The 55,170-nt window shown below is 58.0% G+C and carries 58 protein-coding genes and 1 pseudogene (2 of these 59 only partly in view); 25 read left to right on the top strand and 34 right to left on the bottom strand.

The features are described 5' to 3' along the window. The 3 genes from MchiMG62_RS10430 to MchiMG62_RS10420 all read right to left on the bottom strand — a co-directional run. On the bottom strand, positions 1 to 918 hold the 5' portion of the coding sequence (locus MchiMG62_RS10430) for a DNA polymerase/3'-5' exonuclease PolX (RefSeq protein WP_221056901.1). 702 nt of this gene lie to the left of the window's left edge; only the first 918 of its 1,620 coding nucleotides appear in the window; its start codon is at positions 916 to 918; the stop codon falls past the left edge of the window. A gap of 87 nt (positions 919 to 1,005) precedes the next feature. Beyond that, positions 1,006 to 1,152, bottom strand: coding sequence for a hypothetical protein (locus tag MchiMG62_RS10425; protein WP_178377653.1), 147 nt, complete (start codon positions 1,150 to 1,152; stop codon positions 1,006 to 1,008). A gap of 162 nt (positions 1,153 to 1,314) precedes the next feature. After that, the gene (locus MchiMG62_RS10420; protein ID WP_221056900.1) at positions 1,315 to 2,589 is read right to left on the bottom strand and encodes an RNA-guided endonuclease InsQ/TnpB family protein; all 1,275 of its coding nucleotides are present in this window, start codon (positions 2,587 to 2,589) and stop codon (positions 1,315 to 1,317) included. 190 nt (positions 2,590 to 2,779) lie between these two features. On the opposite strand from MchiMG62_RS10420, the gene MchiMG62_RS10415 reads away from it, so the two are divergent. From MchiMG62_RS10415 to MchiMG62_RS10385, 7 genes are all read left to right on the top strand, one after another. Next, a complete protein-coding gene (locus tag MchiMG62_RS10415; protein WP_221056899.1) occupies positions 2,780 to 3,409 on the top strand; it encodes a metal-dependent transcriptional regulator in 630 nt (209 codons plus the stop codon). Then, complete coding sequence (feoB, locus tag MchiMG62_RS10410) at positions 3,406 to 5,256, top strand: ferrous iron transport protein B (protein WP_221056898.1); 1,851 nt, start codon at positions 3,406 to 3,408, stop codon at positions 5,254 to 5,256. Before MchiMG62_RS10415 ends, feoB begins: the two co-directional genes overlap by 4 nt. Positions 5,257 to 5,269: 13 nt before the next feature. Further along, on the top strand, positions 5,270 to 5,989 hold the full coding sequence (locus MchiMG62_RS10405) for an RAD55 family ATPase (RefSeq protein WP_221056897.1): 720 nt from the start codon (positions 5,270 to 5,272) through the stop codon (positions 5,987 to 5,989). A gap of 63 nt (positions 5,990 to 6,052) precedes the next feature. Continuing rightward, entirely contained in the window at positions 6,053 to 6,805 is a 753-nt protein-coding gene (gene dph5 / locus MchiMG62_RS10400) for a diphthine synthase (protein ID WP_221056896.1), read from the top strand. Further along, a complete protein-coding gene (locus MchiMG62_RS10395; protein ID WP_221056895.1) occupies positions 6,802 to 7,371 on the top strand; it encodes a DUF357 domain-containing protein in 570 nt (189 codons plus the stop codon). The genes dph5 and MchiMG62_RS10395 overlap by 4 nt, the downstream gene beginning before the upstream one ends. A gap of 197 nt (positions 7,372 to 7,568) precedes the next feature. Next, a complete protein-coding gene (locus tag MchiMG62_RS10390; RefSeq protein WP_221056894.1) occupies positions 7,569 to 8,609 on the top strand; it encodes a lysylphosphatidylglycerol synthase transmembrane domain-containing protein in 1,041 nt (346 codons plus the stop codon). An 82-nt stretch (positions 8,610 to 8,691) separates the two neighbouring features. Beyond that, the gene (locus MchiMG62_RS10385; RefSeq protein WP_244987687.1) at positions 8,692 to 9,102 is read left to right on the top strand and encodes a bifunctional nuclease family protein; all 411 of its coding nucleotides are present in this window, start codon (positions 8,692 to 8,694) and stop codon (positions 9,100 to 9,102) included. Here the strand turns inward: MchiMG62_RS10385 and hisE are convergent, their stop codons facing one another. The 3 genes from hisE to MchiMG62_RS10370 all read right to left on the bottom strand — a co-directional run bounded on the left by hisE (position 9,103) and on the right by MchiMG62_RS10370 (position 11,785). Continuing rightward, on the bottom strand, positions 9,103 to 9,396 hold the full coding sequence (gene hisE / locus MchiMG62_RS10380) for a phosphoribosyl-ATP diphosphatase (protein ID WP_054848580.1): 294 nt from the start codon (positions 9,394 to 9,396) through the stop codon (positions 9,103 to 9,105). Then, the gene (locus tag MchiMG62_RS10375) at positions 9,389 to 9,829 is read right to left on the bottom strand and encodes a NusA-like transcription termination signal-binding factor (protein ID WP_221056892.1); all 441 of its coding nucleotides are present in this window, start codon (positions 9,827 to 9,829) and stop codon (positions 9,389 to 9,391) included. Before MchiMG62_RS10375 ends, hisE begins: the two co-directional genes overlap by 8 nt. A 489-nt stretch (positions 9,830 to 10,318) precedes the next feature. Further along, on the bottom strand, positions 10,319 to 11,785 hold the full coding sequence (locus MchiMG62_RS10370; RefSeq protein ID WP_244987686.1) for a sensor histidine kinase: 1,467 nt from the start codon (positions 11,783 to 11,785) through the stop codon (positions 10,319 to 10,321). Between the two features lie 441 nt (positions 11,786 to 12,226). On the opposite strand from MchiMG62_RS10370, the gene MchiMG62_RS10365 reads away from it, so the two are divergent. Beyond that, complete coding sequence (locus tag MchiMG62_RS10365; RefSeq protein ID WP_244987685.1) at positions 12,227 to 12,877, top strand: DUF432 domain-containing protein; 651 nt, start codon at positions 12,227 to 12,229, stop codon at positions 12,875 to 12,877. Beyond that, complete coding sequence (locus tag MchiMG62_RS10360) at positions 12,877 to 13,728, top strand: mechanosensitive ion channel family protein (RefSeq protein WP_221056891.1); 852 nt, start codon at positions 12,877 to 12,879, stop codon at positions 13,726 to 13,728. Before MchiMG62_RS10365 ends, MchiMG62_RS10360 begins: the two co-directional genes overlap by 1 nt. A 7-nt stretch (positions 13,729 to 13,735) precedes the next feature. On the opposite strand, the gene MchiMG62_RS10355 is transcribed toward MchiMG62_RS10360, so the two are convergent. The 5 genes from MchiMG62_RS10355 to MchiMG62_RS10335 form a co-directional block, all read right to left on the bottom strand. Next, positions 13,736 to 14,398 (bottom strand): MBL fold metallo-hydrolase, encoded by a 663-nt coding sequence (locus MchiMG62_RS10355; RefSeq protein WP_221056890.1) that lies wholly within the window; start codon positions 14,396 to 14,398, stop codon positions 13,736 to 13,738. A 123-nt stretch (positions 14,399 to 14,521) separates the two neighbouring features. Then, a complete protein-coding gene (locus MchiMG62_RS10350; protein WP_221056889.1) occupies positions 14,522 to 15,259 on the bottom strand; it encodes an SIMPL domain-containing protein in 738 nt (245 codons plus the stop codon). Between the two features lie 121 nt (positions 15,260 to 15,380). Beyond that, a complete protein-coding gene (locus MchiMG62_RS10345; protein WP_244987684.1) occupies positions 15,381 to 16,061 on the bottom strand; it encodes a potassium channel family protein in 681 nt (226 codons plus the stop codon). Next, entirely contained in the window at positions 16,058 to 17,311 is a 1,254-nt protein-coding gene (locus MchiMG62_RS10340; RefSeq protein ID WP_221056888.1) for a serine/threonine-protein kinase, read from the bottom strand. Before MchiMG62_RS10340 ends, MchiMG62_RS10345 begins: the two co-directional genes overlap by 4 nt. Further along, positions 17,301 to 18,098 carry an FHA domain-containing protein gene (locus tag MchiMG62_RS10335; protein ID WP_221056887.1) on the bottom strand — a complete coding sequence of 266 codons (798 nt, stop codon included), beginning with the start codon at positions 18,096 to 18,098 and terminating at the stop codon, positions 17,301 to 17,303. The genes MchiMG62_RS10340 and MchiMG62_RS10335 overlap by 11 nt, the downstream gene beginning before the upstream one ends. Before the next feature lie 67 nt (positions 18,099 to 18,165). Here MchiMG62_RS10335 and MchiMG62_RS10330 point away from each other — a divergent pair, with 67 nt between their 5' ends. Both MchiMG62_RS10330 and MchiMG62_RS10325 read left to right on the top strand, forming a co-directional pair. Continuing rightward, positions 18,166 to 18,549: a hypothetical protein gene (locus MchiMG62_RS10330; RefSeq protein ID WP_244987683.1), complete on the top strand. Its 384-nt coding sequence runs from the start codon at positions 18,166 to 18,168 to the stop codon at positions 18,547 to 18,549. A gap of 91 nt (positions 18,550 to 18,640) precedes the next feature. Next, complete coding sequence (locus MchiMG62_RS10325) at positions 18,641 to 18,907, top strand: hypothetical protein (protein ID WP_221056886.1); 267 nt, start codon at positions 18,641 to 18,643, stop codon at positions 18,905 to 18,907. Positions 18,908 to 18,914: 7 nt separating this feature from the next. On the opposite strand, the gene MchiMG62_RS10320 is transcribed toward MchiMG62_RS10325, so the two are convergent. After that, positions 18,915 to 19,349 carry a hypothetical protein gene (locus tag MchiMG62_RS10320; RefSeq protein WP_221056885.1) on the bottom strand — a complete coding sequence of 145 codons (435 nt, stop codon included), beginning with the start codon at positions 19,347 to 19,349 and terminating at the stop codon, positions 18,915 to 18,917. 155 nt (positions 19,350 to 19,504) lie between these two features. Between MchiMG62_RS10320 and polX the strand changes: the two genes are divergently transcribed. Then, positions 19,505 to 21,238, top strand: a complete 1,734-nt coding sequence (polX, locus tag MchiMG62_RS10315) for a DNA polymerase/3'-5' exonuclease PolX (protein ID WP_221056884.1) — start codon at positions 19,505 to 19,507, stop codon at positions 21,236 to 21,238. A gap of 2 nt (positions 21,239 to 21,240) precedes the next feature. On the opposite strand, the gene MchiMG62_RS10310 is transcribed toward polX, so the two are convergent. Both MchiMG62_RS10310 and MchiMG62_RS10305 read right to left on the bottom strand, forming a co-directional pair. Further along, a complete protein-coding gene (locus MchiMG62_RS10310; protein WP_221056883.1) occupies positions 21,241 to 21,696 on the bottom strand; it encodes an FKBP-type peptidyl-prolyl cis-trans isomerase in 456 nt (151 codons plus the stop codon). A gap of 147 nt (positions 21,697 to 21,843) precedes the next feature. Next, entirely contained in the window at positions 21,844 to 22,398 is a 555-nt protein-coding gene (locus tag MchiMG62_RS10305) for an FkbM family methyltransferase (protein ID WP_244987682.1), read from the bottom strand. A 394-nt stretch (positions 22,399 to 22,792) separates the two neighbouring features. Between MchiMG62_RS10305 and MchiMG62_RS10300 the strand changes: the two genes are divergently transcribed. After that, positions 22,793 to 24,052 (top strand): glycosyltransferase, encoded by a 1,260-nt coding sequence (locus MchiMG62_RS10300; protein WP_221056881.1) that lies wholly within the window; start codon positions 22,793 to 22,795, stop codon positions 24,050 to 24,052. 608 nt (positions 24,053 to 24,660) lie between these two features. Here MchiMG62_RS10300 and MchiMG62_RS10295 read toward each other — a convergent pair. Continuing rightward, complete coding sequence (locus MchiMG62_RS10295) at positions 24,661 to 26,247, bottom strand: DEAD/DEAH box helicase (protein ID WP_221056880.1); 1,587 nt, start codon at positions 26,245 to 26,247, stop codon at positions 24,661 to 24,663. Positions 26,248 to 26,343: 96 nt separating this feature from the next. On the opposite strand from MchiMG62_RS10295, the gene MchiMG62_RS10290 reads away from it, so the two are divergent. Then, positions 26,344 to 27,066 carry a uracil-DNA glycosylase family protein gene (locus MchiMG62_RS10290; RefSeq protein WP_221056879.1) on the top strand — a complete coding sequence of 241 codons (723 nt, stop codon included), beginning with the start codon at positions 26,344 to 26,346 and terminating at the stop codon, positions 27,064 to 27,066. Between the two features lie 5 nt (positions 27,067 to 27,071). Here MchiMG62_RS10290 and MchiMG62_RS10285 read toward each other — a convergent pair whose 3' ends face one another. Then, positions 27,072 to 27,749, bottom strand: coding sequence for an Hsp20/alpha crystallin family protein (locus tag MchiMG62_RS10285; RefSeq protein ID WP_221056878.1), 678 nt, complete (start codon positions 27,747 to 27,749; stop codon positions 27,072 to 27,074). Positions 27,750 to 27,884: 135 nt separating this feature from the next. Beyond that, positions 27,885 to 28,451, bottom strand: a complete 567-nt coding sequence (locus tag MchiMG62_RS10280) for a GNAT family N-acetyltransferase (protein WP_221056877.1) — start codon at positions 28,449 to 28,451, stop codon at positions 27,885 to 27,887. A 449-nt stretch (positions 28,452 to 28,900) separates the two neighbouring features. Here MchiMG62_RS10280 and MchiMG62_RS10275 point away from each other — a divergent pair, with 449 nt between their 5' ends. The 4 genes from MchiMG62_RS10275 to MchiMG62_RS10260 all read left to right on the top strand — a co-directional run bounded on the left by MchiMG62_RS10275 (position 28,901) and on the right by MchiMG62_RS10260 (position 30,687). Beyond that, positions 28,901 to 29,287, top strand: coding sequence for a hypothetical protein (locus tag MchiMG62_RS10275; protein WP_221056876.1), 387 nt, complete (start codon positions 28,901 to 28,903; stop codon positions 29,285 to 29,287). A 100-nt stretch (positions 29,288 to 29,387) separates the two neighbouring features. After that, positions 29,388 to 29,987 (top strand): NAD(P)H-dependent oxidoreductase, encoded by a 600-nt coding sequence (locus tag MchiMG62_RS10270; RefSeq protein ID WP_221056875.1) that lies wholly within the window; start codon positions 29,388 to 29,390, stop codon positions 29,985 to 29,987. 150 nt (positions 29,988 to 30,137) lie between these two features. Then, entirely contained in the window at positions 30,138 to 30,449 is a 312-nt protein-coding gene (locus MchiMG62_RS10265; protein WP_054848071.1) for a nucleotidyltransferase family protein, read from the top strand. A gap of 94 nt (positions 30,450 to 30,543) precedes the next feature. Further along, positions 30,544 to 30,687, top strand: coding sequence for a ribonuclease HepT family protein (locus tag MchiMG62_RS10260; RefSeq protein WP_221056874.1), 144 nt, complete (start codon positions 30,544 to 30,546; stop codon positions 30,685 to 30,687). Between the two features lie 48 nt (positions 30,688 to 30,735). On the opposite strand, the gene MchiMG62_RS10255 is transcribed toward MchiMG62_RS10260, so the two are convergent. Continuing rightward, the gene (locus tag MchiMG62_RS10255) at positions 30,736 to 31,077 is read right to left on the bottom strand and encodes a hypothetical protein (protein WP_221056873.1); all 342 of its coding nucleotides are present in this window, start codon (positions 31,075 to 31,077) and stop codon (positions 30,736 to 30,738) included. Between the two features lie 327 nt (positions 31,078 to 31,404). Here MchiMG62_RS10255 and MchiMG62_RS10250 point away from each other — a divergent pair, with 327 nt between their 5' ends. Next, complete coding sequence (locus MchiMG62_RS10250) at positions 31,405 to 31,824, top strand: MarR family transcriptional regulator (RefSeq protein WP_221056872.1); 420 nt, start codon at positions 31,405 to 31,407, stop codon at positions 31,822 to 31,824. A 4-nt stretch (positions 31,825 to 31,828) separates the two neighbouring features. After that, complete coding sequence (locus MchiMG62_RS10245; RefSeq protein WP_221056871.1) at positions 31,829 to 32,122, top strand: hypothetical protein; 294 nt, start codon at positions 31,829 to 31,831, stop codon at positions 32,120 to 32,122. Between the two features lie 401 nt (positions 32,123 to 32,523). Here the strand turns inward: MchiMG62_RS10245 and MchiMG62_RS13255 are convergent. Both MchiMG62_RS13255 and MchiMG62_RS10235 read right to left on the bottom strand, forming a co-directional pair. Then, a pseudogene (locus MchiMG62_RS13255) lies at positions 32,524 to 32,673 on the bottom strand (HIT family protein); the annotation flags it as partial. Positions 32,674 to 32,919: 246 nt separating this feature from the next. Further along, complete coding sequence (locus tag MchiMG62_RS10235; RefSeq protein WP_221056870.1) at positions 32,920 to 33,384, bottom strand: ribonuclease III domain-containing protein; 465 nt, start codon at positions 33,382 to 33,384, stop codon at positions 32,920 to 32,922. Positions 33,385 to 33,631: 247 nt separating this feature from the next. Here MchiMG62_RS10235 and MchiMG62_RS10230 point away from each other — a divergent pair, with 247 nt between their 5' ends. Next, positions 33,632 to 34,555, top strand: a complete 924-nt coding sequence (locus MchiMG62_RS10230; protein WP_221056869.1) for a hypothetical protein — start codon at positions 33,632 to 33,634, stop codon at positions 34,553 to 34,555. 137 nt (positions 34,556 to 34,692) lie between these two features. On the opposite strand, the gene MchiMG62_RS13250 is transcribed toward MchiMG62_RS10230, so the two are convergent. From MchiMG62_RS13250 to MchiMG62_RS10200, 6 genes are all read right to left on the bottom strand, one after another. Further along, positions 34,693 to 34,914 (bottom strand): HepT-like ribonuclease domain-containing protein, encoded by a 222-nt coding sequence (locus tag MchiMG62_RS13250; RefSeq protein WP_244987843.1) that lies wholly within the window; start codon positions 34,912 to 34,914, stop codon positions 34,693 to 34,695. 128 nt (positions 34,915 to 35,042) lie between these two features. After that, positions 35,043 to 35,363: a nucleotidyltransferase family protein gene (locus MchiMG62_RS10220; RefSeq protein WP_221056868.1), complete on the bottom strand. Its 321-nt coding sequence runs from the start codon at positions 35,361 to 35,363 to the stop codon at positions 35,043 to 35,045. Between the two features lie 7 nt (positions 35,364 to 35,370). Beyond that, a complete protein-coding gene (locus MchiMG62_RS10215; protein WP_221058753.1) occupies positions 35,371 to 35,652 on the bottom strand; it encodes an HIT family protein in 282 nt (93 codons plus the stop codon). A 62-nt stretch (positions 35,653 to 35,714) separates the two neighbouring features. Beyond that, entirely contained in the window at positions 35,715 to 35,945 is a 231-nt protein-coding gene (locus MchiMG62_RS10210; protein ID WP_221056867.1) for a DUF3368 domain-containing protein, read from the bottom strand. Continuing rightward, the gene (locus MchiMG62_RS10205) at positions 35,942 to 36,307 is read right to left on the bottom strand and encodes a PIN domain-containing protein (protein WP_221056866.1); all 366 of its coding nucleotides are present in this window, start codon (positions 36,305 to 36,307) and stop codon (positions 35,942 to 35,944) included. Before MchiMG62_RS10205 ends, MchiMG62_RS10210 begins: the two co-directional genes overlap by 4 nt. Then, entirely contained in the window at positions 36,258 to 36,515 is a 258-nt protein-coding gene (locus MchiMG62_RS10200) for a UPF0175 family protein (protein ID WP_221056865.1), read from the bottom strand. Before MchiMG62_RS10200 ends, MchiMG62_RS10205 begins: the two co-directional genes overlap by 50 nt. Positions 36,516 to 36,540: 25 nt before the next feature. Here MchiMG62_RS10200 and MchiMG62_RS10195 point away from each other — a divergent pair, with 25 nt between their 5' ends. Beyond that, positions 36,541 to 36,846: a hypothetical protein gene (locus MchiMG62_RS10195; RefSeq protein WP_221056864.1), complete on the top strand. Its 306-nt coding sequence runs from the start codon at positions 36,541 to 36,543 to the stop codon at positions 36,844 to 36,846. Positions 36,847 to 36,968: 122 nt separating this feature from the next. Continuing rightward, entirely contained in the window at positions 36,969 to 38,156 is a 1,188-nt protein-coding gene (locus MchiMG62_RS10190) for an RNA-guided endonuclease InsQ/TnpB family protein (RefSeq protein ID WP_221056863.1), read from the top strand. Positions 38,157 to 38,478: 322 nt separating this feature from the next. On the opposite strand, the gene MchiMG62_RS10185 is transcribed toward MchiMG62_RS10190, so the two are convergent. Then, positions 38,479 to 38,907 carry a DUF365 domain-containing protein gene (locus MchiMG62_RS10185; protein WP_221056862.1) on the bottom strand — a complete coding sequence of 143 codons (429 nt, stop codon included), beginning with the start codon at positions 38,905 to 38,907 and terminating at the stop codon, positions 38,479 to 38,481. Between the two features lie 3 nt (positions 38,908 to 38,910). After that, complete coding sequence (locus tag MchiMG62_RS10180; protein ID WP_221056861.1) at positions 38,911 to 39,360, bottom strand: EVE domain-containing protein; 450 nt, start codon at positions 39,358 to 39,360, stop codon at positions 38,911 to 38,913. Positions 39,361 to 39,519: 159 nt separating this feature from the next. Here MchiMG62_RS10180 and MchiMG62_RS10175 point away from each other — a divergent pair, with 159 nt between their 5' ends. Beyond that, positions 39,520 to 41,400, top strand: coding sequence for a DUF8451 domain-containing protein (locus MchiMG62_RS10175; protein WP_221056860.1), 1,881 nt, complete (start codon positions 39,520 to 39,522; stop codon positions 41,398 to 41,400). Positions 41,401 to 42,187: 787 nt separating this feature from the next. On the opposite strand, the gene MchiMG62_RS10170 is transcribed toward MchiMG62_RS10175, so the two are convergent. Then, positions 42,188 to 42,565, bottom strand: coding sequence for an HIT family protein (locus MchiMG62_RS10170; RefSeq protein WP_221056859.1), 378 nt, complete (start codon positions 42,563 to 42,565; stop codon positions 42,188 to 42,190). 128 nt (positions 42,566 to 42,693) lie between these two features. Here MchiMG62_RS10170 and MchiMG62_RS10165 point away from each other — a divergent pair, with 128 nt between their 5' ends. Continuing rightward, positions 42,694 to 43,416: a hypothetical protein gene (locus MchiMG62_RS10165; RefSeq protein WP_221056858.1), complete on the top strand. Its 723-nt coding sequence runs from the start codon at positions 42,694 to 42,696 to the stop codon at positions 43,414 to 43,416. 103 nt (positions 43,417 to 43,519) lie between these two features. On the opposite strand, the gene brxL is transcribed toward MchiMG62_RS10165, so the two are convergent. The 5 genes from brxL to MchiMG62_RS10140 all read right to left on the bottom strand — a co-directional run. After that, positions 43,520 to 45,022 carry a BREX system Lon protease-like protein BrxL gene (gene brxL, locus MchiMG62_RS10160; RefSeq protein WP_221056857.1) on the bottom strand — a complete coding sequence of 501 codons (1,503 nt, stop codon included), beginning with the start codon at positions 45,020 to 45,022 and terminating at the stop codon, positions 43,520 to 43,522. An 18-nt stretch (positions 45,023 to 45,040) separates the two neighbouring features. After that, positions 45,041 to 47,521, bottom strand: coding sequence for a BREX-4 system phosphatase PglZ (pglZ, locus tag MchiMG62_RS10155; protein ID WP_221056856.1), 2,481 nt, complete (start codon positions 47,519 to 47,521; stop codon positions 45,041 to 45,043). Next, on the bottom strand, positions 47,514 to 52,142 hold the full coding sequence (locus MchiMG62_RS10150; protein WP_221056855.1) for a fibronectin type III domain-containing protein: 4,629 nt from the start codon (positions 52,140 to 52,142) through the stop codon (positions 47,514 to 47,516). The genes pglZ and MchiMG62_RS10150 overlap by 8 nt, the downstream gene beginning before the upstream one ends. Before the next feature lie 38 nt (positions 52,143 to 52,180). Next, a complete protein-coding gene (locus MchiMG62_RS10145; protein ID WP_221056854.1) occupies positions 52,181 to 52,633 on the bottom strand; it encodes a hypothetical protein in 453 nt (150 codons plus the stop codon). Positions 52,634 to 52,989: 356 nt separating this feature from the next. Beyond that, on the bottom strand, positions 52,990 to 55,170 hold the 3' portion of the coding sequence (locus tag MchiMG62_RS10140; protein ID WP_221056853.1) for a phosphoadenosine phosphosulfate reductase domain-containing protein. 138 nt of this gene lie beyond the right edge of the window; 2,181 of the gene's 2,319 nt are visible here — the last part of the coding sequence; its start codon lies off the right edge, out of view — the gene reads right to left on this strand; the stop codon is at positions 52,990 to 52,992.

The following is a 55,170-nucleotide window of genomic DNA, read 5'->3' as shown; positions in this document are numbered from 1 at the left end:
GTCGGGGAGGGCGTGCCGGAGAGCGAGTTCGATCTCGCCCCGGTCCTCGCGCAGCTCCGGCGGAACCGTCTCCATCCCGAGGAACGAAAAGACCTCCTCCTCGCTTGCGAACTCCTGTAATCGCCCGTTTGCGGTCTCCACAAGACCGTCGGGCGTGAGCCGGTAGCCCTGTCGCGCCGCCACCTGCCCGAGCCTCTCCAGGAACCCGGCCGAGCCGGTGGCGCAGAGGAGCGCGGTGCCGCACCGGCCGGGCTCGGCGAACCGGACGTCCACCACGGCGTCGGTGGGTATGCGGTCTCCAGCGGCGCTTCCATTCCCGGCAACGACGATCGCAAGCCTGCCCACGGTGCTCGATCCCCGCCGGTAACTCCCCGCAACCATGTACCGGCCGTCCGGCAGGGCCGCGAGCACCGCGTCGGCCTGCGGGCGGGTCATCCGGTTCGACCTCTTCCGGAACTGCTCGATGCCCCGCCTGATCGCCTCCTCCTTCTTTGCCCCGAACCCGGAGAGCGCCCTGAGGCGATGCCCCTTCACCGCCTGCTCCAGGTCGTCCAGTGTCCGGATGCCGAGTTCCCCGTAGAGAACGTGGAGCGTCTTCGGCCCCACCCCGGCAACGCCGAGCAGTTCGACGACCGATCCGGGTATGGCCGCCTGGAGATCTTTCAGTTCCCCGAACGTTCCGGTGGCGGCGATCTCGCGGATCTGCCCGGCAATCCTCTCTCCGATCCCCGGGATACGGGTGAGCTCCTCCCCGTCGAGCCCGGCGACCGGGAGGGAGAGGCGGTCGATCTGCCGCGCCGCCCGTTCGTAGGCAGCGATCCGGTACCGGTCCTCCCCCGCGATCCCGAGGAGGCGGGCCATCAACGCGAGCCGTTCGGCGACATCCCTGTTCGTGACCTGCCCCTCCGGGGTTCCCATGATCACTCTTCCTCCCCAAAACCATATAGGCCTTGATGCTTGCCGGGTGCAGGCTCGGGCAGGAAACCTGCCTGGCCGATACATTCACTACCTGGCATCTCCCGGAAAGAGTTTCTTTCCTTTTTCCGTGTATTCGATGACGCCCGGTTGTTTGAGGAAATCCCGGTCCTCATCGACTTCCCATCCCTCTGCAAGTTTGCCGTTATCTATGCGCCAGATGAAGACCATCGTCATTGCCACCTTCCTGCCGGTAGGAGGTAACGGTCATGCCCGAAAGATGCGTGTAGATCGAATAGTTCGGATCCCAAAAAAACGTCTGGGGTCATAGATCGCTTCACGCTCCCGCTGCCGACCCGGCCCACCCATCCTCCTCAGGCCGTAGATCGTTGACAATTCCTATGGTACTACCCAAATCCGCGAACTACCCCCGCCTACGCAGGGGGCTTCCTGCGAGTGTACTGGAATTTCCAGACCTGTTTGTCGCAGATTATCGGCGAACTGCCGGTAGCCCGTTCGCAGGGCATTCTGTGATAGGAACCGTACCATGATATTGACCGCACTGTTCCGGTCTCGATCCATGGTGTTCCCGCACTCACATTCTATAACTCGCTTCCAGAGCGGCATGTCGTGAAGCGCCCCGCAGACACAACAGGCTTTTGTCGTGTTCTGTTCATCGATTTTTATTACTCTCTTACCTGCAAGGGTTGCCTTGTAGGTCAAAAATCTGATGAACCGCGACAGGTGTCCCGTGTTCTGGGTGGCGCGGTTGAGCCCCGGGGTCGCCTGCCGGGACCGGGGCATCTGCTTCACGCTCAGATCCCCAACGAGGATCGTGTTAGCGCGAGTGTTCTCAACGATTTTCTTGCTCAATTTGTGCTGGAAATCTTTGATCTGGTTGCCCTGTTTTCGTTCACACTTCCGCTTGAGCCGGTTCAGCTTCTGCCACTTTCGACTCTTCTTCTTACAGTGGTCTCGCCGGGCCTGCAACTCAGCGATCGGGGTTTTCCAGTACTTGTCCGGGCGAGCCACAGAAAACCCAATGAACTTCCCGTGACTGTTCACCCCGACGTGCTGGGTCACCCCGAGGTCAAACGCCTGGTAGAGCCCGTTGTCACGGTACTCCTGCGCCGGCTGGACCTCATGAACGATCGATACATAGTACGCGCTCTTGATGTCGTCGTAGAAGAGATCAACCTGTTTGACGTTGATGAACTGAGAACCAGCGGGTAGGGCGAAGATCAGTGGCACCGTGTTGTAGAAGTGGGAGAACCAGATCTGGTCCCTCTCGATCTTGAATCCGCTCTGGTTGTAGCGTAGCGTGCAGAAGTGGTCTTTTCCCTTGAACCCTGGGGGATTTGCCCCCTTATCCCCATTCTGTCGCAGGGCGAAGAATGAGCGAAAGTCGTCGTCCAGGGACTTCAACGTCGTTTGAAGCACTTTTGAGTAGACCCACTTGTACTCGGGATACTTTTCCTTCAACTTGGGGAGGGCGTTCGCCTGCTGCACATATCCGATGTACTGTTTGCCGGGTCTGTCTTTGTTTTCCTGGTAATTTCGGTTCCGCTCGGCAAGCGCAAAATTGTAGACTAATCGGCACTTCTCGGAGAGATGCCAGAGCACGTCCTCCTGCTCAGGTATGACCTGAATCCTGATCTTTGCGGTGATGTGCACCGGAAACTCTCCTGCTGGCTATCGCATGAGTGATCTGCAGTTTTTCGACATAAAGAAGAGCCGTGCACGGTGAAAGTGATCCTGGAGGAGGGAGGCTATGCTCTCATCCCTCAGCCTGCGCAAGGGGTCTTCCCGCGTATGCTGCCTACACCCCCAAATATAAACTTATAGGAGTCAAAGAAATTGTAACATGCTTCCTTCCACGTTTGAGGATTATCTCGAAGCAATCCTCACGATCACGGAGAGCGGCGGCCGGGCGGCGACGCTGGACGAGATAGCGGCGGCTCTCGATACCGGGAAGGAGACCGCCGGGACGACCGTCGCCTCTCTGGTCGAGGAAGGATACCTGGAGCGGGCGGACGGCGACGCCGTCAGGCTTACCGGGAAGGGTTCGTCGGTGGCGTCACAGGTGGCGCGGAAACACCGCGTTCTCCAGTGTTTCCTGACGGAGATGCTCGGCGTCGATGAGGATGCCGCGAGCAGGGAGGCCTGCACCCTCGAGCACGGGATATCCGACGAGACGATCGACCGGCTCTCCTCCTACATGGACGGCGCCCAGTCTCCGCCGGGACGTATGGGGCGCTGCCGGGGGCGGGACTGCACGCTGCTCGATTGCAAGGAAGGCGATACTGTCCGGGTGGCGATGATGCGCGGCCCCCGGCGGCACCGGAGGCTGCTCGATCTCGGCATATTCCCCGGCGAGATCGTGCAGATCCGGCGCAAACTCCCGAATGATTCCGTCGTCGTCAGGGTGAAAGGCTGCGATATCGCCATCAGCCCCGAGATCGCGCGATCGATCGTCGTGGAGTCGTGTCCATGAGGTTCGCGCTGATCGGCAACCCCAGCGTCGGCAAATCCCTCATCTTCAACCAGCTCACCGGCCTTGGGGTGGAGGTGAGCAACTATCCCGGAACCACCGTCGAGCTGCAGCGGGGCAACACCTGTTTCCAGCGCGAGATCGTCGAGCTCGTTGACCTGCCCGGGGTCTATTCGCTCGAGGGGAACTCGGACGAGGAAGGCCTGGTCCGCCGGTTCCTGGAGCAGCAGGACGTCGATGCGGTCATCGTGGTGGCGAACGCCACTCGTCTCGAGCGCAACCTCTACCTCCTCCTCCAGGTGGCGGAGTACGGCCTCCCGATGGTCGTCGTGCTGAACATGGTCGATGAAGCCGTAAAACGCGGACTTGAGATCGATCCCGGCCCGATTCACGACCTTCTCGGCGTCGAGGTGATCCAGACGGCGGCGTCGCAGGGGAAGAACATCGACCGGATCATCCCGGCGGCTCTCGCCGCCTCGAGCCCGTCGGTGGTCGAGATCCCCTACGACCACCACATCGAGGCGGCCATCCGGAGTCTCGGGAAGATGTTCGGTGCCGACCGGAAAGGGAGCGTCCGTGCGCTCCTCGGGTTCGGCGACAACCCGGAACTGCTCGAGGCGGCGCGGACGATCTCCGACGAGATCGAGTCCCGGCACCGGATGACGGTCGCCCAGATCATCGCGGCCAACCGGCACAACTTCGCCCACAAGATCGCCGACCTCACCGTGAAGGAGGAGGCGCAGCTCCCCCAGACCGACCCGGATAGCATTCTGACGCGGCTCATCCCCGGGATGCCGATCCTCATCGGTATCCTGATCGGGATGCTCCTCTTCGTCTTCGTCACGGGATCGTTCCTTGAGAAGATGATCGTGGAGTTCTTCGAGGTCTTTGCGATACAGCCCTTCGTTGCGCTCGGGCTGCCGCCGATCGTCGAGACGCTCGGAACATCGATCCTCATCGCGCTCCAGGCGGGCCTCGGGATAGCGTTCCCGTACGTCCTCCTCTTCTACATCATCATCTCCATCCTCGAGGACTCGGGTTACATGACCCGGGCGGCATTCCTCGCCGACAACGCGATGCACCGGGTCGGGATGCACGGCGGGGCGGTCATCCCCCTTACCCTGGCGTTCGGGTGCAACGTGCCGGCCATCATGAGCATCCGGCTCCTGCGCTCCCGGCGCGAGCGGATCATCGCCTCGTTCCTGGTCACGATGGTTCCCTGCTCGGCCCGGACGGTCATCATCGCCGGGATCGTGGCGAGTTTCGTCGGTATCGCGGCGGCGTTCAGCGTATACGCCATCGTCTTCGTCCTGATCATCGCGACGGGGCTCGTCCTCTCCCGGGTGACGCCCGGCGAGCGGTTCGGGATGATCATGGAGATGGTTCCGCTCCGCTGGCCCGACCCGAAACTGGTGATGAAGAAGTCCTGGGCGCGTCTCTCGGAGTTCCTCTTCATCGCGATGCCCCTGCTCCTCGCGGGAAGCGTCGTTCTCGGGCTGCTCGAGTTCTTCGGCGTCATGACGTTCTTCGAGGGGCTTGTGGAGCCGTACACCATGGCCCTCCTCGGCCTTCCCGGCTACTCGGCGACGGCGCTCATCTTCGGGATCCTCCGGAAAGAGATGGCGTTCGAGACCCTTGCCATCCTCGCGGGCACCGCCGACCTCGGGGCGGTGCTCTCGTCGCTGCAGCTCTACATATTCGCGGTCGTGACCGTCCTCTTCGTCCCCTGCCTCGCGACGATCACGGTGCTGCTGCGCGAAGTCGGGTCCCGGATCACGCTCGCGATCACAGCCTACACGGTCGCCCTCGGGCTCCTGATAGGAGGCCTTATCCACTATATCCTGTCATAACTGGTATTACACGATGTACACCTACGAAACCGGCATCCCGATGATCGACAGGGAGTATGGGGGCCTGCGGGCCGCCACAAATATTCTCCTCCTGGCGCCCCCCCTCTCCTACGCTGAGCTTCTGGCATACCGGATAGCCTCTCCCCGGCCCGGGGAATGGGCTGTTGCCATATCGACCGACGAGCGTGCTTCCGACGCGGTCGATGCGTTCCGCAGGTTTGGGGCGGACAGGGGCCGGATCGGGATCATCGACGCGGTCACGAAGAGTTCGGTGCCCACCCTGCGGGACACGACAAAGGCAAAGTTCGTCACGAGCCCTCTCGACCTGACCAGCATGGGGATCAAGTTCTCCCGGATGGTGGAGGATATGTGGAAGGAAGGGGTGATGGCCGATCCTCCGGGGCCGATGCCTCCGCCGATCCGGCTCTGCGTCCACTCGGTCTCGACGCTTCTTATGTACGCGCAGCTGGAGGTGACCTACAGGTTCCTCCACGTGATCACCAACAGGGTGAAGAAACTGGAGGGGATCGGGATCTACATCCTCAACAGCGAGTCGTTCGACGAGCGAACCATCTCCACGATAAAGCAGTTGATGAACACGGTCATCGAGGTGAGGGCTGAAGACGGGGGAGGGGCGGTGGAGCGGGAGTTCCGCATCATCGGCATCCGCGGGAGGACGACCCCCTGGATCCGTTACTTCTACGACGATGGAGCGCTGACCTTTGAACAATGACGGCAGAACCCGTGCAGCCGCATCCCGGCTGCGTTCCGCCCCCGTTCCGGGAGTGAGGCATCGATGTTGACATTCGTGGGTCTCGGGCTCTTCGACCTCGGGGATATATCGGTCAAAGGCCTCGAATACGTCAGGAGCGCCGATGCCGTCTTTTTAGAGGCGTATACGTCGCGGTTGATGGGGACGGACGTCGGTGCGATGGAAGCGTTCTTTGGAAAGGAGATCCGGGTGCTCGGCCGGGAGGACGTCGAGCAGAACCCCCGCGATATCCTCGATCGTGCCGCTGCCGGCCGGGTGGCGTTCCTGACCGGAGGGGATCCCATGGTCTCGACGACGCATGCGGATCTCCGGCTGCGGGCGGCCGCCGCGGGGATCGAGACCTCCATCATCCACGCGTCGTCGATATCGAGCGCGGTCTCGGGCCTCTCGGGCCTGCAGAACTACCGGTTCGGGAAGTCCTGCTCGGTGCCGTTCCCCGCGAAGGGCTGGTTCCCGACGGCTCCGATCGAGACGATTGCGGCGAATCTTGCGCAGAACCTCCATACTCTCGTCTACCTGGATATCCAGAAGGATCGCTACATGCGCGTCCCGGAGGCGATCGCCGTTCTCGAGGAGATGGCAGAGAAGCGCGGTATCGAACCGCCCGCGCTCTACGTGGGGATCGCCCGGGCGGGGTCGGATCGCCCGGTGGTTGCCGCCGGAACCGGCGCGACCCTCAAAGAGACGGATTTCGGCCCCCCGCTCCATATCCTCGCCGTGCCGGCGGAGCTCCACCCGATGGAGCGCGAGTACCTGGAGATCTTCGCCGGCCTATGAACCTCGACGACTACGGCGCTCTCTATGGGGAAGCCCTTTCTCCGGCCGGGATCGCCGTCCCGGACGGCACCTCCCTCTCCCGGGCGGCCGGGGAGGTGCTCGAGATGGCTATCGCATACCACAGCGACGGGTTTGCGTTTCTCCGGGCTGGCGACCGGGTGAACGCCCTCGCCGCGTTTGCCTACGGGCTCGGGTGGCTTGACGCCGGCTCGCACCTCGGGCTGCTCGTGCCTTCTCTCGCCCACCCCCCGGAGACGGTGGATGCGGGCATACCGGCATCGCAGGCTGCCCGCCTCGACGAGAAGACGCACCGCTACCGGCGGATGCTCGATGCGGCTCTCGGAACGGTCGAGGCGGCGGCGGACGAGGCGAGCCCGCTCCACGCAGCGGCCGGAGAGTTTTATTCGGCGGCACGCGGCTGGTATGCGCAGGGTGCGGCATACCTCGATGCGGGCGACCTCTCCGCCGCCCTCGCCCGGTTCAGTTACGGCTATGCCTGGCTCGATGCCGGCATCCGCGCGGGGCTGTTCAGGATAACCGGGGAGCGGGGCCTCTTCACCGTTTAGGATCCGGTTTTTTCGCGGATCCCCGGTTCTATCGATTTTTCGATAAAACCATCGTTAAATAGTAGCCGCACGATAAATTATTACTAAAAATCGGGTGTTTCCCTCCGGTGCTGCCCGGCCGTTCGAAGACGGCTGCAGCACCCGGGGGTGAGGGTCGGTCTTTCCGGGGACCGTCCCCGTGCCCGGGAGCGTCGTGGATGAAGAGGTCTCAGTGGAAGTGGCTGCTCGTCTCGCTCAGTTTCAGCGCTCTTGTCATGGCGGGCGTTCTGTACTTCACCGTCGACGAGTCGACGATCGAGTACCTCAGCCGGATAAACCCGTATTACCTGGTTCTTGCCGTCCTCCTTCACCTCCTCTCGCTCGGGTTCTGGGCGCTCCGCATCCAGAAGATGTCGGCGTCGCTCGGGTACCGGGTACACCTCACGCACTGCGTGAACCTGGTGCTCGCGAACATGCTCGTTGCGGCGGTAACCCCGTCACAGGCGGGCGGGGAACCGGTCAGGATTCACGAACTCTACCGGGCGGGCGTTCCGGTCGGGGACGCCACCGCCGTCGTCATCATGGAGCGGATCCTCGACGGAATCATCCTCGGGGCGCTCGGGGCCTTCGCCATGCTCTTCCTCGGCAACTACTGGAGCAGCCTCGCCTCGGGGTTCAGCGGGCTGAGCGCCCTGATGTACGCCGCCTGGATCTTCGTCACCCTCTTCGTGCTCGTCTTCGTCTACTCCGTCAAGAACCCGGACCATCTCAAGCGGGTGCTCAAAGGGATCTCGCGGTGGATCGACCGCCGATGGCACTTAAAGCGGCTCGAGAGCCTGCTGGAGACGATCGACCGCGAGGTGGACAACTTCAACCGGGGGCTCGTCAGGTTCGTGAACCACGGGAAAAGCGGCCTCGTATGGGGGATGCTCTTCACCCTGCTCTTCTGGGTCTCGGAGTTCGTCGTCGCATCGATGCTGCTCATCGGCCTCGGGCAGCCCCCATATTTCATCGAGTCGTTCGTCGTCCAGCTCGTCCTCGCCATCATCATGATGATCCCGCTCACCCCGGGCGGCTCGGGCGTTGCGGAGATCGGCGCCACGTCGCTCTACAGCCTCTTCGTCCCGTCGGCGATCGTGGGCGTCTTCGTCCTCCTCTGGAGGCTGATCTTCTACTACCTGAACATCCTCCTCGGTCTCCTTTCGAGTCTCGTCATTGTCCGGCGCGAGTTCCTTGCCCGCGCCAAAAAGCAGCGGTGATTGACCCCAAGGTTTAAACATCAGAAGGCTGATGTCAGGTGATCACATGACGGCTCAAAGCTGCAGGGTGCAGGGTGTGTTCATGTCGGTGAGCGAGATGGGAGCAGCGCCGACGGTCATCCTGGATGCCGGGGGCGACAGCACGATACCCATCTACGTCGGGCTCTGGGAAGCGATCTCGATCAGCAACGCGCTCAACAGCGAGATGCTCCCCCGCCCCATCACCCACGATCTCATCGTTGAGATGTTCCGGAGCTTTGAGATCGCGCTCGATTCTCTGCACATCGATTCTCTGGAGGAGGGGGTCTTCTACGCCAAACTCCATCTGCGGCAGGGATCGCGAACCGAGATCATGGACTGCCGGCCGAGCGACGGGATAGCCATCGCTCTGCGTTACCGGGCGCCGATCATGATCGAGGATACGGTCGTGGAGACGGCGGCGGTGAAGAAGGACGATCTCCCGAGGATGGTCGACCTCAAAGAGTATCTCTGATTACTTCCGGCGCGCTGCAAGTTCGTCGAGCACGTCGCCGACATCGGTGCCGGATGCCCGGAGCGCCACCAGCAGGTGGAAGAGGAGATCGGCCGCCTCAGAGACCGTCCTCTCCGGGACCTGATTCTTGGCGGCAAGGATGAACTCGACCGCCTCTTCACCGACCTTTTCGAGGGATTTGTCGATCCCTTTCCGGTGGGTCAGGACGGAACTGACGTAACTTTCGGCGGACGGGTGCTCCGCCCGGTCCTGGATGACCTGCCAGACCTCTTCGAGGATGGTCCAATCACGCATGAGTTTCCTCTCCCGCGAGCACCTCGCCGAGTTCGGTATCGAAGTACCGGGCAAGCAGGATCCGCGCCTTCTCGATGGTGCATCCGCCTTTTCCTATGGCGATGCCGAGGTCGCCCGGGCTGACGTACACCGTGAGTTTTCCGTCGTCTCTCTTCGCGACGCCGACGACGGCGGCAGGCTTGAAGACGTTCTTCGCAAACTGCTCGATCTCCGGGGAGTATTCGACCATCTCGATGCGTTTTCCGAGAACCCTCTGCATCTTCCGGATATTGCTCCCCTTCCGGCCGATGGCGAGACCCATGTCTCCTTCTTTTATGAGGTATACTATGCGGTCGAAGCGCTCGTCGATGATGCAGTCCAGCGCGGTCGCCCGGGTAAGAATTCTCAACTCTTCGATATATCTTCGTTCTTTAAAGCATATTGTTCGTATCATTGAAGCAGTCCCCAATGGGAATGATGCGGTATGATATAGTCGCTCGCGGGATATATATCTGAGTACCCCGGGCATCGGGGGGATGGAGTGCGAAGCGCAGGTGGGTTGAGGGCTACAAAGAAGAGCCTTACGCAATGGAGACAGGGGAGGGGGTGAACCCCCTCCCCGTCGGCCCCGCCCCCAATGGTGATATCCCCACAGTCCACTGCTTGGGGAGATACTGGAATGGGTGTAATCCTGGTTCCCCTCCCGTAACACGGCTTCCCACTGGCTATCGCCACGCACTGCCCCCGCCCCTCGTGGGCGGGGGAGGAGGCCGAAGGCCGGGCGGGGTGGGGGTTACAAGTGCCCGTGTACAAGGTGGAGACAGGGTGGGGGCTACAGGGAGAAAGCGATAGGTTCTGCCGACAGGGAAAGCGAGCCGGATCCATCCTCCGAACCCCGTATCCTCCGGACGGCGGCCCGCACCCGGAGGCGCGAAAAATCCCACTAGCACTTCTGGAAGATGATCTTGATTGCCGCCCCTTCCTCCGGTTTCCCGGGAACCCGGTCGGCCGCCCAGACGCGTCCGCCGTACCGGGTCACGAGGGTCTTGACGATGTGCAGCCCGAGACCCCTGCCCCCGGAGGGGGTTTTGCTCCCCTCCCGGCTGAAGCGGTCGAAGATGTTCGGCTTTACGTGATCCGGTATGCCGATGCCGGTATCGGCGACGGAGAGCATCACGGTGTCTGCGGTCTCCATGACGGATACCTCGATCCTGACCTTCATGCCGCCGAACTTGATGCTGTTGCTGATCAGGTTGGATATGATGTGCTCAAGAAGGGGGTTTGCCCAGATCATGCAGGTTCCGCCTTCGTACCGGATATCGATGCCTGCGTACCGCTGCATCTGGTCGCGGATGGCGGCGGAGAGGTCGACCGGTTCCAGGCGGATGCTGTGTTTGTTGAGCGCGGTCAGGAGTTCGACGTTCTTGATGACGTTGATCCCCTGCTCGATCGTAATCTTGACCCTCTGAGCGAGTTCTGCCTCTTCGCCGGAGAGCCGGTCGCGGAGCATCTCGATGATCGTTGCCGCAACCATGCTGGTGTTGTAGATGTCGGTGCCGAGCAGGTCGAGGTAGAGGCTGGAGAGCCGGCCGGCCTGTTCGCAGGCTATCTCCCGGGTGATCTCCCGGCCCACCCCGGTCGCGGCCGCGATCCTCCCGGAAGCGTTGTGCAGGGGATGGATGGCGACCTGGAACGACCGCTCCTCACCGCGCCACGAGAACGACCGGGTCTCCGATACGGTCTCCCCCGTCTCGATGACCCGGCACGCTGCCCCGGTCAGAAAGTCCGCTTCCTCCGGCGGAAACAGGGCTTGGGGCGTTCTGCCCACGACCTCTTCCGGGTTGACGCCCTGAGTCCAGCCGCCGGTCCAGAAGAACTGGGTGAAGGTGCCGTCCCTGCCGAGCGTGAAGATCATGTCGGGCAGAGAACTCGCGAGGATCCGCACCTGCTCCTCCGGCATGCCGCGGGACTCGTCGGCCGCCCTATCCTGCGGAACCTCGCGGATGGTCTCGACCGCACCGATCTGCCGGCCGCCGGTATCGTAGAGGGGTGCGGCCATGCAGACGACCGCACTCCCGGATATCGCGGGGATCCGCGACTCGGCGAGCAGTTCTTCGCCTTCGTGGCGCAGCAGGCGGTAATGGCCGCTCCCGGCTTCACTGTGAGTCAGGATGCTGTTTGCCAGTGTGGGGCAGGCCTCGCCGAACAACGCTTTTCCATGTGCGTATCCCCCTTTTCCCACGATCTCTTCCGCCGGAACGCCGGTGTACCGCTCCATGCTGTCGTTCCAGACGATCACCCGGCCCTCGCAGTCGAGGACGAGCGCCGGCTGCTGGAGGTGGTCGAAGATACTCACGGGTATCCGGCTGTGATTCATGGATTCCCTGACCCTTTTTTGTTCTATCTTCACATGTATCACCCGGGAACTGTTCTCGTCCCGCAATGCCGCGAGAAGGCTCTCTCGCCCCGATCTCCGGGTGAGTCCTCCGTGCCGGCCGATACGGTGCCCCTGCGTATCATTGGTTGGGGCGAACGCACAGGAAAAATGTCTGGGGCAGCCGGTTAAAAGGGTGTCCATTTATCTTCCACGAAATATATCAGCAAAAAGATTTATTATTTATATCTTCCCAGTTCGTTCCCATTTAAACCGGGCTGATTTCCCACAACTACTCTATTCTGTTTGAGTATCTGCATAAACGCCCGTATTCGTTCGTCTGCCGGGATCGGGTGCCGGGACGCGGCCCCGGTGGATCACGTCTATCGCGTAAGTTAATATTTGAGTATTTGCAGATCATACATGATGTTCGGACGTTACAGGGGCACTTTTCGCCGCGAATGCGGCGATATTTTGGTGGAAACCGGGAGTGTCGACGGTCTCCTGACCTACCGGCGCAGATGCGAAGGGCAGACGTTCGAGCGGATCCTGGTCTCGGATACCGGTGAGGTGATCATCAACCCGGTCGAGCCGGTCAACCTCCCCAAAGATATCACGAATTTCCTGCTGATGGAGTTCTCCCCGATGGTGATCGAGCCCGGAACCTCCCGGACGGTCTACCTGAAGTTCCCCGTCGAGATCGGCGTTTTTATAGAGTCCGCAAGGGATATCGAGGTGCTCGATGTCTTTGGTCTTGGCACCCAGAAATACACGCTCTACGGCTCGCCGACGACCGGAATCATCGCGCGGTGGTACCGGAGCGCGGTCTACCCGGAGATCCCCGCCGTCGAGGCCTTCCGCGAGGGGGTGATGGAACTCTCCATCCATAACGCATCCCACGAGTGGGTGGAGGTCTCCACTGCCGTCTTCGAGAGCGTCGATATGAAGATCTACTACGACGACCTCGTGGCCTCCTCCGCCACGATGAAGATCCTCAGCCCGAATCTGGCGGAGACGGATTTCATCGACGCTCCGCTCCGGCCCGGGATGACGAAGTCCGTCGAACTGTATGCGGCCCGCAAGGTCCCGGTGATCAACCGGGGGTACCTGATGGAGTGGGGTTACTGATGGCGTTCAACGTGACGGAGGTCCTGGAGATCCCGATCGGCGTCGGCGATATCACCGTCGAGCGTATCCTGTACTTCGCCGTCATCCTCATGGTCGGCGTTATCATCGCGAAGGTTGTCGCGACGAACGTCCGGAGGGTTCTTGCCGAGCGGCTGCCCAAGAACGAGCGCGAGCTGCTCACGAAGCTGGTCTACTACATCATCGTCGTCTGGGCGTTCGTCGTCGCTCTCCCGCAGCTCAACTTCGACCTCTCGGGCCTCCTGGTGGCCGGGGGAATCGCCGGTCTGGTCATCGGTTTTGCGAGCCAGAGCGTCGTCTCCAACCTGATCTCGGGGCTCTTTTTGATGTTCGAGCACCCGATCCGGATCGGCGACAACATCAACGTCGCGGACGTCAGCGGCAGTGTCGAGGATGTCCGTGTTCTCTCGACCGTCATCAAGACCTACGACGGGATCTACATCCGGATCCCGAATGAGAAGGTCTTCACCTCGAACATCACGAACTACGTCCACAACGCAGCCCGGCGGTTCACGTATGAGATCTGTATCCGGTACCAGGACGACGCCGATGCGGCAATCCGGATTGCAAAAGGGGTCATCGAGACCCACCCCTTCGCGCTCAAGAGCCCGGCGCCGTCGGTCTTCGTCGATAACCTGGGGGACGACGGCGTCAACCTGACCGCCTACATCTGGGCGCCGGCCCGGAACTGGTGGGACGTCCGGACGGATCTCCTCTGGAAGATCAAACAGGCGCTCGAAGAGAACGGCATCGAGATGCCCTTCCCGCAGCGCACCGTCTGGTTCGCGGACGGGCCTGAGGCGAAGGGCGGTTCTGCCGAAAAGAACGAATAACTTTTTTTCAGATCCGGTGCACCTTCCCCACACCCCCCGGCCGGAACGTGTTCGGGTAACGTTCTGCGAGTTCCGCAATCTTATCGGTGCAGTGCGACGCCGAGAGGTACGCCACCCCTGCGAGCGCGGCGATGTCCTCACCGGAGACGGTGTGCAGCCCGCCGATGACGCCCCACACCCTGCCCTCCCGGGACACCCTCTCGACGATCCGGCCGATGTGGGGGTGTGCGCACCCGGTGACGACCAGACAGCCGCCCGATACGGCGACCGCGAGCGACTGCTCCCGGATAGCCGTCCCGAGCGGGCCGGTCACGGCGATGCCGTCCGCGATCTCCGTCCACCCATCCACGATCCGCGGTTCTGTATGCTCCCGGATCAGCGAAAGCGTCTTTTCGGAGAACGCGTTGTGGACATAGACCTCCATCGACGGGTTCGCGGCAAGAACCGCCGCGATGCCGCCGATATGGTCGTGGTGGTCGTGGGAGAGCACGAGATAGCGGAGATCTCCGGGATCGATGCCGAGCGCCTCCATATTGGATACCAGCACGTCTCTTTTTGCCCCGGTGTCGAAGAGCAGGCCCGCCTCCTCGATCAGACAGGAGAACCCCCAGTCCGTCGTGAGCCCCTCCCGGCAGGGGATGTTGTTGTAGGCCTCGGTTATCGTGAACATAGATAGACCCGGTCTCTCCTCGCAGACGATTATGCTTCGCAAGAGGGCAGGCCGTGAGATAGGGGAGCGGCCCGGAGATCGGAGTCCCCCGGGCCCGCAGACGAAAAGAGGTGGTAGAGGTGATCAGGAGATGATGTAGGAGATGGAGACGGTGGCGGTCACGTCGATCTCGCCGACCTCGAGCGGGGTTGCGACGGCTGAGCCTGCAGCCTTCTCCATCATGTTGTAGCGGGTGTCGTAGACCATGGGCACGTAGCTGCCGCCGACGTTGACCTCCTTGACGTCGACGATGGTCTTGCCGATGGCCGCGGCGACGGCGTCCGCGTCACCCCGTGCCTGTGCGACCGCGGCGGTCAGGGCCTGCGACCGGAACTGCTGCTGCTTTGCGTCGCTCAGGGTGAACGAGAACCGGTTGACCTTGTTTGCACCGTTCTCTACCGCGAGGTCGACGATCTCGCCCGCGCGGTTCACGTCGTTCAGCGTGACCTCGAGGCTGTTGACGACCCGGTAGTACTTGACCTTCGACGTTGTCAGACCCCGGCTGTCGCTCTCGGTTACCGGGATGATGTTGTAGCCCGCGGTTCTGATGTCCTTCTCCGGAATGCCGGCCCTCTTCAGTGCGTTGACCACGGCATCCATCCGCTCTGCGTTCTGCTGCTGTGCCGTCTTGACGTCGGTGTTCTCGGTCTCGACCGCGAAGACGACGACGGCCTCATCAGGCGTGGTCGTCACTTTGCCCGTGCCGGAGACGTGGATCAGTTTGTCCCTCGATTCCTCCGGCAACTGGGCGGTGACGTTGCCGATCACCGCGGCGCAGAGGACCATCAGGGCGATCCCCAGAAGTGCTGCTTTTCCTCGCATAGGTATCAATCATCTCTTGATTTGGTCAAAATAAATATCTTGCTTTAACTACGAGTTTTTTCGTAGTTTTAAATGGGCGGATCGAAAAATCCGCCATTCCTCTCCGGAATCGATGCGCAGTTCACTCGCCCCCGGCACTGTTCCGCCATCCGGCCGCCGCCACCAGGCGGGCGATCAGGACGGCGATGTAGAGCGTCCCGCTCACGGTCTCGAGCAGGGCGAGCGATCTGGCCTGGTCGGTGATCGGCGTGATGTCGCCGTAGCCGAGCGTCGCAAGGGTGACGAAACTGAAGTAGATGAACGCAGGAAAGGCGAGCGTACCCCCTCCCGACTCGGCCGAGAACGATCCGGGGTTGATGCTCTCGACGAGATCGTAGGCCGTCGCCCAGGTGAGGCCCATGAGGAGGTAGACGGAGACCGCGCCGTAGATGGTGTCGGTGGTGATCCGTTGTGTCCCGAGCACCCTCGAGAGGCCGACAAGCGCGGTGAAGGCGTAGAAGAGGAGCGTAAAGACGCTCTCGACGGCGCCGGTGGTGGGGTCGCCCGTGATGACGTGGAGCCAGCCGAGGCCGAAGGCGGGCACCGCGAGGAGTCCGGCGATCACGACCTGCCTTCGGCGGTTGCTCACGGCGTAGACGCCGGTGATCAGGATGAAGGACGTGAGCACCTTCAGGGCGACCGGGCCGCTCGGCCCCGCGATCACGTAGGGGTATACGGCGAGCAGGAGGACGAGCGACGCGAGCAGGTAGTGGAACTGCATCGCCCTGGCGCGGGCGAGATACCGGGAAAGAAGGCTCTTCACGGTTTTTCCACTCCTGCATCGCCCGTCAATGCCTCGATCGCCGCGAGGAGTTCGGCGGCGGATTGGTAGCGGTCGGCGGGATCTTTTGCGAGGCACCGGAGGATGATCGGGTCGAGTCCTGCAAGGTTCGGGTCGATCTCCGATGGAGGGACGGGCTGCTCGCGGATGACCGCTTCGGCCAGCCCCGCAAGGCTCTCGCGGGCAAAGGGCGGCTTCCCCGTCACCAGTTCGTAGAAGACGGCGCCGAGCTGGTAGATGTCCGTCCGTGCATCGGCCCTGCCGAACCGCTCCGGGGCGATCTGCTCCGGGGCCGCGTAGGCGAGGGTGAACCCGGCGATGCCGGTGTCCCGACTCGCCACGAGCGTCGTGCTCATTCCCCAGTCGGCGATCTTCGGCGTCAGACCGTCGTCAAGCAGGATGTTCCGCGGCTTGATGTCCCGGTGGATCACGCCCTTTTCGTGGGCGTAGGCGATCCCCGCAGCGATGCCTGCGGCAATGCGGGCGGCGGTCTCCGCCGGGAGGGGTTTTTCAAGGTCTTCCAGCGTCCGGGGGAGGTACTCCATCTCGACGAACGGCACCGGGAGGATGTTGACCGAGTGAACCGCCACGATGTTCGGGTGAGCCAGGTCTTCCCAGAACCGCATCTCCTTCATGAAGGTCTTCCCCGTCGCCTCGTCGTAGGCGGCCGGGATCTTCACCGCTACGGTTCGACGGTCAGCGCGCCTGACCGCCGAGAAGACCTGCCCGAGCCCCCCTCTCCCGACGAGGGCGACCCGGTCGTAGCGCTCCGCAAGTTCGGGCGGGAGCCCTGCCGGGCGGGAGAGCACTGTTTGGTATGCATCGGGGAGGACGGTCGCGGCGGACTCCGCCTTCCCCCCGTCCGGCTGCTTCAGGTACCGGGCGCCGAGAACGACGGCGCCGGCGAAGAGGGCGAGAGCCAGGGCGGCCCCGAGCCAGGGGGACGGGTCGGTCTCGGCCGGGGTTGCCGTCACTTCTGCCGGGGTATTGTCGGGCGTTACGGTCGCGTCAGGCGAGGGCGTCTCTTCCGGTGTAACTCTCCCCTTGTTCTGGTCGGGACCGGCGTTCTTATCCTCGTTCGGGTTCTTTCCGGCTGACCCGATGCCCTGGGGTGAGGCGTTTGCGTGTTCGGGCGGGCCTCCGGCGCCCGAGACGATTGGGACGAAGGCTGCGAGGAGCAGCGCGGCGGCGAGGAGCAGGGCGGCCGCCCGCCCGGCCCGGTCAGGCGGCATCCGGCACCGGCACCCCCCCGGGAGCGACGAAGACGAGGGTTGCTCCCGGTGCGCCTTTCGCGAGTTCGATGAGGTCCCCATCGTGAAGTTCCCGCCGCGCGCCCGGCTTGAGCGGCATGCCGTTCACGAAGGTGCCGCCCGTGCTGCCGCAGTCCTCGATGAGCCGGACCCCGTCTCGGCGGCGGGTGATCCGGGCATGCGGCTTCGAGACGCGGGTGACCGCCGCGTACTCCTCGCCGAGGACGATCGCCTCTCCGGCCCGTTCGGGCGCTCCCGGGTCCGCCCGGCCTACGGCGATGCTCTCCTCGGCGAGCGCAAAGACCCTGCCGTCCTCCGCGCCCCCGAGGAGGATGACGACCGGGGGCTGCCCGGAGAACTCCCCCGAGAACGTCTCCCGGACGGCGGCGAGTTTCTTCGCGAGCACGGCGTCCGTGAGGGTCAGTTTCAGGTTCGCAAACAGCCCGAGGCTCCGCGTGATCGCTTCGAGCCCTCCGGGCACGAGCGAGTATTTCCAGACCGGGTGGACCCCCTTTGCGGTCGGGCGCGAGAGCCCGGCCTCTTTGCGGACGACCCCGATGCTCATCAGTTTGTCGAGGTGTTTCTTCGTGTTCTCGTAACTCGTCTCGATCGCGGCCGATATCTGCCGGACGTCTTTCGGGCTTCGTTCGATGGCTTTCAAGATCTTTAAGCGCGTGCTGCTGCTCAGCACGTCCAGGTATTCGGAGAGTTCCTGCAGGTCGTCGTTGTCTGTATCGAGGATGAGTGTCCTTGAGTCGTCGTCGGTCATAGGCTCTCGTGCGGGGCTCCGTTGTTGTATGGTTTAACGAGGTCTCTGATGAAGGTTGTGCACCTCAATGACCGGCGAATCGTGCCGGCACGCTTCGATTGACGCCGTCCGGTGCGCCGCCGTATCCCGGATCATCTTTTATACGAGGGGAGCGTTCGGGGGCGGCATGCTTGGCGAGATCGAGACTCTGCAGCGGCAGGCCGTGATGGTGGAGATCGAGGAGATCATCCAGTCGACGCCCGATTACACCGACGTCCGGGAGGCGCTTCGTTCGCGCAACTTCATACCGGAGCAGGACGATGCCGACGTCGCGATATGGGTGCAGCCCGAACTCAGGATCTTCGTCCTCCTGCAGATGAACCTCGGGGGCGGCTACGCGGGCTACCGGGTGGCCGCCTACGACGACCTGGAAGACGACGAAGGGGAGTCGGCCGGCTTCAACGCCCGGTAACGGCTCTCTCCCTTCGAGACCCGCGGCAGGTTCACCTTTGATCGCCCCTGCCGGGTCAGGTTTATCCGGGCGTATGTGGTATGGTCGGCGTATGCCGGAACAGGTACCCATCGACCGGGATGCACAGGAGGCCATGAAGGCCCGGATCAGGGAGACATTCGCCGCGAACCCCACCTACGACGAGGTCCGGGAACTCCTCGGGGCGCTCGGGTTTCATGCGAAGGAGGACAGGCCCGCCCTTGCTCTCTGGGAGAACGGCGAGCATGAACTCTTCGTGCTGGTTCATATCGACCCGAAGACCGGGACGCCGCGCGACTACGCGGTGAGCACCTTCGAGGAGGCGGAGGGGTTCGAGTAGTCCCGGCTCATGCCCGATCCGTGAAGAGCCCGATGTACCCCGCGATGAGCACGACGATGAAGACGAGCAGGTAGACCGGGAGCGAAAGCGCCCCTTCAAGGACGGAGAAGAATCCGACGCCGGCGATCTCGCCGACGAGCAGAAAGAGCCGGACGATGAAGATGACCAGGAGCACGGCGCCGAATGCGCAGAAGATCGGCCCGGGGAGGTTCAGGGGGAGCGGAAGCGCCCCGAAGAGGTCGCCGACGAGGAAGATGACCGATATCAGGATGAGCAGCCCGAGGTTGGCGTTGAGGAACTCGACGACCTGAAGGAAGATCGGTGCCTGGACGTAGGCGCCCGCGAGGATGTTCAGGATACCGAGCACGATCAGGAAGACGACGATCCCGATGACTCGCGAGACGAGGACTTCGGCAACCGATTCCTTCCTGCGCTCGCCCATGTGATCCCTCCTGAAGATTGAGAGACGTTCCGACCATATGGAGTTACCGGCCGCGGCTTCTTCGGCCGTCGTAAGATCACAACCTTCAAGTAGGCGCAGGCGATGAATAGATCCGAAATCGCAGGCTGCAGTCCCTTTGCCTTCCGGTGACCGTCATGGAGAACCACTCAAGGGTACCAAATGTCGAGGTCGCGGCGATCCTCTACGAAGTCGCCGATCTCCTGGAGATCAAGGGCGTCCGGTTCAAACCGCAGGCATACCGGCGGGCGGCGCTGGCGATCGAGACCCTGCCGGAGAGTGTCGCCGACGTCGCACGGGAAGGCGATCTCGACGAGATCCCCGGGGTGGGCAGGGCCATCGCCGCAAAGATCCGCGAGATCCTCGAGACCGGTAGTCTTGGATACCTCTCCGCTCTCCGCGAAGAAATCCCCGAGGGCGTGCAGCACCTCACCCGGCTCGAGGGGATCGGGCCGAAGAAGGCGATCGCCCTCTCCCGGGAACTCGGCGTCAGGACGGTCGACGACCTGGAGGCGGCGGGGCTGGCCGGCCGGATCCGCGATCTCCCCGGTTTCGGGGAGAAGACCGAAGCGAACATCCTCGCGAGCATCCGCGTGAGCCGGACGGCACAGGAGCGCCGTCTTCTCGGGGAGATCCTTCCCGTCGCCCGGGAGATCGAGCGGCGGCTTGCCTCGCTCGCGTCTGTCCGCCAGGTGAGCCTCGCCGGGTCGATCCGCCGGAGGAAAGAGACGATCGGGGACGTCGACATCCTCGCGACCTCTTATTGGCCCGATGAGGTGATGGAGGCCTTCGCCACCCTCCCCGGGGTCGAGCGCGTCCTCGTCCGGGGGACGACGAAGACCTCGGTGGCGCTCTCGACCGGCATCCAGGTCGATCTGCGGGTCGTGGAGGACGGGCATTTCGGGGCCGCCCTCCAGTACTTCACGGGCTCGAAGGAGCACAACATCGCCATGCGCAAACTCGCGATCGCGAGGAACTGGCGGTTGAACGAGTACGGGCTCGTCGATCCGGCGACCGGCCGGGCTGTCGCGGGAGAGGACGAGGCCGGGATCTACCGCGCCCTCGGTCTTGCCTGGATCGAGCCGGAACTCCGGGAAGACCGGGGCGAGCTTGAGGCCGCCCGGGCCGGAACCCTGCCCGACCTCGTCGGCTACGACGCGATAAAGGGCGACCTCCACGTCCACACCCGCTGGAGCGAGGGCGCTCATTCCATCGAGGAGATGGCACAGGCGGCCCGGACGCTCGGCTACGAGTACATCGCCATCTGCGACCATGCAGAGGGCCTCCGTATCGCCCGCGGCCTCTCCCCCGGGCGCCTTGCCGACCAGGTGCGGGAGATCGAACGGATCAACCGGGAGAGCGACGGCGAGTTCACCGTTCTCTCCGGCACCGAGTGCAACATCGGCATGGACGGCACGCTCGACCTCCCGGACAGCCTCCTCGCCGACCTCGATGTGGTGGTGGCGAGCGTCCACTCGGGGTTCAAGCAGTCCGAGAGCGAGATGACCGAGCGGGTGCTCACGGCGATGCAGAACGATCACGTCGATATCATCGGCCACCCGACGGGACGGATCCTCCTCTCCCGCGAACCCTACCGGATCGATCTCGCCGCGGTCTTCGATGCCGCGGCAACGCTCGGGGTTCTTATGGAGATCAACGCCTTCCCCGGAAGGCTGGACCTCTCCGACGTCAACGCCCGTGCGGCCCTTGGAGTGGGCGTCCGGTTCTCGGTCGCCTCGGACGCCCATCGCCGTGAGAACCTCCGGTGTATGGAACTCGGCGTCGCGACCGCCCGGCGGGGGTGGCTCTCGGCCGGGGATATCGCGAACACCCGGCCGCTTCCGGAGTTAAGAAGGATTCTCCGCTCTTAGGATTATCCGGCCACCTGCTCCTGCCCGGCGGCGATGATATCCACGAGTTCGATATCGAACGTCAGGGGCTGTCCGGCGAGGGGATGGTTTGCGTCCAGCGTCACGGTCGATTCCGAGACGTCGCTGACGACGACGATGGCCGCCCTGCCGTCCGGCTGCTGAACCTGGAGCTGCTGGCCGGGTTCGGGGTTGATATCCTCGGGGAATTGTCCCCGGTCCACCGTAATGGTCATCTCCTCACGGTGGAGGCCGTATGCCTCTTCGGGCGGGATCGTCGCCGTCTTCGTCTCTCCCGGCTCCATGCCGACCACGGCGCGCTCGAACCCGGGGATGATCTGGCCGCTGCCGATGGTGAACTCAAGGGGCGTTCGCTCTTCTGATGTGTCGAAGACCGTCCCGTCTTCCAGTTTTCCGGTGTAGTGCACCTGTACGGTGTCGCCTTCTTTTGCCTGCGCCATACTGCATCACCACCGGGTGCGGTGGTGCCGGTCCCTATTTATGCATGCCGGTGAGCCGCAATCAGCCGGATCTCGGGGAATTTACCGGCTTTTTTATCCCGGCCGGGATTCCCTGAACCGTCCCGACCCGCGAAGGCCGGCGGATCTTCACCGGCCGTTCTTCCGGACAGCGTGGAGAACCCCCATCACGCCCTTCACGTCGTAGCCGGGCGTCCGCTCTATCTCAAAATCGTAATGCTCCCCGATGTAGTCGAGGAGCCTCCTGTTCACCGGCCCTCCGATCGGCGGCATATGGAGTTCCATCTCGATCCGGCGCACCCCATCGAGGTCCTGTGGCCTGATGAACCATTCCGCCCCCTCGCAGTCGCACTTTAAGAAGTCGCATCCTCCGGCCATGGCGGCGAACTCGCCGAGGGTGCGGGTCGTCACGGCGAGGGTCTTCTCGCCCCAGGCGATCCGAGCGCTCTCCCCCGTGCCGAGCGCCCCGTCCACCACGTCGACACCGCCGCCGTTTCTCGCGACGTTCTCCCGGAGCGCCTCCGTGAGGATGGGTTCGACGGCCAGCACGTGCCTTGAGCGGCGGGCGGCCCGGATGCAGAAAGCGCCCACGTTGGCGCCGAGGTCCATGACGATATCGTCGGGCCGGATGTCGTCGAAACGGTACTCGCCGACGACGTAGACGGCGTCGGCTCCATGCGGCATCCTCCTGAAGGCTACGCCGTCGGAGGTGGTGAACAGGGGCGGGCGATCAATCCCATCTTTGGCGTGATTTCGGTACATCGCACCGTACAGTGTTGGGAATCCTCTCTATATGGGTATTTCTTCTTCCTTTTTTGTGGCGCGCCGCTCCACTCGATCGTTGCGCTCTCCGGATCCGCACCGTCCCGGGGCTCCGATTTTCTTCACCATATTAATCTTTTTTGTCATGGTCATCGCTTCGTTACGTCGCCGAAATCAACATAATATCGACAGAATCAACGTCGTGAACAACATTCGGCTTTCAACAGGTTATTTTTATAAACATAACTTTATTAATCTGTGGGCATAAATGGTGTGTGCAGTAAGTCTCTAGACTATTTCTGAGGGGGAGATCTGCATGGCTTATATGGACGGAATAACCTGCATCTGTGATAACGGCCGGACGCTCGAGGACCACCGGCCCATCGTCGGCGACGACGTCGTCTCCGGGATCTACCGCAAGGCGGCGGCCCTCCGGGGGAAACGGATCCTTCACGTGAACTCGACCTACCAGAGCGGCGGCGTGGCGGAGATGATCCTCTCGCTCGTTCCGCTCATGAACGACGTCGGGATCAGGACGCAGTGGAACATCCTGACCGGCGAGGGGGATTTCTTCACCATCACGAAGAACTTCCACAACGCGCTCCAGGGACAGGCGATATCGTTCTCGGACGATGAGAAAGGGCTCTACCTCAAGACGAACGAGTGCTTCTCCGGGCAGATGGAGATCGACCACGACCTTGTGGTCATCCACGATCCGCAGCCCCTGCCCCTGATCCGGTTCTACGAAAAGACCCAGCCCTGGGTCTGGCGATGCCACGTCGATCTCTCGAACCCGGATCCCGCCCTCTGGGAGTTCCTTAAGAACTTCGTTCTGGACTACGACCGGATGGTCATCTCGCACGAGCAGTACCGGCGCCGCGGGATGCCGATGGAGCAGTGGATCTGCCGCCCGGCGATCGACCCCCTCTCGGAGAAGAACCGCGACCTCACCGACGCGGAGATCGCAGGCCTTCTTGAGAAGTACAACGTCCCGACGGACAAGCCGCTGGTCACGCAGATCTCGCGGTTCGACAAGTGGAAGGACCCCGAAGGCGTCGTCGACGTCTTTTCCCGGGTGCGCGAGCACGTCGACTGCAGGCTGGTGCTCTGCGGGAGCATGGCCCCCGACGATCCCGAAGGCTGGGCGATCTACCGCAGCGTCGAGGAGAAGGCACGGGAGTTCATCGAGGCCGGCGACGTCATCCTGATCACCGCCGAGGACCACCTGCTGGTCAACGCCCTGCAGCGGGCCTCGTGCGTCATCCTCCAGAAGTCGCTCCGCGAAGGGTTCGGCCTGACCGTCACCGAAGGGCTCTGGAAGGGCAGGCCGGTCATCGCGTCCCGGGTCGGGGGGATACCGCTCCAGATCGAGGACGGCGAGACCGGGTTCCTCCTCGACCCGACCGATACCGACGGGTTTGCCTGGAGGATCCGGCAGGTTCTGGAGAACCCGGAGCTCGGGGAGCGGCTCGGCCGGGCCGGCAAGGAGCACGTCCGGCAGAACTTCCTGATCACCCGCCTCCTCTCCGACTACCTGGACATGCTGAGCGCGGAGCTCGCCGTTCAGAACACCTGACAGCAAAAAAAAGACATACGACCCCCGATACACCTGCGGGCGGGACCGTGAAAGCGGTCTCACGGCCGCACCCGCCGGCAGATCCGTGTGGATTTATTCCGGGGATCCGGTTCTTCCGGAGGAGGGCGCGTCGGGTCGGGTTGCCCCGTCGCGCCCCATAATGCAAGGGCAGGCGGCAGAGGCGGCCGGTCGAACCCGGGCAGGAGTTTGCAGCACACCATTCTGCAATATGCTATTTTCGGGTCTTAGGGCAGATAATTCTCGATATCTTCGATGGCGATGAGACTTCGGAAGACAAGAGATTGTACCGTACCTATTGACGCCACCACCCCCCGACGGTGTAGGATACGCGTCTGTGTATATAATCGTTTCTCCCGGACGGGACGGGTGCCGCTACCCCGGAGAATCCCCCCGCACCTCAGACTTCGTATGCGGCGATCCCGCCGGTTCGTACCGGACAATGCGCCGGTTTCGGGAAAAGCGTCCCGGGTCGATGACTGTCCTGCTCTGCAGCCCTTCCGGTGCGGTTCGAGCGTTTCAACGTGCTGCACCGGCCGATAAAAGAATTGTTCAGAGACCGGCTTCGCCCGCAGCCGGCCCGCTTGCCCTTACCGTCCGCCGGGCGTCTCGATGATCTCGATCGGCCGGGTCAGCCTGGCCCGTGCGATGGTCTTTCCTTTCATCCCCTCGATGATCTGTTCGGCGGCGTCAAGGGGCACGTCGACGGTGGAGTAGGTGTCGTAGATGTTGATCGCGCCGAGGGCGCTGCCGGGAATCCCGGTCTCGCCCGCGAGCGCTCCGACGATATCCTTCGGCCTGATCTGGTCTTCCCTGCCGACCGGGATCCTGAGAAGAGCCAGCCCCCGGGCCGGTCCGATATCCTGCGGCTGGCCCTGGCCGGCTCCGCCGCCGAGTTCCAGTTTCAGGAGGGCGGCGGCTACCTCGAGCGAGGTGTAGTCCTCGGCGATGATCCGCTCGACGAGGTTCGCGTATTTGTCGAGGTCGCCCTCGTCGATGGTCTGGTGCACCCGGTCGATGAGTTTGCGCGTCCGGCTCTCCTCGACGTCCCCCTGGGTCGGGAGCGGGATCCGGGCAATCTTGATCTTCGTGTAGTTCTGGATCGTCCGGAGTTTGAAGTACTCCTTCGGGCCCACGAACGTGACGGCCCGGCCGGTGCGCCCGGCCCGCGCCGTCCTCCCGATGCGGTGGATGTAGTACTCGATATCCTGCGGGACGTCATAGTTGACGACCAGGTCGACGTCCTCGACGTCGATGCCCCGTGCGGCGACGTCTGTTGCCACCAGGATGTCGATGTTCCCGCCACGGAACTTCGCCATCACCCGGTCGCGCAGGGCCTGCTTCATGTCCCCGTGAAGCCCCTCGGCGAAGTAGCCGCGGGCCTGGAGGTGCGTGGTCAGGTCGTCGACGCCCCTTTTGGTGTTCGAGAAGATCAATGTCAGGTCGGGGTCGTACATGTCGAGCAGCCGGGTGAGGACCTCGAGCCTGTCGCGGCTCCGCACCTCGAGGTAGAGCTGCTCGATCTGCGGGACGGTCACTTCCTTGCGCGCGACCGAGATGAACTCGGGGTTCTTCTGAAACTTCTTCGAGATCTCCAGGATGGGTCTCGGGAGGGTGGCCGAGAAGAGGACCGTCTGGCGGTCACGCGGGGTCTCGTCGAGGATCTTCTCGATGTCTTCCCGAAAACCCATGTCCAGCATCTGGTCGGCCTCGTCGAGGACGACGATCTTCACCCCGCCAAACGAGAGCGTCCCGCGGTCGAGGTGGTCGAGCACCCGGCCGGGTGTCCCGACGACGACCTGGGCGCCGCGTTGCAGCGCCCGGAACTGCCGGTCAATCGGCTGGCCGCCGTAGATCGGGAGGATGTTGATGCCCCGGTGGTGTTTCGCGAGGCGGGCAAACTCTTCGGCGGTCTGGATGGCGAGTTCCCGGGTGGGGGAGAGGACGAGCACCTGCGTCTCCCGGCTGTCGGGGTCGACGCGCTCGATTGCCGGGACGCCGAACGCGGCTGTCTTCCCGGTTCCGGTCTGCGCCTGGCCGGTAACGTCGCGCCCGTCGAGTATCGCCGGGATGGTGCTGACCTGGATTGGCGTGGGCTCCTCAAAACCCATATCTTCTATTGCGCGGAGTGTCTTTGGCGAGATATTGAGTTCCTGGAAGGTAATATTCTGCTCCATTCTTCCACCTCTTGGTGCTGAACCCTCTTTATATGTCGCATCTCACACCCGGGATCCGCCCGCACAGATATCTGCCTTCGCGGCGAACCTGCAGTGATGGATCCCCGACACTCTCCGGCGGCGATGCGCGATGCCTACCGCCGCTACGCGGACGAACGCCCCGATCTCTGCGGCATCCTCCTGCCCGGGCTCCTGCCCCACGACGCCTGCGATGCCGCATCCCGGAGGCCCGGCCGCGTGAAGGTGCTCTTTGTCGCCGAATCCCCGCCCTGGGCCGCCGGGCGGCGCGAGATCGCGGAACCGGCCGACTGCCGGAGCCCTGCCTACCCCTACTTCTGGAACGATCGTTACGACGCGCCGCACCGTCCCGGCGCCGCGCCGCTCTCCCGCGGGCTCGCGGAGAACATCTTTCGTCTGCTCGAACTCGACGGCGGGTCGCGCCGGGAGAACCTCGACCTCTTCGCGGCGAAGGGTCTCTTCCTCACCGATACGGTACGGTGTGTCTTTCGGAAGAACCGTAAGCCCGCCATCCCGGCCGATCTCGTCCGGATGAGCGCCCGAACGACCCTCGCGCCCGAGATTGCCGCCCTCGCCCCGGAGTACGTCGTCGCCCTCGGGAATACGGCGCTTGCCGGCCTCCGGTGTATCGAGCCCTACGCGAGCGCTCTCTGTGGCGCGGGAACGATCACCGGGCTCTCCCGGGAGGCGATCTTCGCGGAGAGCCGGCTCCTCTGCCTGCCCTATCCGGGCGGGCGCAACCGGCGGTACCTGGATACGATCGAGTCGGGGTTCGCGGTCCTCCGGGATCTCGCGGGATGACGGGGTTACCCCGAAAGTTTCCTCTTCCCCTCCTCGTAGAGCCTCTCTTTCTGCTCGCGGAGCCTCGCGGCCGTCTCCTGCTCCTCGGGACTCCCCCGCTCCTCGAGTTCGATCCCCTCCGCCGCTTTCAGCACGTCGCGGGAGCGCGGGTACCCGGACGGCTCCATCTTCTCCCGCGCCTCCCGGTATTCTGCCTCCACCTGCTCTCTGTGCTGCTCCGCGCCCCCTTCGGTCAGGGCGATCTCTTTCCCGCGGGTCCCGGCCACCTTCTTCAGCCGCACCTCGAGGACACCGTTCTTGAACGTGGCGTTCGCCTCTTCGTCGCGGACGTCGGTGGGGAGGGAGACCGTCCGGGAGATCGCGCCGAACCTCCGTTCCCGCACGTGGTACCCGGCCTCTCTCTCCTCCTTCGCCTCCTCCCTCCGGGCGGCGATCCTGAGCGTCCTCGCATCAAGGAGCCGGACGGATATCCCCTCCCTGTCGACGCCGGGGAGGTCGGCAACGACCACGACGTCGTCCTCGTGCTCGACGACGTCGACCACCGTTCCGGTTCCCCCGAGCATGGGCACCTGCTGTGCGGCTCCCGAGAGCCGCTCCATCACCTCGGAGAACTGCCTCTGCATATCCCCTACCATCTGGTCGAATTCGCTCCATATCTCGCGCGACGGTCTTCTCCATGCCATGATTCCCACATCCTGCCTCACTCTTTGTCGATATCGGCAGGCTCACAGGGTGCAAGCACTTCATATAGGTTCCTGTGCGGGAATATCGGAGGGCCGGGGTCGCTCCCCGGGGGGTCAAAAGAGAGGGGGTGTCCGTCAGACCGATGCGCCGGGGTTCTCCAGCACGTAGGCGACCGTGCCCTCCTCGAACCCCTCGCCGGCACGGACGAACCCGTTCTTCTCCAGCACCTTGATGGACGCGGCGAGGTCGGGGTAGAGCGCCGCCTCGATCCGCCGGATGCCCGGGAGGGAGAAGATTGCCGCGGTGAGGTGGCGGATCGCCTCGGTCGCATACCCCCGGCCCTGGAACTCGTCGAGCACCGAGTAGCCGATGAGCACCCGGTCCTCCGTCTCCTCAAGCGTTGGGGGCGTGGCGGTCCCTACGGCGCCGATGAGGACCCGTCCTTCCGCTGCCGGGTCGTCGAGCACCCAGTACCAGGCGGCGAAGAGCGGGTCGCCGCCTTCGGCCATCATCTGGATGAACGCCCCGAGCGTCTCGTCGTCGAGGAGCGGCGGCGGCCACGACCCCGGGATCTCGGCATCGAGGAGACGGGCAAGTTCCCGGCGGTCGTTACGGTCGCTCTCGAGGAACTCGAGCGTCGCCGGGATCAGGTCCAGGCGCTCGGTGCGGATGCGGACGGGTTTCATGGTGGTCACAGCCATAATGAATATCGTTAGCCATGGGATGGTTCTTATCTGTTGCGGATCCTCCCGGGAGAGGCGCCCCGGCCCCCAGACCCGATCTGCCGGTACAAAACGACCCGCCCCCTGCTTCCGTTATGGCGTAATGCCGCGTGAAGACCTCTCCCCGGGCGGTGCGAGACGGTATGGAGCGATCTCGTCGCTCCCGGGGCTCCGGTCGCCGGCAGGTTGCGGCCCCGGACGGGGTACGTTCGGGGGTTCCGCGCGGGGGCGGCGGCATACGGTTCGGCGTCCCGCTCCCGAACCCGGTCGCCGGATCGGCGCAATCGCGCTGCCGTCGCCGGGGCTGTCTCCCCGCGGTTCTCGGGGTATGCACGGGTCGGGGCGGGCGTACCTCCGGGCCGGATCTGCCGGTCTGATATCCTCGCACGGCGATACCTGTATGCTGCGCCGCGTGCGCACGGGACGGCGTGATCGAAACGACCTGGCAGGACTTTGCTATCACCGGCATCACGGTACTCTTTGCGGTCATGCTCCTTCCGCAGCTCCGCGATGTGATGACACGCGGCGCCGTGCTGAACGTCTTCACGGCGCTCGCGACGAGCCTGCTTGGCTACCTGCTGGCCCTGGTCTTTACGACCCTCGGCCTCTGGCTCTCGGCCTTCGGCCAGGGCCTCGGCGCGACCGTCTGGATGCTGCTCGCCTGCTTCTCGCTCCGGAACGTCCGCGACCATGCGTTTCCGGATGAGACGCTTGCATCCGTCGCCCTGGAGTTCGTTACGGTCTGGTTCCAGGGGGTGGCCTTCACCGTTGCGGGGGGCGTGAAGGAGTTCTTCTCGCGGAACAACCGGGGCTGACGGGACCCGCCTCTCCGGGTTCCCCGGGTGCCGGTCTTTCACCGGACCGGCGGGGTCCGGCAGCAGGGTATAAATCCGCTGTCCGGGATGATGAGCAGGTATGGACTTCAAAGACTGCGTGCAGCAGCGCTACGCGACGAAGCGGTTTGACGGCAGACCGATCCCCGATGCGGCCATCAGGGAACTCCTGGAACTGGTCCGCCTGGCCCCCTCGGCGCTCAACCTCCAGCCCTGGCGGATCAAGGTGGTCTCGGACCCGGGCCGGAAAGAGGCCTTGAAGCCGGCGGCCTTCGACCAGGATCAGATCACGACCTGCTCGCACCTTCTGGTCTTCTGCGCAGACCCTGATTATGACGGGCTGATCCGGCGGCTCGATGCCCTGCTGAAGACGAACGGCGTCCCCGAAGAGACGCGTAGCGCCATCGTGGAGATGGCCGCCCGGTTTGCCGGGCCGATGACGCCCGAGGAGCGGCTCGCCTGGTCGGAGGCCCAGACCTATCTCGCCCTGTCCAACGCCCTGCACGGGGCGAAGTCGCTCGGGTTCGATTCGTGCCCGATGACCGGGTTCGACCCCGCGGCGTTCAGCCGGCTCCTGGCGATCCCCGCCCCGCTCGTGCCGGTCATCCTCTGCCCGGTCGGCTATGCCGCGGACAGCCCGGGGCCGAAGATCCGGTTGCCGCTCGAGGAGATCCTGGTCTGATCCGGGGTTTCCTCCGGCCCGGCCCCGCTCCGGGAGTCTCTCGCGTCCCCGGCCGGTGCCGCGGTTCGGGTTCACACCTGCAGATGCCGGCATCCGTCGATCCGAAAGAGATAATGCTCCCGATATGGTAAACCATCATAGAGTTGTCCGATGCACCCTCTCATCTGTGAGAAGATCTCCGATATTGCTCGTGTCGCTCGACGCCGCCGTGTAAGGAGGCTCGGGGTCTTCGGCTTGGCGACGGGCGACCGGTTCGACCCTGCAGCAAGCGACATCGATTTTGTCGTCGAGTTCGAACCGATGACTCCAGCGGAGCATGCAGAGGCTTATTTTGGTCTCGCAGAAGATCTGGCCCGGCTTTTTTGCCGCGAGATCGATCTCGTCGAGCGATCGGCGATCAGAAACCCGATCTTCCGTGAGTCCGTGGAAGGAACCTGCAAATATGTCTATGCCGTCGCGTGAAGCACAGAAGTATCTCTAACGATATTGCCGGGGCCGCCGACTATATCGCGCAGTTCACCGCCGGAAGATCCTTTGAGGAGTATCGTACCATTCCATGCTGAGGTCTGCTGTCGAGCGGCAGTTCGAGATCATCGGCGAAGCATTGAACCAGCTCCTCCGGCGGGAGCCGGACCTCGGTGAGAGAATCTCCGATGCACCTCTGATCATTGCGTTCAGGAATCGACTGATTCACGGGTAGGCGAGCGTATCCGATGAGGTTGTCCGGGGTGTCTCGACCTGATACCGGTCAGAACGAGCGTGAGGAGTCCAGCAGGCAGTCGTAGCAGAATTGGGTCGCGGAGAGGACTGCCTCGTCATGGTCCTCAAAATCGTGCCATCGCCACTCCCTCTCGGTGTAGGGCCGTATGCCGCGTCGCATGCCGCCGATGTTCCTGGCATCGTAGCCTTCTTCGCAGAGGATGAGGGTGTAGCGGCTCACCTGCGGAGAGGCGGCGCTCAGGCCGTAGAGGATCCCGATCTCCAGGGGTGGCTGAATCGTTGATGCCGTATTCGCCCTCCTCTTCCCGGAAGAAATGGACGATGTATACCCGGCTCTCTTCGATAAGGGCTTCTGCCAGCCGGAAGTCATAGACGCGATCGTCCTCGCCGGGCTCTTTTGGGTGAGATGCCGTAAGGTCGTATGAGATCCGGGCGTTGAACCCTTCGCGCTCGCGGAGGTGGTGTCTCAACGCTTCGAGGTGTGATCTCTTGAACGAACCGAACAGGCCGACGGTGAGCCCGTCTTTGAGCCTCTCTGCATAATCGAGGTCCCTGTTGAGTCCAGCGAGGAGATCCATCAGAGGAGTATCGTGGTTCTCACGGATAACGGATAATAGTATCAAATTTGTTACTTGAATACGTAGGATTATATATTGGGGTAACAGATGTGGAACTATATGCGGTCCGGGTGTGAACCATGAACGAGACGATCCTTGAGCGGCAGATATCCAATGTCCCTTCGGTGATCATCAACGCCACGGCCCCCCTGGGGAATCGGAAGGCATGGGCGATCTTCATTGCGCTCCTCGAGAGGGACGAGGGGCTCCGGTTCAACCAGATCCGGGAACTCTTCGAGGCGGAGCCCCCTGAGATATCGAGGGCCTTAAAAGTGCTCACAAACGCGGGACTCGTCGCCAGGCAGGCCCGCAGCCTCAACGATGTCGGGGACGCCGAAGCATCGTTTTACGTGCCGACCACACTTGGGAAGGCTCTGATCACGGCCCTTTACCGGGGGCTCCTGCCGTCGCGGGAGGACGCCGGACCCACACGGACGCACTGCCAGGAGAGCCCGTTCTCCACGGGCAGGATCACGGCTTCGGCACCGGGGGAGGAATAGGTGCATGTCCCTCAAGAAGCGGCCGGCGATCGAGGTATCACGGGAGCCGGCGTGCGGCGTGGCCCCCGTGGACGGGGTCTACGGGACCCTGACCCCCACGCTCGGCCAGGTGGCGTTCTACTACGATCTGCCCGAGATCGGTGCCGGCGAGGACGGCGAGATGATTGTCGAGTCCATACAGCGCCGGATCGTCTTTGACGCACGGATGTCGCCCGCGACCTTCCGTGCCATCGCCCGCTGGATGATGGATCAGGTGGAGGACTACGACCGGCAGGAGAGGGAAGGCAGGAGTCCTTGAACTTCTCCCCCGGCCGGGTAAGGGGAGATTTGAATTAGAGGTAGATTGGGGATCGATTGGAGAATCGATTCCAAATATACTGCCCGGAATGGCACACCGGGCGCCTGTGGGTTAATATTTTAGAGTCACTATTGGAGAATGATTGGAGATAGTGATGCCATAGGATGGGCAGTATTCATTCCACAGATCTGGTAGTCACTATTGGAGAATGATTGGAGATAGTGATGCCATGATACCGGAGGGCCGGACGACCACGATGACCGAAGGCGCTTCTCCTCAACATCTTTGCTGCTCTCGCTCCCCCTTGAATCCGGGTAGGGCAGCCTCTTGACCGGACCTACTGAACACTCTATCTACCTTTGATGTGTAAAACTTCTCCTGGTATCCCCGCTCAGCTCCTCTCAATACACCCTCTTCTTCGGGACCGCCCCCCGCACCCCGCCCCGGGGGTCTGCCACGTCCCCGGCATACCGGGGGATGACGTGGACGTGGAGGTGCATCACAGTCTGACCGGCGGCCTCCCCGACATTCACGCCGACGTTGTAGCCGTCGAGGACAATCGGCTGGTGATCTATGTCCTCAAGATCGGGCACTGGAAGAATGTTTACCGAAAATACTGATAACCGGTCTTGACCATTGGGCAAGAACCTGGCGGCTCCTATCGCGTGAACGGTGCAGGATTAAAACTGAAAAACCAGGGAAGTTGCACCGAACTAACTAAAGCGACGAGGGAGAAGATCTGATATACTCTTTCATGCCTGCATGTCGGTCTGCTTTTATGAATCCTACGAGGCGATCTACTCTTTCAACATCTCTTCCCGATAAGGTTCGTACCAGACGGAGACAGCCTTCTTTGCCGATTCGTATCCGCCGTCCAGGTACATCGCCCCGATGATCGCTTCAAGCGTCTCGGCAATGACGTTGGGCTCTTCGTTATGCTTCTGCACTCTAGCCCCTTCCCCGACAAGAATTTCGTTCTGCAGGCCAAACCCCCTCCCCAGTTCGGCAAGAAACGGGCGACTTTCAATGGTGCTTTTCATGATGATGATCTCGCCTTTTGTCTCATATCCCGAACGCATGAGGAGGTCGCACAAAATTGTTTTCAGCACTGCATCGCCCAGCGTCCGGAGAGCATCCTGATCCTTGCACACTTTCTGCTTCTGCCTCTCTTCATTCGCACGGGAACGATGGAGCAGGGCACGTTGGAGGAGATCCGTATTTTTGAAATGGTAGTTGATCTTCGCTTCGAGAGAGTCTTCCATATGAGCGGTATGGCGATGGGTGAATAGATATATGCATCTATTTTAAACAGAGGGCTTATCCAGTTCTTGAATAGAATAATCTCACTCTACTGGGGCTTTCAAATGCTGCATAATTCTCGCCTGGCTCGCTTGTGAACGCATTTGGGCTCCCGCTCCTCTTCCTCCTGCAAATAGCCCCACGAGAAACCTTGCACTATGTTTTTAAGCACCGGGGTCCAGTAGCGTCTCGTATTCCGGTGAGCGAGCCATGGGGAGCATCGAGTTCGATCATGCGTACTACATCAAGCTGGGAGAGAAGGGGAAGTGGGAGCGGTCAAGCATCGAGGAAGGAAAGATGCGGATCGGCTGGACCAACGTCGCCCTCGAGGATCTCCGCCGGGAGAGGTGGGAGCTCATCGAGAGGGCGATCCGGCATAAGGTGAAGAATCCCGGTTCTGCTACCCACGATCTCAACTCCCTCCGGACGATCCACGGCTCGAACCACGGCGACGTCTGGATCACGTTCTCCGACTCGAAGCTCTGGTGGTGCCGGCTCGAGGACGGCCCGATCCTCGAAGACGGGGTATCCAAATACCGCCTGACCGACGGCGGCTGGCACGATAGGAGCCTGCAGGGGAAGGTGCTGCTCGTGAACACGCTGCCCGGCAATATTGCGCAACTGCAGGCCTTCCGGGCCACATCCTGCACGGTCGGGCCGCTCGACATCCTCAGACGCCTGATCAACGGCGAGGATACGCCCGAGTATGCCGCGGTCGTCGAAGCACGGGAGGAGCTTGTCTGCCGGGCCGAGGCCCTGGTCCGGCATCTGCACTGGAAGGACTTCGAGGTGCTCGTCGATCTCGTCTTTTCCGGGGCGGGCTGGCGTCGGCGGAGCGTCGTCGGCAAGACGATGAAGTTTGCGGACATCGAGTTCGAGGACCGGATCAACAACGAGTCCTACCAGGTCCAGGTGAAGTCGCGGTCGACCCTTGCCGAGTTTCGTGAGTATGCGGATCAGTTCAACCGGGACGAGTTCAGGAGACTCTTCTACGTCGTCCACTCCCCCGACGACACCCTGGCGGCGTACGAGGTGCCCGCGGACTCGGGGGTGGTGCTGGTCTCTCCCCGGCGGCTCGCCGCGATGGTCGTGGATGCGGGGCTGGTCGGGTGGGTGCTGGAGAAGACGGTATGAGCGGCAAGAGGGGATGACTTCCTCTCCCCTCGATCCGCCTCGCGCTTGTGAGGGGGTGTTCCAGGTTTTACCCGGGGCCACCCTCTATCCGCAGGAGACTCGGAGCCACGGCGGTCAGTTCCCGGACGATAGAACGGTTATTCCGTTTCCTCTTCTGGGATATCGAGTTCCGTGAGAATGGTCCGCACTCCCTGTTCCAGGGCAGGAACCTCGTTCTGGATGATGTTCCAGACGATCCTCCAGTCGACCTCGAAGTAAGCATGGATGAGCTTGTCCCGGGAACCGGCAATCAACCGCCAGGGGATCTCCGGGTGTTGTTCTTTCAGGGGCCCAGAGATGTTCTTGGTCGCCTCTCCGATGATCTCGATTGAGCGGACGACAGCACGCTGCCGTATCGGATCCGCAAGCAGGTCCGTTATATGTCAGTCCTTTACCGATCTCGCGGAGAAATGCGATCTCGCCATGGATATGCCGGAGGTAGAGGGTGTCACGCTTCACACCAGATGACCTCCTGTTCGACATACGGCCGAAGGTGCCGGCTGAGCCCCTGTTCGGTGACGAGGTCCACACGGCGGCAAAAGAGGTCCTCGAGGTAGAACGCGAGTTCCATGAAGTTCCGGAACGTCGCCTGCCCCGGTGCGAACTCGACCAGCACATCGACATCGCTCTCCGGCCGGTCTTCGCCCCGGGCGGTCGATCCGAAGATGCCGATCTTCTCCACGCCGAACCGTTCACGGAGTAGCGGGAGCACTTCTTCGAGCCGGGCGACGAAGACGCTCTTCCCCCCCTGGCGGATCGGGTCTGTCATGCGGGTTCTACTCGCCTCCCGATCGTACCTGGGGGCGAGGAGATGATGAAGATTGCCCCGGGGGAGGCGAGGAGATGACTGAGCGTTCTCCCGTCCGTCGGTTCGGTTGTCCGGCATACCGGGGGATGACGTGGAGGTGCATCACCGCCTGGCCGGCGGCGGGGCCCACGTTGACGCCGACGTTGTAGCCGTCGGGACGGAACTGTTCGTCGAGGAGGGTTTTCGCCTCGCGGACGAGGGCGAGGAGGGCGGTGAGTTCTGCGTCGGTCGCGTCGAAGAGGGTGGGGATGTGGCGGTAGGAGTGTTCCGATCCGAACTTCGTCCGTGCCGGTGAGGTATTCGATCTCCGGTTTACTCTTCCTTCTCCATCTCAAGAACACGCCTGTAGAGGGCATCATGGATCCGGAAGTTCCCCTGCTCCCGCAACCGGTTCATCTCTTCTGCAAGTGATGCGACCAGCCCTTCACGCTTTGCCTGGATTAAGAGGCCGATGATACCGGTGACCGGAAGGTCATAGAGCCCTGCTACGCGGCGGGCCTCGGCCTCGTCAAGGAGGAGCACGTCGGGCCTCGGCCTCGTCAAGGAGGAGCACGTCGGGCCTCGGCCTCGTCAAGGAGGAGCACGTCGGGCCTGACCTCGATGGCAAGGACGATGCTCTCTGCTTCGCCGGGGTGGAGTTCCTGTTTTAGCAGGCGCACCAGAGCCCTGTTGGAGGGCTCAACCACGCGCAGCCATCCTGACTCACGGGCTTCCCGGATCTCGGTTGTACCCGGACGATCGCCGCCCTGTTCCACGACCTCCTGCCAGACCGCAGGAGGAATGACTACTTCTGAAAAACGCTGGAGCAGGCTGATACGACCGATCAGTGAGAGGTGGATGAGCGGCGAAGAATTGCTAACTGCGAGCGGCATAAGCGATGTCCCGGTCGAGGTTCTCGTCGGCATAGTGCCGGGGAATCTTCCGTGCCCCGAGCAGTTCCTCCCACTCCCACCGGGTCATCTCCGCCAGCGCCGCCGCCTTCCCGGAGGAGAGGATGCCCCGCTGGTAGAGCGCCACAGCAAGCTCCCGCTGCAGTTCGGCGGCAACGGCGTCGGGAGGGAGCCGGAGCGCCTGGACGATGTCCTGGGGGACGGTGATGGTAATATCGGTCATAGCCGCTTCACCTGATGAATAAGGGATGGGAGGGAGAACCGATAAATATGGTGGTGAGCGGGGGGCGGAGAGATCCTTCCCGGTCGATGGCGTATTGTCGGATGTATCCAATCTTGTGATAGTGAAGATAACCACAACATCGATATTGACCCTATTATGGTTGATCCTTATGGATCGCGAGAGGTATTTTCATTACCCGATAAAATGTCCTCATTGCGGTGAATACAATATCGGTGGGGGACTTTTCTGTGGTGGATGCGGAAACCTTATCCACATACCACGAATTCTGACGTACCTTGAAAAATTCATCGAATTTAACTTTCGGGGGTGAAGGGGGCGGAGCGGGAAGTCCCCGGTCTTCAGGCCGGGGATGAAAGCGGAGCCCCCTTCCCAATTCACTTTCACCCCGCATGGATAACGTCTATCTCGTCCTCCAACGTATTTACAGCGTCGATGCTCCTCTCCTACAAGTACCGGGCGTATCCCGGCGCAACCACCGAGACACGGCTGAACAGTGCGCTCGATACCTGTAGGTGGCTCTACAACACACTTCTCGAAGAATGTACTACCGCGCGGGAGCACGGGATCACTCCGACGATGCGAGGAACACAGGCGCGGATCGTCACGCTGAAAGAGGAGAATCCATTTCTGAAGGGCGTGTATTCCAAGGTGCTCCAGATGGTGAATTATACCCTCTGGAGTAACATCGCCGCTCTCTCCCAAACAAAGAAGAGGGGACGGAAGATCGGCAAACTCCGGTTCAAGAGCGCATGCCGGTATCGGACGCTCAACTACAACCAGTCCGGGTTCAAGATCGACCGGGAACATAGTTCGATTACGTTCTCGAAGATCGGAGCGATTCCGTTCACAATGCACCGCCCGTACGCTGGCACGGTGAAGGGCGTCCTGATCACCCGTCGCGGGGATCGATGGTACGTGATCGTTCAGGCAGAGCAGGAGGTCTCCGAACCGAAGAGAGAGGGACGATCGGTCGGGATCGATCTCGGTCTGAGCTCGTTTGCAGTCGATAGCGATGGTGCAGTGATCGAGAATCCCCGGTTCTCTGAGCACTCACTTGACCGGATCAAGAAGTTACACCAGAGTATTGCCCGGAAACAACGGTTCTCGAAAAACTGGAAGAAGGCAAAAGGGAAACTGGAGAAGGCGTATGAACATATCACGAACCAGAAGAACGATTTCCTGCACAAACTTTCGCGTCGGTACGTTGATACCTATGCAACGATCTGTGTTGAAGACCTGAATATCAAGTATCTGAAAGAGAACGGCAACTCTCCGGGACTACACAGGAGCATTCACGATGCTTCATGGGGACGATTCTATTTTTATCTATCGTACAAGGCTGAAAGTGCTGGTACCAATCTCATCAAAGTCGATCCCCGGAATACATCGCAGATATGCTCGAACTGTGGAAGCATCGTGAAAAAGAGCCTCTCTGAGAGAGTTCATGAATGCCCATATTGTGGGTTTGTTGCGGATCGAGATTACAATGCTGCGGTGAATATTCACCGCGTGGGGATGGAACAGCCCTTTGAGCCTGTGGAGATGATACCGCTACATCACATTGCTGTGATGCAAGTGTTGTCTATGAAGCAGGAAGCCACGCCCTTCAGGGCGGGGTAGTTCACGGCTCCACAAACTGTTCATAAAACCGAAAACATCGAGAGCATCTTTGCCTGCGAGTTCGAACGACAACCCTTTGGTTATCGCTATACGGCCATGCACCGTGTGGGAACCGGCGATCTCGCTATCAGGTTTTGTGGATGCTCAACTTGCGAGCGCTTGCAAGGCGAGATTGCGGACTATTTTGCTGCATTTGAGGCAGCATACAACTCCGTGCAGCCTCATAAAAAACTCGCCAAGGAATAGGCCCTAGAGGTGTGGGATCAGGAGAGTGCAGCTGGTCTCGGTCCAGCATATCGATTCGGGATATTGCCCATAAATTTTACGCCCGCAGATACCTTCCCCCGACCGGCACAAACCGCTCCGGCTTCTTCACCGTATCGTACTTCCGGATACCCTCAAGTTCGAGGGCCATCCAGGGCCGCTTTCGGGGCGCCTCCTTCCTGACCCGGATCCCCCGCCACCGTTCCTGGCTCGCGACGTAGGCTTTTGCCTCCTCTTTCGTCAGGAAGACCGCATCCCCGAAGGTCTCGAAGAACGCGAGGGGGTCGTCGTCGATGACGATCCGCTTGATCGTCGCCTCCCCGACGTAGCCGGTATCCTCGTGGGACTGGTAGAAGACGAGTTTCATGCCGCTCCGGAGTTCCTTGAAGACGGTGGCGGGCTTGATGAAGACGGTCTTTTTGTCCTTGAAGAACCGGGGCATGAGATGTTTTGGGACGGGGAAGGTGACGCCGGTGATCTCGGACATCGGTTACGCCTCCACTCCTGCCCGCCTGAGGATGAGCCGGTAGTCCTCATCCGGGATCTCGCGCATGGCTATCCTGAGGTGGCCGCTCCACATCGTCTTGTTCGTGATGAATGTGAGGTCTTGAATCAGCGGCTTGAACTCAAGGGGTTCGGCAAAGACTGCGACCGGCCGGACCTTCATGCGGTAGGGGAAGACCTCGTCGCCCATCTGCGGCGGGGTGACGAAGAGGCGGGAGTGGTCTATGTAGGGCTCGGAGACGATCTCGTAGGCGCTGGTTATCGCGGAGGGGAGGATCGTGTCGTCCTCTTTCTCCTGCCGGACGTATACGAGGATGGTGTCGCCGGGCTTCACCCGCTGCATGAGGGTTTTGTTCCGTTTTGGAACTCCCCAGATGTGCTTCGCATCGAGGATCTTCTGGTTGTCCCGGTTGGAGGAGGCGATCCAGTGGGTCATAGTAGGAGATTCAGGCACCCATATGAAAAGCCTTTTGAAGCCGGTGGATAATTGTATTTGTAAAGAGGAAATCTCTAACAGAGATCCTATTTTAATGATTGAGGACTTTTTGGAGGGTATGGCCACGGTAAAACTCGCTCTGGTGGGAAACGGCTGCGCATGAGCAGGGACTTCTTTGATCTGGCGTCGTTGCAGGAGGGCTTTGACGTCGAGTTGAAGACTGCACGGGGGAAGAGCGGCAAGGGAGAACTCCCCGGCTCATTCTGGGAGACGTATTCTGCGATGGCGAATACGGAAGGTGGTTATATTATCCTCGGCGCGGAAGAAACACGGAACGGCGTTCTCTTCCATGACCTGCCCGATCGCCAGAAGATCATACAGGACATCTGGAATTCCCTGAATAACCCAAATAAGGTGAGTGTCAACCTCCTCCAGAACCGGGACATTACACCAGTCCATGTTGAGGAGAAGACAGTGGTACTTGTTCGGATACCTCAAGCTTCTCGGAAACAGCGCCCGGTATACATCGGGCAGAACCCCTTGATGGGAACATACCGGCGCAATAACGAGGGGGACTACCGGTGTCCGCCTGACCTTGTGAAGCAGATGCTTGGTGAGCAGGCGAACGACACCCGCGATGCTGTTATCCTGGAATACTATGGTCTTGACGATCTTGATAGAGAGTCGTTTCGGATCTACCGGCAGCAGTTCTCCAATCGCAAGCCGGATCACCCGTTCAATGAGTGCAACGACCCGGAGTTCCTCCGGCAGATTGGTGGATGGGCACGGGATCGACAGACCGGAAAGGAGGCGCTCACGCTCGCAGGGCTGCTGATGTTCGGGAAGTTCCGATCGATCCTCGATGCTGTTCCCACATACATCGTGGACTATCAGGAGCGGGAGACGCCCGAAACCCGCTGGGTCGATCGGGTCACACTTGATGGGTCGTGGTCGGGGAATCTGTATGATTTTTACCGCATTGTCATGAAGCGACTCTCAAGCGACCTGAAGGTGCCTTTTCAACTGAAAGGCGACGAGAGAGTCGAAGAGACCCCGGTTCATGAGGCCCTGCGTGAAGCGCTTGTAAACACCCTGATTCATGCTGATTATTCGGGTAGTTGCTCAATTCTTGTCGTGAAACGCCCTGACCTGTTCGGGTTCCGGAACCCCGGCCTGATGAGGGTACCGAAGGCCGAAGCGATCAGGGGGGGCGTGAGCGATTGCCGGAACCGGAACCTCCAGAAGATGTTTCAGTTGATCGGCCTTGGTGAGCAGGCGGGGTCGGGATTCCTGAAGATCTACCGGAACTGGCAGCTCCAGCACTGGCGCGAGCCGGTGCTTGAGGAACGGCACGAGAGTAACCAGACGGTCTTCATCCTCAAGATGATCAGTCTTGTGCCGGAGAAGGCTGTCGATGACCTGAAGGCCGAACTCGGCGAATCGTTCAGTAAACTTGGTGAGATCGAGCGGCTGGCTCTCCTGACTGCCCACTGTGAGGGGTGCGTGAACCACGGGCGGTTGAAGGAGGTGACGAAAGCACACCCTCACGACATCACCGTTGCTCTCCACAGTCTGGTCGAAAAAGGACTGCTGATAAGCGAAGGTTCAGGCAGAAACACCTTCTACTACCGGCCAGGCCGCCACCCGATGGGAGATGAAATGTTCGGAGCCGGGGGGATTTGTTCGAAGTCGAACTCCGAACATTTGATCGAGAGCTCCGAACATTTGGTCACAAGCTCCGAACATTTGCCGAGGAACTCCGAACATTTGGATACATTGCGTGAGATTGCGGAACCGGTCAGATCTCTGCGGAAAGCACCCAAAGAAGTCGTTGAAGCAACGATTCTCCAGCTCTGCAAGGAGGATTTCCTGACCCTCGATGAGCTGGCGGATCTGCTGAACCGCAGGAAGGACTCGCTCCGGAACCACTACATCAATCCTATGCTGGAAGACGGCAGAATTGAGGCAAAATACAAGAATATCCGCAATCATCCCCGCCAGGGATACCGGACGGTGGCCCTGACGGAGAACGTGGAGTGACGGTGGTCTGCCGCCGGCACCACGATCGTCTCTGGCACACTGGACGATAACTCTCGCACGAGAGGGAGCCGCGATCGTCGTCCGGGGCGAGGGCGACGATCCCCCACGCTCCCGGCAGGATCCTACGAGGTTCGCGGCAACCCCGGCGGGATATACCGGGCGATGCTGGATCGAGTCGCGCCCGGCCCGTGGTCGTTTCGGGCCGGCTGGATGAAAGGGTGAGCGCGACCTCTACCGGATCGCCGACTGCGCCTATACGGAGGCGCTGCTGCACCCCGGCTGGTCGGTGGAGACCGTTCTTCCCCCGCTACCGGTGGTGAAGGGGGTCCCAGGGTGGAACACCGGGCAGATGTCCATCTTTTCCGCGAGTACTGGTGCCAGGCGGAGTTGAAATAGTGCCACCGCCTGTGGCACAAACGACGGGGAGTCGTCTGCGCCGGAAAGCGGCGGCGTTCCATTCTCGGGAACGAGAAGGCACCGGCACTCCAGGCATGACCGGAACCCCGCTGCCGAGATCAGGAACCAGTTCAGTGCGGTCATCGGCGATTGCAGGGTGCTCCCTGACGTCCAATCGCCACGGCGATCGACGGCATGGTGCCTCTACCCCGGGTCTACGCGAGGACTATGCAGCGGTCTTGATCGTTGCCTTCAGCCCGGAGGTGAACGCCTCCATCGAGTCCAGGTCTTTGAACCCGGCGAGGATCACCTTCCCCGACGTGAAGATGAGAGCAGTCCCTGCGTCGCCCCGGTAGACTTGGCCGTCCGGCGTACATCGGTCGGGGCATCCTCAATACACCCTCTTCTCCGGGACCGCCCCCCTGACCCCGCCCCGGGGGTCGTCCACGTCGCCAGCGTAGCGGGGGATGACGTGGACGTGGAGGTGCATCACCGTCTGGCCGGCGGCTGCTCGCACGTTCACGCCGATGTTGTAGCCGTCGGGATGGAATTGTTCGTCGAGGAGGGTTTTTGCCTCCCGGACGAGGGCGAGGAGGGCGGCATGCTCCGCGTCGGTCGCGGCGAAGAAGTCGGGGATGTGGCGGTAGGGGATGAGGAGGAGGTGGCCGGGGCTGACGGGATATTTATCATAGCGGGCGTAGCAGAGATCGTTTGCGAGGATGATCTCGTCTTCTGCGGGGTTGCAGAACGGGCAGGTCAGGGGGTCCATGCCGCGTACCCCCGGACTTGGATGATATTCCTGTAGCCAAATTAGGCCCCATAGAGATCGTCACGTTTCACTCCCGCTTATAGTGATATACTTTTAAACTCCTTTGCTCTATGCATTATAGAGCGTTTATGGATGATAGTTACCTTGTCTCGATTAATAAACTTCAGGAAATTATCGATACTCTCTATCCTATACTACTCAACAATAATCTTGACGAGAAGCGAGAGAACCTCGATGCCATTAACGGTTCGATAACTCAGTTAGAGTCGAAAAAAATTCCTGTTCCTGACGATCTATATCAGATGCAGAAAGATCTCAGAATTGAGATCAGCAGGATGGAAAGTGCTAAAGAAACTTTGCTGTACCTTTCATCGACGTTTTCTCAATTCCAGTCACAACTTGAACCATTATTGAAAGTCACTACTCCGTTGCGGCCACGCTCTGGGAAGAGAATAATATCACCCGCGAATAAGTTGAGTAAAGGCCCTCTAGAGAGTCCTAATGAGAGGCCCATTCGTGAGAAGATTCAGGGCTTCACATTTACGGGCAAAGATTATAGTGTCGATACCTGGATTGATTTCTATATGGGAGTGTGTGGGTTATTGTACAAAGAGCACTCCGATGTATTTGATCGCGTTCTTACATTAAAGGGTGCAAAACGCCCTTATTTTGCAAAAGATCCAGCGATACTCTGGATGCCAAAAAAAATTCCGGGAACAGATATGTTTTTAGAATCACACCTTAATGCGATGATGTTGAGAAACAACGCCATAAAGTTGATTAAACTGTTCGGTTACACAGAAGAAGATCTCCAAATCAGAGTTACGCAGATCATTCGCCAAAAGAATTAGAGTGCATACCCAAAATGCCAAACGCACTCCGTGATGGCTGATCTGACAATCATCCACTTTGTTTTGAGATTGTAATACCGCTCCCGTCAGTGCGGTTGGTATCCTATACCTTTTTGACTACAACTTCCGGCATATCTTCTGGGAACTCTTCATCTAACCTGTGCAATTGTTCTCGGATGATTGTCCGCATCCTTAACGCCGGCTCAAAACAATACGTCTCAAAATCATTCACATCAATCTCATTAACTGAGCGTACCTGTGGGTATAACAGTTTCAAGAATCCTGACGCAATTCGGGTTACTGCCGTAACATCTCGTTTATCAGCATCCTTGGGCACATCGAGATACGCATCAACGACCGCAGCAGGAGTTGTGTCACTTCTAAGCCCATGCATTACCTCAGAGAAGAACTCCGAGTTGAGCGCATACCCCTTTCCAATGCTCCCTACCTTTATCCTGGGCAACTTCCACCCTTCGATAAATCCATGGAACCGATCGAGGAACGCCCCTTCCTGCATAAAGTTCGGCAGTGAGTCGAAATAGTTGTTACTTATTGGCCGGCCGCTCTCTGAAATGGGAATATTGCCGAGTATTATAAAGCCTGCATCTGCCTGTGCGCTGTACGAGGCTACGTTATACGCTCCCGACTCTAAATAGCCCTTTAAGGCACCAATTACCTCTTCGGGATTGCTGCCAAACTTTATTGATTGAATTTCATCAAGAGCCACGTAGTCGAACCGCGTGATAAGCCCCCGGCGCTTTTTGCTGATATCGTAGAATAACTGAGCTCTGCTTACAGAGCCCCCGCTGATTAGCCAGCCGTATTTGCTCAACCTCCCGAATACGTAGGATTTTCCGGTTCCTTTTGGGGCGAGTTCTATGAGATTGACCCTCGGCTGAACAAACGGCAGAAGCCGCGATATCATCCTCATCTTCTGAGATGTATCCTCGAAACTGTGGGGATCATACTCCATGTTCTTCAGAAGGAAATCGATCCATTCGATCGTTGATGAAAATCTGGAGCGAGCCTTTCGATAATAATCCAGATTGGCCTGATACGGGCGGAATGGAGTAAATTCCTTAAGAACGATTCTCCCATCTTTCTTTCTGCTTTCTGGTTGGTTGTATACGAGTTCTCCAACTCCCCACATGCCACCGTTCAGCAATTCTGGTGATTTATCGAGAATGATTGGGTCTACCATACCCTCTTTTCCGGTCACATCTAAGATCGGTATCTCTAGATACTCTTCTCCAGATTGGATATTGGGCGTAACTCTAAAATCAGCGAGGATCGTTACCCGTGCGCGATCTGACATCAGGCGATGCTTGATCTCTTCTGCTCTACTTTTATCTGGGAGGTAATTATCGAGGAAGCGCTGCAATGCAAGCGTATCCAGTTGGTTCCCTGAGGAAAACTTTGAGATCAACCAGTCCGATACGAAGGAGGGCAAGGCTCGAGATGAAAGAAGGCCCGTCTTCGTTAGGCGCTTATTGACAGACTCTCCGGGGAATAGTTCTCGGATCTTTTTGTCTAACTCGTCAGGAGCGTACTCGCGAGGCTCGCTAGTCTCATCAAATGTCATTGTTTCAGGTATTTTTTCTTCCATACTCTGACCGCCTCTCTATCATAATTTGAAGACCTGATCAAACCCTGTAACTGTAGATCCCGAAGCATACTCTACAGAGCAGGTTGCTTGCATTGATTTATTGAAAGTGATATCAAGCGTATTCTCGCCCGGCTTAAAGCCTAACTCTTCAACTACTGCAACTGGAATTTTGATGGAGGTTTTCACTATCCACTCTGGTGGAATTAGTTTTCGTACTCCTCTGTTTATTCTGATGGTTACTGACTCAATTTGGATGCCTGCTGTTCCACTGACCCGTAATACGATCTCGGGATCGAGAGCCGAATACGAGTTTCTTTCTGCCTTTACGGTTATTGGATCTGAAGACGTATCAGTTCCAGGTGGCGCGATCAGCAGAGCGAGGGCAAGAGTTTCTTCAGGCATCGCGCCCCCGTGGGCCTCTCCTTGAGGCGATGTCTCTCCATAGTTATCGTAACTCAGAGAGACAGCATAAGATGCTGTTTTCTCGAGAACACAGTGGGTTCTTCCATCCTCGTTCAAGTGACCTCCTTTAAATGTTCCACAACGTCCTCCATGCTCCTTTTTAACCCCTTTTATAGATCTTGCCCTCCCTTTACGTGCGAATGCTGTTGAACCGTGATCTGATACGATCCAGATCGGCTTGTCTTTATGCCACTGATGAATTCTCTCAACAATTTGCTCTAGTATTTCAAGTTCCTCGAAAATAGTTCTAGGGTACTGATAATGTTTATGGATTAATCCGTCAAAATCTCGGTATTCTTTCACAGGATCTAAGAGCGGGAAGTGAGCCGTATCGCTTGGAAGTTGAGAAAATATTGGCTGAATTGATGTGATCTTCCACTCTTTCCTCTCAAAAAGAACCCTTATGACATTGTGCCATTCATAACCTACTCCGTCTAAGAAAATATATCCGTCAGCATCAATCTGGGCCTTAAATGATGTATCGTTATGTTGAGGAATTTTCCCGATGGAGAGTGCTCCAAGTGTATCTTTCCACTCACCAAAGTACTGATGCTGCATCTCCTCCAGCCTTTTTGTCGGGGCATCATAGACTAACTTCGCACGAATGTACTGTGCAAAATACTGATTGGCGAAGCCCTGTGGATCATCCTTGATTGAAACTTCTTTCTCAAGAGCATTCCCAATGGCAGGTTCGATGTATGCTGCAAACGCCGGCCAGCATTCTTCGATGACCGGGAATAATTCATTTGGAAACCCAGATTGCTCTCTCATTAGGAGCGAGACGACTTCTACTATTGCTTGACGCTCGAAGGGGAAGATCCCTGTTGTATGTTCGACTATCTTCCTGTAATCGGCTCCCTGGCGCTCTTTCCACTCTGCGTAATTCTGTTCAAAAGTTAAAATTCCCGTGTTGAATAACGGCTTCTTAAACCTCTTTAACAGTTTTGCTCGATCTTTCAGGCTTTGAGCGTCGATCTCGCTGGATATTCCGATGTTGTACGCATAGTCGAGTAATTGTTCAGGGTCTTCCACCTCTTTTACAAGTCTTTCCGGGAATGGTGATGAGAGAGATCGTTTTTTAGCCTCATTTAACCAGAACCACCTCTGCACACGCATTTCGATTCGAATCGAGTCTTCCCAATACTTGGTAATGTCCTCCTCAAGGTTGTCTGTACTCCCGAGAATCGTCGTGACAATCTTGCTCCACGAATTTTTACGGCAGTCTGTGTGGAGGTTGCTGAATATAACATTCCAGATTGTTGCGTCTGGCTCAATCGTGAAAGATGTGGGGTCGATATTCTGGTAGTACGAGAGGTAATCCTTTTGGTTCTCAACGATCCGTTTGTTCACTTTCGGGACTGATATGTCAGTATCCTTAATCGCTTCGATGATGCGTTTGTTCTGTATTATCAGGTTATTTTTGTCTGCTATCTCGCCAGTTTCCCATAATTTTATCCATCCTTTTAGGGTGGTAATAACCTCATGTCCCTCTGTTGGGACCATTCCTGTCTCGTCGAGAATTATTTCGATCGCCGGATCTTGATCTTTTGCAGGTGAGTCGTACGAGAACACTTCTGCCATCCTATCCTGATGGGGAAATTCTGCAAAGAATCTCTGGTAACTGAATGAATAATCCAGCATTGGAGCAATTATCGGTGAAAACTCCGCCTGTACGATACTTGTAAATATTTGGTCAATTAACGGCGGGTTATGAGGTTTGCACACCCGGATGTACTCTGTTATGGGTAAAACAACCACAGGTTCCTTACTGTGCTCGCTGAGAAGAGCGTTGAGCCACTTCCTGATCTGATAGCAAGAGATCTCTTCTTTATCTCCAAATACTTCCGATAGTGTTCGGATTTCCCAGGGGGATTCTTGAATGAACCGTTTATACTCCTGTTTAGAATCGAAAAAGATGATCGAAGCGGGATATCGGAAAGTACTTGTATATTGTGCCACTCCTTCATGGTATTTTTGGTGAAGCCTTTGAGCGAGCTCGTCAAATGATGAAACGTGGATGAATACCGATTCATTCATCCGCGAGTTCCTCCAAGAAATTTTTCACCCTGATAAGTAACTTTTTATCTTCTGATTCGTGACCACCCAGTTTACCATTCTCTGTGATTGTCGAGATGACTCCTTTTAAACTGGTAATGAACAGTTTGCTATTTGTCTCTATGAGCGTCTTTGTCGTTCCTTCCCATGCGTGTATGTCAATAGAAACCGATGGCGTGAAGGATATCGCTTCTCCACTTCCCCGATGTGCACCCTCGCTGTTCCATGCAATCAAGTCGTAGTAGTATATATGTCTCGGAAGGACGGAATCATCTGTAAATCTGTTTTGTTTGGGGTTGAAGGACTTCAAGATCTCTAGACTTCCGGGACTGTCACCCCTTCGGAGGTCGTAGTTCCGAATTGCATATTCGTCCCCGAGCAACTCCCAGGTGATTTGAGCGTATCCCCCTTTTTCTACTACTGATAGTTTAATTGGAGGCAGCTCTGGGAGAATCCTGACCGACCCAGCACTCACACATGCGCTCTCCCCGGCCTTGTTTCGTGAGGATATGGTGTACGAATACACGATACCAGGCCGGACCTTTTGATCGAACCAGGAGGTCTCCTCTGACGGCCCGACATGAACTACAGATGTCACTCCAGAGCCATCATTCCGATAGATGCAGTACTCTTCCACACCATCTCTTGCATTTTCGGGGTGAGACCAGGTCACCCTGATATGGTCCTTTTCGGAGACAACAGACGCTTTTTGTGGCGGGGGAGGGGGTGTGGTGACGAGGAGTTTTGCAGGTGTCGATACACTCCACTGCCCCTTTTTCCCGGCGGAGTTAACTGCTAAAATCCGATAATAATACTTCTTTCCTTGTTCGACATCGTAATCCTGGCGAGAGTTGGTGTTGTAAGGGATCTGCTCGATTTGATTGAAGTCTCTCGGTGATTCTCCACGGGATAACTCATAATATTTTATTTCGTATGTGCTATCAGGGCTCTCCCATGAGATCTCGATGTACTCTTCCTCACTGTGTATCCTGAGCGGCAGTTGGGGTGGAGGAGGAAGAATTTTCTGCATTACCTCGACACTGGGTTCGCTCTTTCCGGCTGGATTCTCAGCGATGATGCGATAGTAATATGTCTTGCCTGCTGCTGCTCCCGAATCGCAATAACGTGTCGAATCAGCAAGTTTTTTTGAAAGGATCTGGAATGCATCAGTGCTCTCTCCGCGCTCTATATGGTAGAACGTTGGAAGAGGGGAGTCTGACTGTGGCATATCCCAGACTATTACTACGCCTTCTGGCTCAAGGGAGGAGTGAACATTCTGTGGGGTCTCAGGAGGCTCGGTCGACCTGTTAAGGAGCGCTAGCACATCGGCAATTCTCTGTTCCTGCCATGTCCATATATCCTCTTTAACTTCGTTTTTCAATGCCTGCGTCAGGCTTTCCACGGAGGGGTATGCTAAGAGGAGCCGGGGATAGTGCAGACTGAGATATGCTTTCATCCCATCGCTCACCGATTTCTGTGAGAAACAGTAATTCCAGACCGATGTGCTCTTTTGGTATTCTATCTCCTGGATCTTGTCAAGCATTGACTGGATTTGAGACTCGCTTATGTCTTTATCTGTGTTTGTCTCAAGGAGGAGGCTATTCAGAGAGTTGATGAGGTCGCGTAACAATTGCTTCTGTGGCTCTTGGTACGCATAGGGTATTGTCCAGAGCGGCAGACTGTAGAATGAGTTGATGCGCTCACGGATCTTAAACGTCACTTCGGGTAATGTTGTCTTGCCCTCACCTTCCAGGGCAAAAATTTCACGCAGTTTTTTTGCGAGTTTATTCTCTAGAATGCTGCCATAGCGAATCTTACGATCATTATTTTTATTCTTAATGACGTCATTGATTGCTTCAATTATTTTAGTTGCGTCTTTACTTGGGGTCTGATTACCTGTTAAGACCTCCAGACGTGATTCAGATGCGAATTCTGCAAGCGCATATGCGATGATCAGTGACTCCATCCATCCACAGAGACCATATGGTGGACGCTCGAGTTCTAGCGCTTCGATCATGACTCTGACCGAGATCCAGTTCCCGTTATGTTTCACTACGTATTGCCGGATCTTTGTAACGATCTCATAGATGGGTGAAGATTGAGTGTAACTTTCATCTCCTTTCAGGAGCAATTTAGGGTCGACAAGGATGTTGTCGCGATTATCCCGGAATAACTCCATTATTTTTTTGACGTAGTATGTTTTGTGCTCCTCAAAACATTTCCTTCCTAGGGTTTTTCCGTAAGAGTCGAAGATGTCTCTACTATTGATTTTGGGAGCTTTCCAGAACTCAGCATACTTGAGTGAGTCAAAACCACGGTTATAGATCTGACTGATATAAAGGCCGACTTCTGTACCAAAACCATCTGCTTTTGTAACCGTCGCTCCTCTGAAGAACAGCGATACTCTGGTAAGATCTGAGAGTAGCCTATCGTCCTCAGATTCAATCTGGCGCTTTGCCTCGTCCATTATGGAGCGATTCGCTCTTTTTTGGCCCAACACTTCTAAGGCGCATGCACCTATCCATTTTTCGTAGCGCTTCCTGTAACTCCCTTCGTAGAGCGCGAAAATTGCATTTTTATAGGTGCTGGAGAGACTGGTCAAGTCATGTCGTGCCAAGTCGTAGTCTGCTGGTTTCTCTGGTATTACTACGATCAGATTCAGTCTGCTACTAGCATCGAGTTCCTTGATCTTTTGTTTCTTCCTCGCTAGTCCTGCTCCAGACCAGACGGTTATATCCGCATGGCCATTTGCAATTCGGGGCTCATCAAGCAGGGCCTCCTTGATTTTTTGGGAGATCTTGGTCTGATTGTACTCCAGGAATTTTTCGAATGAGGAGTTTTTCAAGAGACTTTGTTTGGCTTTTTCAAGTTCCTCGTCATCATATCCCCCATAACGAGTCTTAAATATCTTTGAACCGGTCCTTTCATCATCAAAAGCCAGGAGAATAGGTTTTTCCACCAGACTCGTGAGTAAGGCATCGAGATCTGTGATATTCGTCATGACGAGCGCGTTGGAGATGTTTTTCTTGGTCGGCAGGAGAACGGGATCCTGGGTTTTTGCGTTCAGCATCTCCATGAGTACAACGGTTTTAAACACCTTCAGCGCGTCATCACCCATGTTCTTAGCGACTTCATAGTAGTGAGTAAAAGCGTTGAGAGGTTTTACCACATTTGCTTCAGTGAGTGAATCAAACTCGTAGTCAGCCAGGTCACTATAGAAGAAGTCGAAGACTTGATCTATCGTATACCATGACATGGACCCGTTCGAAGGTTCTTGCTCAAGGAATTTAGCGAATCCGAGTTTTTGACCGAAGGGTGTCTCGATCTCCGTTTTTGAATGGATCAACTGGAATATGCTTCGTTCTGCTGAACCTATCAGGTCGGCGAGCTTGCCTGCAACGTAGACTGAATAGAGGTGGAGCGGGATTGTCCGCTTGATAACCTGCTCATCGCGATGGTAAACCTCCCCGAAAACCTGACTGCAGACCGTGCTTATTTGACTATACTCTTTTGTGGTGAAACCCAGTTTAGAAAGAAAAGAGGAGAACCCACTCCGGTCGCTAACCCGAAGTGACTCTGCAATGAGGTGGTACGTAGTTATTTTATCCATCCGGATGTCAGCCACGACAAACCTATCGCTAATTTTTGCGAGGCTGTCTTCCAGGGCCTTATACTTGCCACGCAACGCTTCGGGGCTCTGGTGGCTGATTAAGTAGAGGTAGATGTTTGATGACGCCTTCTCAGCCCAGGTTTGAATCAATCCTAGCAGGTTTGCATCGTTATTCTTTCCAGCGGTGCTGAAGACTGTTGTAAATTCGTCCCAATATATGATAATACCGGCAATTGAAGGGTCAATCTTCTTGAGTTGTGCAAGAACAGCGTCATAATATCCGCTTGTGTCGCAATGACGCGGAGCGGGTACATCCAATTCATTGAAGAACCCTGTGATGGTTCTGATACCTTCTATATCGCTGTCGTCCAGAGCGTCTATCAATTCATCGGCTGACGAAAAATCGGAATTTTGCTGGATATAATTTTCTATCAGGTTAAGGTATTCTTCGCGTTTGGGATCTGCGACAAGTCCTTGAAGCCAGAGGGAATATTTTTCGAACTCGGTTTTTTCAGAGATCTGATCTGAATATCCAAATTTCTTTAGAGATCGTTCCAATGCGATCTGAAGGCGATACTCGAAGCTCTTAGCGTCGCTGACGTCACCAGAATCGCGCCCGGAAAGAATAACCGGGAAAAATCGGTGGTTTTGACGGAACTGATAGAGTGCACTTCCCGTCTCCTCCATATCCCGTTTTGCCTTTGTCAGCATATCTTGGATGGCAGAGAAGTCATCCCACAGCAGATGACTGAGCACTCCTGTAGCGTGGGATTTACCCACACCATACTTTCCGGTGAGGAGGATCCCTTTCCTCTCATTAATTCGCTGATCGGAAAAGATGAATGATATGTGCTCCAGTAATTCCTTATATGATCTGGTAAAAATAAACCGTTTCCAGAGCGATTCTTTATCGATATCTGACTCGAAGCTGAAGACATCTTTGAAGGCTGCATTGAGGTGTATGTAGTCAGAATACTTCGTGTCTGTTACCATAGTTATCCTGATCTTCACGCCAGGCGATAAATACGTTCTTATATCCATATCTTATTATAATAATTATTTAAAATGTTCTCAGGGGTTGCCGGAGGTAACAGTTCGATTAAATCGCTTCCTTTCTCTTCGAGGATTCGGATGAATTCGGGGTTGAGCCTGCTGGCTTGCACACATGCCTCTGTAAGCTGGTTATCGGTTATCTGGAAGAGGCGGCAAGGAGACAACTGGTGATCACTCTGAAGTTCGAAGGGATTGAGCCGGGTTTGACCCGTTTCCCGGCAGATGAAGGCGAGATCAACTATTAGGGCGTGAAGAGGTATCTTTTCTGGAGGCGCTGTCTTTACTATGCGCGCTTTGTTCGATTCCCTGAATATGGCACCTAAACCCCATTTTTCGCCTAACGGCGGGCGATGCAACGTCTCTAAAAGGGCGTTAATCGTGTTGAGGTCTGTTCTATTGGGTACTGCCATGTCCCTGTAGAGTGAGAGCATGCCCACGAGTTCCTTCTTCTGGTAGATCCACACGGAATGCAATAGGCATACCATTGTACCACTGGGAACCTGAACGAGAGATGAGCCCAGATCGTCAACCAAAGGATGGAATTGTCAGATTTACTACGCTGGATCATTACCTTGCCCAGGTTAGTTGGTCCACTTTTATCCCAGAGGCCAGCATCGATGAGCCACCGTGTAAACCCCTCAACCTGCCTGTTGCCAAGAGGAGAATTGACGTTCCAATCCTCCCGTGGGTTAAAAAGCGGTGAAACTACTCTTGACGTAGGCCAAAGTCTTTGTATCGGTTTATCCCTCTAATCATCTCATTGCCATGGACGCTGAGCTGCTTCCGTTCAATGAATTGTATCGGTAATATATCTCTTCACGATGTCTATTGCGGTTTCCGACTCTGAAAGATTGATATTATCTAGATTTCCTGAGAACTCAACATGAACCAGATCAGGATACTTTGATGCAAGTCTTACTAGTGCTGCTCTAATTGCATTATAATCTAAACAGAACGCCCAATGTGGAGTTACTTCTTTATTCGTAATTAATTCACTTGCGATGAGACGTTTGCGCTCATTCCGAGCGGCATAGCGGTAAATCGTGTATAGTATTGCTAAGTCTGGGGTCTCCTGGGGTGCTCCTTTTGAATAGATCTTTTCATTACCTCTCTTTGACTCAAATCCTTGATTCAATATATCTCCTATTGGGGATTTTGTTAATGTACCGATGAGAGAACTAGCGGCATTTGTGTCTGTTCGGTTGGGTGTGTCCTGTCCTCTGAATGATGCCATCAGATTGACTAACTCACTCTTTGAATAAGACCCCTCTGGCACATGGAGAGAGTACCAATTAACTAACGGGGAATTTTCTGATAAATTGCTCCAGATAACTGCCCACATGAAATTATCATTAATATCCGATAGTTCAACGAACAGATCCCCCAATTCAGTCGGCTTTTTGTCAAAGAGTCCTGCATCTTTTAACCAGTTCTTGAATCCACTTATCTGACAATTGCCTAGGTGAGAGGTTCTCTCGTTTTCCCAGTCATCGCCTTCGAGAAAATAAGACATCCACCTCTTCTCTAATCCAAAACCTTGATACCGGCTCATTCCCTTCCCTGTCATCATTTTCACCTTTTGGAAGCCAACATGCGATATTGATTTTGCAACCCAGCACCCTTTTTCGACATAATTAGCGCAGTTAAAGCAATTGGTGCATTTGTCTGTATCTATTTTCAGTCCACCGGAGATCGTCAACGCACTCGTAGGGCAGACCGCCTCACAGGCTTGGCAAGATATACAGTATTGAGATTTATTACTCAATTTTTTTATTAAGTTTATAAATTTTATGTTCTTACCCGCGCCTTTGATAATATATTTTGCCCCATTCTTTCGTGCCACCTGAGTGATAGGGTAGATCTCTCCTTCATATTTTATTTCACCCTGATTGTTATGCTTGACTATAGGTCCCAATATTTTTAACCAGGTCCAGAAATTCGGGCTATCTCTATCAGTTATTATAGTGAGATTCCCATCATCAACAATAAATTCCGCTCTATTGCCTCCATAGTCTAAATCAAGCCCTCCACTTCGGGATTTCCACCTCCCCTCAGAGATATAGTTATTGATATCAGGAATGTGGGAACTCTCAACATTTTGTTTGATGATAGTAAGATACGGTTCGACATCTTCTTCGAATAACCTTCTTGATAAATACTCGCCCCATGATGATGAATATGGACATATAATACATCCAACTCGCGAATAACCCCAGCGATACATTTGATTGAAGCTTAATTTTCGTAAAAACATGTATAGAAATACTTCAAGAGATGACCATTCTAAAATCGGGCTCACATTGATTTGAAGCATTTCTTTTGTGCCGAACTGTATGTTGTCGTACTTGCTTCTCCGCGCACTTTCCTCTGCTCTGATTCCATCGATTAATAATACCGTTGGTTTTTCCTGCCCCAGATACTCTTTAATTGTTTTTCTGATTGGTGCTGTTTTATAAACTGTGTGACACCAACGGTTAATTCTGCTCGGAGGACCGAGCTTACCCCAGAGTTCGGTTTGATCCCGCCCTAATCTCGCTTTTAGAACTTGAATTTTTGGGTTTTCATGATGAAATTGGTCAACAAAATCATATGTCATTTTACTCTCTAGTTGGGTATCAGCAAAAATGACAACGAAATTGGTTGAATTCAATGTTCTCTTAACTAAATCTGCAACAACAACAGAATCTTTCCCGCCGCTAAACGAGACAGTAACAATATCTACTTTGTCTTTGTATTTCTCGACCGTTGAGCGAATGAAATTCATTGAGTCGTGCGTGTAGAAGTGTATTTTATCGATGTTTTTCTCTAACACTTCATCAAGGTTTACCGGCTCGATATCTCGGATCTCAGTCAGGATCTCGAGATCCACATCCTCATAGAACCCTCCTCCATGAGCTATTGCAATCTTTTCCCCACGGTAATAATACGCTCTTCCTGCGGCCCAGAGCAACGGTCCTTCTACCCGAGG

The sequence above is a fragment of the Methanoculleus chikugoensis genome (genome assembly GCF_019669965.1).
Classification (GTDB): domain Archaea; phylum Halobacteriota; class Methanomicrobia; order Methanomicrobiales; family Methanoculleaceae; genus Methanoculleus; species Methanoculleus chikugoensis.
This window is presented reverse-complemented; position numbering and strand designations above follow the sequence as displayed.

Excerpts from the sequence above, each read along its gene's own strand:
- MchiMG62_RS10405 (WP_221056897.1), top strand. The coding sequence starts at position 5,270 with ATGTACACCTACGAAACCGGCATCCCGATGATCGACAGGGAGTATGGG.
- MchiMG62_RS10175 (WP_221056860.1), top strand. The coding sequence starts at position 39,520 with ATGAGCAGGGACTTCTTTGATCTGGCGTCGTTGCAGGAGGGCTTTGAC.
- MchiMG62_RS10265 (WP_054848071.1), top strand. The coding sequence starts at position 30,138 with ATGCACCCTCTCATCTGTGAGAAGATCTCCGATATTGCTCGTGTCGCT.
- MchiMG62_RS10300 (WP_221056881.1), top strand. The coding sequence starts at position 22,793 with ATGGCTTATATGGACGGAATAACCTGCATCTGTGATAACGGCCGGACG.
- feoB (WP_221056898.1), top strand. The coding sequence starts at position 3,406 with ATGAGGTTCGCGCTGATCGGCAACCCCAGCGTCGGCAAATCCCTCATC.
- MchiMG62_RS10280 (WP_221056877.1), bottom strand. The coding sequence starts at position 28,451 with ATGGCTGTGACCACCATGAAACCCGTCCGCATCCGCACCGAGCGCCTG.
- MchiMG62_RS10170 (WP_221056859.1), bottom strand. The coding sequence starts at position 42,565 with ATGGACCCCCTGACCTGCCCGTTCTGCAACCCCGCAGAAGACGAGATC.
- MchiMG62_RS10270 (WP_221056875.1), top strand. The coding sequence starts at position 29,388 with ATGGACTTCAAAGACTGCGTGCAGCAGCGCTACGCGACGAAGCGGTTT.
- pglZ (WP_221056856.1), bottom strand. The coding sequence starts at position 47,521 with ATGAATGAATCGGTATTCATCCACGTTTCATCATTTGACGAGCTCGCT.
- MchiMG62_RS10290 (WP_221056879.1), top strand. The coding sequence starts at position 26,344 with ATGGATCCCCGACACTCTCCGGCGGCGATGCGCGATGCCTACCGCCGC.
- MchiMG62_RS10335 (WP_221056887.1), bottom strand. The coding sequence starts at position 18,098 with ATGACCGACGACGACTCAAGGACACTCATCCTCGATACAGACAACGAC.
- MchiMG62_RS10200 (WP_221056865.1), bottom strand. The coding sequence starts at position 36,515 with ATGACCGATATTACCATCACCGTCCCCCAGGACATCGTCCAGGCGCTC.
- MchiMG62_RS10150 (WP_221056855.1), bottom strand. The coding sequence starts at position 52,142 with ATGGTAACAGACACGAAGTATTCTGACTACATACACCTCAATGCAGCC.
- MchiMG62_RS10390 (WP_221056894.1), top strand. The coding sequence starts at position 7,569 with ATGAAGAGGTCTCAGTGGAAGTGGCTGCTCGTCTCGCTCAGTTTCAGC.
- MchiMG62_RS10220 (WP_221056868.1), bottom strand. The coding sequence starts at position 35,363 with ATGACAGACCCGATCCGCCAGGGGGGGAAGAGCGTCTTCGTCGCCCGG.
- brxL (WP_221056857.1), bottom strand. The coding sequence starts at position 45,022 with ATGGAAGAAAAAATACCTGAAACAATGACATTTGATGAGACTAGCGAG.
- MchiMG62_RS10230 (WP_221056869.1), top strand. The coding sequence starts at position 33,632 with ATGGGGAGCATCGAGTTCGATCATGCGTACTACATCAAGCTGGGAGAG.
- MchiMG62_RS10180 (WP_221056861.1), bottom strand. The coding sequence starts at position 39,360 with ATGACCCACTGGATCGCCTCCTCCAACCGGGACAACCAGAAGATCCTC.
- MchiMG62_RS10185 (WP_221056862.1), bottom strand. The coding sequence starts at position 38,907 with ATGTCCGAGATCACCGGCGTCACCTTCCCCGTCCCAAAACATCTCATG.
- polX (WP_221056884.1), top strand. The coding sequence starts at position 19,505 with ATGGAGAACCACTCAAGGGTACCAAATGTCGAGGTCGCGGCGATCCTC.
- MchiMG62_RS10165 (WP_221056858.1), top strand. The coding sequence starts at position 42,694 with ATGGATGATAGTTACCTTGTCTCGATTAATAAACTTCAGGAAATTATC.
- MchiMG62_RS10325 (WP_221056886.1), top strand. The coding sequence starts at position 18,641 with ATGCCGGAACAGGTACCCATCGACCGGGATGCACAGGAGGCCATGAAG.
- MchiMG62_RS10205 (WP_221056866.1), bottom strand. The coding sequence starts at position 36,307 with ATGCCGACGAGAACCTCGACCGGGACATCGCTTATGCCGCTCGCAGTT.
- MchiMG62_RS10235 (WP_221056870.1), bottom strand. The coding sequence starts at position 33,384 with ATGGAAGACTCTCTCGAAGCGAAGATCAACTACCATTTCAAAAATACG.
- dph5 (WP_221056896.1), top strand. The coding sequence starts at position 6,053 with ATGTTGACATTCGTGGGTCTCGGGCTCTTCGACCTCGGGGATATATCG.
- MchiMG62_RS10190 (WP_221056863.1), top strand. The coding sequence starts at position 36,969 with ATGCTCCTCTCCTACAAGTACCGGGCGTATCCCGGCGCAACCACCGAG.
- MchiMG62_RS10375 (WP_221056892.1), bottom strand. The coding sequence starts at position 9,829 with ATGATACGAACAATATGCTTTAAAGAACGAAGATATATCGAAGAGTTG.
- MchiMG62_RS10295 (WP_221056880.1), bottom strand. The coding sequence starts at position 26,247 with ATGGAGCAGAATATTACCTTCCAGGAACTCAATATCTCGCCAAAGACA.
- MchiMG62_RS10195 (WP_221056864.1), top strand. The coding sequence starts at position 36,541 with ATGGGAGGGAGAACCGATAAATATGGTGGTGAGCGGGGGGCGGAGAGA.
- MchiMG62_RS10245 (WP_221056871.1), top strand. The coding sequence starts at position 31,829 with ATGTCCCTCAAGAAGCGGCCGGCGATCGAGGTATCACGGGAGCCGGCG.
- MchiMG62_RS10425 (WP_178377653.1), bottom strand. The coding sequence starts at position 1,152 with ATGACGATGGTCTTCATCTGGCGCATAGATAACGGCAAACTTGCAGAG.
- MchiMG62_RS10340 (WP_221056888.1), bottom strand. The coding sequence starts at position 17,311 with ATGCCGCCTGACCGGGCCGGGCGGGCGGCCGCCCTGCTCCTCGCCGCC.
- hisE (WP_054848580.1), bottom strand. The coding sequence starts at position 9,396 with ATGCGTGATTGGACCATCCTCGAAGAGGTCTGGCAGGTCATCCAGGAC.
- MchiMG62_RS10255 (WP_221056873.1), bottom strand. The coding sequence starts at position 31,077 with ATGACTTCCGGCTGGCAGAAGCCCTTATCGAAGAGAGCCGGGTATACA.
- MchiMG62_RS10145 (WP_221056854.1), bottom strand. The coding sequence starts at position 52,633 with ATGCTCTCACTCTACAGGGACATGGCAGTACCCAATAGAACAGACCTC.
- MchiMG62_RS10285 (WP_221056878.1), bottom strand. The coding sequence starts at position 27,749 with ATGGCATGGAGAAGACCGTCGCGCGAGATATGGAGCGAATTCGACCAG.
- MchiMG62_RS10350 (WP_221056889.1), bottom strand. The coding sequence starts at position 15,259 with ATGCGAGGAAAAGCAGCACTTCTGGGGATCGCCCTGATGGTCCTCTGC.
- MchiMG62_RS10395 (WP_221056895.1), top strand. The coding sequence starts at position 6,802 with ATGAACCTCGACGACTACGGCGCTCTCTATGGGGAAGCCCTTTCTCCG.
- MchiMG62_RS10320 (WP_221056885.1), bottom strand. The coding sequence starts at position 19,349 with ATGGGCGAGCGCAGGAAGGAATCGGTTGCCGAAGTCCTCGTCTCGCGA.
- MchiMG62_RS10310 (WP_221056883.1), bottom strand. The coding sequence starts at position 21,696 with ATGGCGCAGGCAAAAGAAGGCGACACCGTACAGGTGCACTACACCGGA.
- MchiMG62_RS10355 (WP_221056890.1), bottom strand. The coding sequence starts at position 14,398 with ATGTTCACGATAACCGAGGCCTACAACAACATCCCCTGCCGGGAGGGG.
- MchiMG62_RS10260 (WP_221056874.1), top strand. The coding sequence starts at position 30,544 with ATGCTGAGGTCTGCTGTCGAGCGGCAGTTCGAGATCATCGGCGAAGCA.
- MchiMG62_RS10305 (WP_244987682.1), bottom strand. The coding sequence starts at position 22,398 with ATGCCGCATGGAGCCGACGCCGTCTACGTCGTCGGCGAGTACCGTTTC.
- MchiMG62_RS10360 (WP_221056891.1), top strand. The coding sequence starts at position 12,877 with ATGGCGTTCAACGTGACGGAGGTCCTGGAGATCCCGATCGGCGTCGGC.
- MchiMG62_RS10415 (WP_221056899.1), top strand. The coding sequence starts at position 2,780 with ATGCTTCCTTCCACGTTTGAGGATTATCTCGAAGCAATCCTCACGATC.
- MchiMG62_RS10330 (WP_244987683.1), top strand. The coding sequence starts at position 18,166 with ATGACCGGCGAATCGTGCCGGCACGCTTCGATTGACGCCGTCCGGTGC.
- MchiMG62_RS10250 (WP_221056872.1), top strand. The coding sequence starts at position 31,405 with ATGAACGAGACGATCCTTGAGCGGCAGATATCCAATGTCCCTTCGGTG.
- MchiMG62_RS10385 (WP_244987687.1), top strand. The coding sequence starts at position 8,692 with ATGTCGGTGAGCGAGATGGGAGCAGCGCCGACGGTCATCCTGGATGCC.